Here is a 56,724-nt window from a genome sequence, read left to right as displayed (position 1 = left end):
GTGCTGCAGGGCGACACCGACAAGATCGCGACCGGGCTGGGCACCGGCGGCTCGGCATCGATCCCGTCGGGCGGCGTCAGCGTGCAGCGGGCGACGCACGACCTCGGCAACAAGCTGAAGGAGCTCGCGGCGCAGGCGCTGGAAGCCGGCACCGGCGACCTCGAGATTGCCGATGGCCGCATCCGCATCGCCGGCACCGACCGCTCGGTCAGCTTTGCCGATCTCGCCAAACGTCCCGGCGGCGATACCTCGAAGATGAACGCCAGCGCGACGTTTGCCAGCGCCGACGGCACCTATCCGAACGGCACGCATCTCGCCGAGGTCGAGATCGATCCGGCCACCGGCATCATCAAGATCGTCAGCTACGTCATCGTCGACGATTTCGGCGTCACGCTCAATCCGCTGATGCTTGCGGGCCAGGTTCATGGCGGCGCGATGCAGGGCATCGGGCAGGCGCTGATGGAGCAGGCGGTCTACAGCCCGGCCGACGGTCAGCTCGTTACCGGCACGTTCATGGATTATGCGCTGCCGCGCGCCTCCGACGGTCCGTCCTTCGTGTTCGAGACCCATAACGTGCCCTGCACGACCAACCCGCTCGGCGTGAAGGGCGCAGGCGAGGCCGGTGCGATCGGCTCGTGCCCGGCGGTCGTCAACGCGATCGTCGAGGGCCTGCATCGCGAATACGGAATCGACCACATCGACATGCCGGCCACGCCGGAGCGGGTCTGGGTCGCGATCCGCGAGGCGCAGCGCCGGCATAATCTCTGATGAATTGTCGCAGGCGGAATGAGGATTCCGCCTGCGGTGTTTGCAAACCAGGCCGGCCGCACACCGCGGACCGGGACAGAGCAGGATTGAGGGGTTTTGCCGATGAAGCGGATTGTTATCGTTGCCGCGATGCTTGCGTTGAGTGCGGGTGCGGTCGTTGCGCAACAGGACCAGGTCAAGAAGACCCAAGGGATGATGAAGGATAACGGCAAGAATGCGGGCGCGCTGGCGGCGATACTCAAGGGCGAGAAGCCCTACGACCAGGCGACCGTCAATGCCGCGCTGGCCCAGTTCGAGGACACCGCCAAGCAGCTTCCGACGCTGTTCCCCGAGAGCATGAAAGGCGTCAAGCTGGATGGGGATTACACCCCTTCGCCGAAAATCTGGGAAGACAAGGCCGGTTTTGCGCAGCAGGCTGCGAGCTTTGCCAAGGCGGTCGCCGATGCCAAGGGCAAGATCAAGGATGTTGATACCCTGAAGGCCGAACTGGGCCTGATCGGCAAGCAATGTGGCGGCTGTCACGAGACATACCGCATCAAAAAGGGCTGAGCGCCTTTTGGTCAATGAAAAAGGGCGGACGCCGCTAAGCGTCCGCCCTTCTTTGTGTCGGCCGTTTCTTGTTGGATCTACTTCGTGACCTGGCCGCGGATCTCGCCACCCGGGTTGGCCGCGGTGTGGACGTTGACATAGTACTTGCCGGCGAGGAGATCGGCGGCCTGCGCGTCGGTCAGCGTTGCGCTGCCTTCGACCGGGCTCGACGTCGCGTTCGGGATCGCGACCGCGACGCCGGCATTCTTGCCGGCCTCGGCGGGGCCGTGGAAGTGCGCGGCAGTGGCGGGGCCCGAGAGACCGGAATAGGTCAGCTTCCAGCTGAGCTTCTTGCTCGCGGCGTCGTAGTCGATATCGGCGGTGCCGGTGCCGGCAGTGGTGGTTGCCGGCACTTCCGCCTTGCCGTCCAGCTTCGCTGTCAGCTTTTCGGCAAAGGCCGGGCCGGTGAGGGCGATGGCGGCGCCGAGCGTCAGCGCGGCAAGCAAGGTCTTGTTGGACATGGGTTCTCTCCCCTTTGACGTCACACGATGGTTGCAGTCTTCAAACAGCGGCTTTTCGGATTTATTCCCAAATTGATCGTGCCTGCGGCAAATTTGATGCGAGCTTGTGCGACGGGTTGCCATCATACTGGTTGAGACGATGAAGCGACCAATGACGGATCGGTGAATGCTGCGACGAATTCTTCTCCTGGCCATCCTGGCCGGCTTAATCGGCTTCGGTGTGTTCTGGTGGCTGACGATCCCCGCGACCGTTGCCGCAAGCGCGCTGCCCGCCTACCAGCCCAACCTCGCCAACGGCCTCACAACGTTCAATGCGGGGGGATGTTCCTCCTGCCACGCCGTGCCGAAGCAGGACGACCGCACCAGGCTCGGTGGCGGCCTTGCGATACCGTCGCCGTTCGGCACCTTCTATGCGCCGAACATCTCGCCCGATCCGAACGACGGCATCGGCCGCTGGAGCGAGGCGGATTTCGTCACCGCGGTCATGAAGGGCACCTCGCCGTCGGGGACGCACTATTTCCCGGCGTTTCCCTACACGTCCTATCAGCACGCCAAGCTCAATGACGTGCGTGACCTGTTTGCCTATCTGAAGACCCTGCCGCCGGTCGTCGGCAAGGTGCGCGATCACGACTTGCCGTTTCCTTTCAACATCAGGCGCAATGTCGGCGTCTGGAAATTCCTGTTCATGAACGGCCAGCCGTTCATCGCGGACCCCAGCCGCTCGGCGCAGTGGTATCGCGGCGCCTATCTCGTCAACAGCTTTGGCCATTGCGCCGAGTGCCACAGCCCGCGGAATTTCCTCGGCGGCATCATCAGCGCGCAGCGCTTCGCCGGCGGCCCGAACCCGGAGGGCGAGGGCTGGGTCCCCAACATCACGCCGAGGGGGCTGTCGGACTGGAGCGCGAAGGATGTCGCCTATTTCCTCGAGAGCGGGCAGACGCCGGACGGCGATAGCGCCGGCGGATCGATGGTGCGCGTGATCCGCAACACCTCGCAGCTCTCGCCGAACGATCGCGACGCGATCGCCGAATACATCAAGTCGCTGCCGCCGGTCGAGGGACCGCCGAAGCCGGTGAAGAAGCCCGCGAAGGATTCCTGAGAGGTTCGCTCAGAGCGTGATCCATGTCGTCAGGCGCCTTCACCTGGCTTGGTCATGCCCGGGACACCTGGTGCGAGGACCCGCTTCGCGCTTCTGACCGGCCATGACGAAAGCGGATTCGGAGTCTACTTCGCGCCGAACGCCTTGAAGGTGATGATGGTGAGGGTGTCCTGGATGCCCGGGATCACCTGAACCTTCTCGTTGATGAAATGGCCGATGTCGGTGTCGTGGTCGACGTAGAACTTGACCAGCAGATCGTAATTGCCCGCGGTGGAGTAGATCTCGGACGCAATCTCGGCCTCCGCCAGCGCGTTGGCGACGGTGTAGGACTGGCCGAGCTTGCATTTGATCTGGACGAAGAAAGGAACCATCAAAGTCGTCTCCGGGGATTTCCGCGACTATAGGCCAAAAACGGGCCGCCAAGGCAAGAGGTCAAGGCAAGGACAACTCAAGGCCAACTCGCGGTAAAGTCAGGCGAACTTGCTGCCGATGGGCGGCCGGGCTAGGACAGGCCATGGTCTTGATCGCAATGGTCTCATTCGTATCAATCGCCGGTGCCGCAAGATGACGCCGGTCGCGCTCACGATTGCCGGCTCGGATTCCTCGGGCGGGGCGGGCATCCAGGCCGACCTCAAGAGCTTTGCCGCGCTCGGGGTGTTCGGGGCCTCGGCGATCACGGCGCTGACCGCGCAGAACACGAGGGGTGTCAGCGGCATCCATCCGGTGCCCGCGGCGTTCGTCACGGCCCAGATCGATGCGGTGTTCTCCGACCTCGACGTCGGCGCGGTCAAGATCGGCATGGTGGCGCAGGCCGAGACGATCGCTGCGATCGCCGACGGGCTGAAGCGCTGGGCGCCGCGCCACATCGTGCTCGATCCGGTGATGGTTGCGACCTCGGGCGATCGGCTGCTCGCGGCCGAGGCCGCCGACGCGCTGAAGGCCATGCTGTTTCCGCTGGCATCGCTGGTCACGCCGAACCTGCCGGAAGCGGCGGCGTTGCTGAACCAGCCGGTCGCTTCCAGCGAGGCCGACGTCGCACGGCAGGGCAGGCAATTGCTGGCGATGGGATGCCGCGCGGTGCTGGTCAAGGGTGGTCACGGGCACGGTGCCGAGAGCATCGACTATCTGATCGATGGCAAGCGCAGCATCGCGCTGGCAGCGCCGCGTATCGCCACATCAAACACGCATGGCACCGGCTGCTCGCTGTCGTCGGCGATCGCAGCGGGGCTCGCGAAGGGCGAGGCGATGGAGGCCGCGGTGCGCAACGCCAAGGCCTGGATCACTGACGCGATTGCCGCTGCCGATCGCTTCGCCGTCGGCCACGGCCACGGGCCGGTGCATCACTTCCACAAATATTACTGAGCCGGCGTAGCGCGGATCAATCTTGTAGCCCGGATTGCGCTTCGCTCCATCCGGGTTACGCAGTCCTCTGCGCGCCTTGTTCCGCCGCGATATGCGCGCAACACACCGCCTGTTCTGCACAGCCGCGATCGTCCATGTCGCCAGATTGTCGCACGCCCCTGTTATCCGCAGGGAAGGGGCGTGCTGCTGATTCTCGTTAACTGTTAGTGAGGCCTTGGGTCACGGGGGTCGTCATCGCCTTGTCACAGGAATCTGTTAGGTGCACAGGCATGGGAAGTGACTCCTTAAGTGAAGAAAGTCCCGAGCGGCACTTTCGCACTTTGTTTATCTCCGATGTTCATCTCGGAGCCCGCGGTTCGCAAGCCGACCGCCTGCTGGACTTCCTCCGCTCCCACGATGCCGACACGATCTACCTCGTTGGTGATATCGTCGACGGCTGGGCGCTGAAGTCGAACTGGCACTGGCCGCAGACCCACAACGATTTCGTGCAGAAGATGCTGCGCAAGGCGCGCAAGGGCGCCAAGGTGATCTACGTCCCGGGCAACCACGACGAGTTCCTGCGCAAATATTACGGCACGCATTTCGGCGGCATCGATGTGGTGGAGAACACCGTTCACACCGGCGCCGACGGCAAGCGCTACCTCGTGATCCACGGCGACATCTTCGATCTCGTGGTGCAGAACGCGCGCTGGCTCGCCCATCTCGGCGACAAGGCCTACGACTTCGCGATCCAGATGAATCGCTTCGTCAACTTCTTCCGCAAGATGTTCGGCGTGCCGTATTGGTCGCTGTCGCAATGGGCCAAGCTGAAGGTCAAGAAGGCGGTGAACTATATCGGCGCGTTCGAGGCGACGCTTGCGGGCGAGGCGCGGCGCCATGGCTGCGACGGCGTGATCTGCGGCCATATCCACTACGCGACGATTCATGACGAGCAGGGCATCCGCTACATGAATTGCGGCGACTGGGTGGAGAGCTGCACCGCGCTCGCCGAGCATGAGGACGGCAGCTTCGAGATCATCACCTGGACCGATCCGGTGCGCCGGATTGCGCCGGTTCCGCGAGTGACGGCACGCGCTGCATGACGCATATCCTGGTCGCGACCGATGCGTGGCATCCCCAGGTCAACGGGGTTGTCCGCACGCTGACCATGATGGCGCAGGCGGCGAAATCGCTCGGCGTCGAGGTAAGCTTCCTGACGCCGGACGAGTTCCGCACCTTCGCGATGCCGAGCTATCGCGATCTGAGGTTGGCGCTGCCGTACCAGGCCAAGGTCGCCAGCCTGATCGAGGCGGCAAGGCCCGACAGCATCCACATCGCGACCGAAGGCCCTATCGGGTGTGCGGTTCGCCGCTATTGCCGCAAGCGCGGCCTGCCGTTCACGACCAGCTTCCACACCCGCTTCCCGGAATACGTCTCGGCACGGACGCCTGTCCCCGAAGCCTGGGTGTGGCGTGCGCTGCGCTGGTTCCACAGGCCGAGCCGGGCGGTGATGGCGGCGACGCCGGCACTGGCGGCCGAGCTGCGCCAGCGCGGCTTCCGCAACGTGGTGCTGTGGTCGCGCGGCGTCGATACCGCGCTGTTCCATCCGCGCGACGTCGATCTCTGCCTGCCGCAGCCGGTTTACCTCAGCGTCGGGCGGGTGGCGGTGGAGAAGAACCTCGAGGCGTTCCTCGATCTCGATCTGCCCGGTACCAAGATCGTGGTTGGCGACGGCCCCGCGCGGGCGACGCTGGAGCGAAAATATCCGGACGCCGTCTTCCTCGGCGCCCGCCATGGCGAGGAACTGGCGGAGATTTACGCCGCCGCCGATGTGTTCGTGTTCCCGAGCCGGACCGACACGTTCGGCCTGGTGCTGCTTGAGGCGCTGGCGAGCGGCCTGCCGGTTGCCGCTTTTCCGGTCACCGGTCCCCGCGACGTGATCGGCGCGGCGCCGGTTGGCGTGCTCGACGACGATCTGCACCACGCCTGCCTGGAGGCGCTCGGCATCTCGCGCCAGGCTTGCGTCGATTTTGCCGCGCTCCATACCTGGCAGGCGTCGGCCCGGGTGTTCATCGACCGCTGCATGAACGTCCGCCCCGCGGCACCCGACGGCGAGGGGGAAGCGCTCGAATTCGGCGCCGAAGAGCACCATTTCGCGGCCCTGCCGGCCCCCCATCCCACCTCAAGCTAGCCAACTCACGCGTCTTTTTTTGACGCGCTTTCTTCACGCGAACCGGTACCCACTTCGCTCGAAAACGCTATAAAGCGTCTTGCCCGCCAGCCTGCCGCCGCGATACAAATCGTGGATGACGGACACCACTCTCAATCCACCCGTCGCTGCCGCGGACATCGATGCCGCCGCCAGGGTGGTCGCGCCGTTCGCGGTGCGCACGCCGCTCCTGACCTTCCCCGTTCTCAACGAACGCGTCGGCAGCCAGGTCTTCCTCAAGCCCGAAATGCTGCAGCGGACCGGATCGTTCAAGTTCCGCGGCGCCTTCAACAAGCTCGCCTCGATTCCGCAGGACAGGCGCAGCGGCGGCGTCGTCGCCTTCTCCTCGGGCAACCATGCCCAGGGTGTCGCCGCGGCGGCCAAGATCCTCAACATGCAGGCGACCATCGTGATGCCTGCGGACTCGCCGCTCACCAAGCGCGAGCGGACCAAGTCCTATGGCGCCGAGGTCGTGCTCTACGACCGCGATCGCGACGACCGCGAAGCGATCGCCAACGGCATCGCCAGCAAGCGCGGCGCGACCCTGGTGCGCCCCTATGACGATCCCTTCGTGATCGCGGGCCAGGGCACCGCCGGCCGCGAGATCGCCGAGGACATGGCCGCGCGCGGGCTCGTGCCGGACATCGTGGTCGCGCCGGCCTCGGGCGGCGGCTTGATTGCCGGCGTTGCCACCGCGGTGAAGGCGAAATTCCCGCAGTCCCAGGTGATCGTCGCCGAACCCGCCGGTTACGATGACCACGCGCTGTCGCTCAAGGTCGGCCATCGCGAGGCGCATCCGGTTGCGGCGCGCACCATCTGCGATGCGCTGATGGCGATGATGCCGGGCGAGCTGACCTTCGCCATCAACAGCAAGCTGCTCGCAAATGGCGTCAGCGTCTCCGACGACGAGGTCGGCGCCGCCGTCGCCTTTGCCTATCGCGAGCTGAAGCTCGTGGTTGAGCCCGGCGGCGCGGTCGGACTTGCTGCGCTGCTGGCCGGGCGGATCGACGTCAAAGACAAGAACGTCGTCATCGTGCTCTCGGGCGGCAATGTCGACGCCGACCTGTTCGCGAAGCTGGTCGCTTGACGCCGACATTTTGAGAAGCAGCGGGGCAGGGCGGTGATCGCTCTGCCCCCGTTTCGTTATGCGGGGCGTCAGATCAGTGCCGGAAGCCGGGATAATGGCCGCCGCCCATTCCGCCGAAATGCGAGTCGACGGATTTGAGTGGAAGGCTGTGTGTCCGCCAAACCCTTGTCGGTTCACCCGCGTGCTTTGCCGCTCGGAGCGGAAGTGGTCGTGCCGTCGTCTGCGCTGCATTGCCGACGGTGATGGTGCTGGTCTCGGCAAATGCCGCGCCGGGCGCACCGAGGCTCAACAGGCCAAGCAATGCGGCCGATATCAACATGGATTTCAGGCGGACCATGGCGCGCTCCCGAGCTGATCCCGGTGCGAGACCGGTCGCAGGGAGGCTAGACTAGGCGCAGATGCGGCCGCGGTACGTGAGTTGAGTCATGCGGCGCGAGTGGTCAATGGGAGACGAACCGCCTCAAGGGAAGCTGCTGATGACTTCGATCGGCCCGACGATTGCAGCATTAAACTCCGACAGGTCCTCCGCCGGGATCCAGTATTCGAGATGCGCGCGGCCGCCGGCCTCCTGCACATCATAGCGATCGATGAAGCTGCGCTTGACCCGAAACCGTGTGACGAATCCAGCGCCGCTTGCAGACACGTTCCAGTCGCGCGCGATCCTTGCGGCATATTCTTCCGTCAGGACCGGATAGAAGATCGGTTGATCGGGAAGCCGCGGCGGAAAGGTACGCATGCCGCTCTGTTCGATCAGCGCGAGCTCCTGGGGCCCCACGGGGCGCCAAAGAGTGATCGTGTCGGTTTCGTCGGGCATCGGGTCGCGCCTACGAAAAGAACGCGATCCTCTCGGCCTGGCTCATGCGGCGGATTGGCGCGAGCGGATCGTTGGCCGCGACGCTCGGCCTTTTCAGGAGGCCGCTGGCGATGATGGTCGAGCCAAGCGATATCTCTCTTGCAGGTTCGGCGGCGGCCTCGACGGCTGGCGGCAGAGGCGGCGGCACGATCGGGGCTTCGGCGATCGGCGCTGCAGCCACCGGTGGCGGCGCGACCCTGACCTCGACCTTCGGCTCGGGCGCCGGCGCCGCCGCGAGCTCGGCAGGAGCCAATGGTGCAGCCATTTCGGGTTCAGCCATTTCGGGCTCGGCAGCCATCGCCTCGGCGACGCGCATCTCCTCGGCGGCGCGCATTTCCTCGGCGATCGCCTCTTCGTCGATCGGATCTGGCGCGCCCATTTCCATCGCGATGAGATCAAGCATCGCTTCGTCCTGGGCGTCGGCCGCCTCGTTGGCGACGCGGGCGAGCTCTGCGGCTTCGGCTTCGGCCAGCGCGGTCTCGGCCTTGATCCATGCTTGGCTCGGCTGCGGCGTCACGGCCATCGCAGCCTCTGCGGGCGGCGTTGCAGCGACCTCCTGAGGCGGCGCCGGCGGCGTGGTCGCCACCGCATCGGCGGCAGCGCTCTCGGCCACCGGTGGCGGTGAGGGCGCGGTTGCGGGTGGTTCCGCAATCGGCGCCTCGGCCACGTCAGGTTCGGCCGCAGGGGGCGCCGCCTTGTCCGGATCGAACTCGCTGAGCCGGCGGGCCAGCGCCGCGAAGGCGGCATCCAGCACGGTCTTGGCGTCGTCCATCGAGACCTCAGCGGCGCCGGCCTCGATCGCGCTGGCCTGCGAATCGATAATGTCGCAGATCCGGCCGTCATTGCCGATCTCGCGCAGCCGCCAGGAGATTTCCCTGATCACCCGCACGCCCTTGCGCACCGGCGCGAGGTTTTGCTCGAAGCTGACGCCGTCGAGCGCTGCGATGGCGGAGGCCTGCGCGGCCTCGATCGCGCCGCGCAGGGCGGCCAGCGCCTGCGCCAGCTGCTCGTCCCGGATGGCGTCCGCGGCCGCCTGCCGCTGCGCGCTGAGGCTTTCCTCGATCCGCGCCACGGCATCGAGCACCATGCTTGTGTCGGCGTTGCGGTTGCGCTTGGCATATTCGCCGAGGAACCAGCGGCCCCGCGAGGTCTCCATGAAGGCCGCGCTGATCGCGGCATAGTCCTCCTCGCTCGGCAGGGCCGCGCGGGCGGAAATCGGCGACAGGGCGAATGCTTCTTCGGCCATCACAATCTCTTCGCGCAAATCACTGCGCGTTACGCTAACGATCATCACGATATCGCGCGAATCGCAATTGAATTGATGTCTTCCGAATCACAAATCCCCATTGCAGCAAAGCTTGCATCGCGGCGATTCGCTGTCAGCCTTGCGGCATTCTATGCCACGCTGTTCGGCATGACCGGGGTCCATCTGCCGTTTTTCACGGTGTGGCTGAAGGTGATCGGCATCGATGCCACCTGGATCGGCATCATCACGGCGGTGCCGCCGGTGACGCGCTTCACCGTGCTGCCGCTGGTCACAGCAGTGGCGGAACGGCGCCAGATGCTGCGCGGCGCGATCATCGCCACCGGTTTCGCCACGGCGTTCGGCTTTGCCGTGATAGGCACCCAGCATCAGCCGTTCGTGCTGCTCGCGGTCTATGCGCTGACCTGCTGCGTCTGGACGCCGATGGTGCCGCTGACCGACGCCTATGCGCTGCGCGGCGTCAGGCAATTCGGTCTCAGCTACGGGCCGCTGCGGCTCTGGGGCTCGGCGGCGTTCGCGGTCTGCGCGCTCGTCAGCGGGTTCTTGCTCCGCTACTTCGCCGAGGTCGATCTGATCTGGATCATCACAGCGGTGACCGTGCTCGGCGCGCTGGTCGGGCTGACCTTGCGGCCGCTCGGCCGTCCCGCGGCCACTGCTGCGCCCGCGGCCGGCGCGCCAAAACTGCTGCGCAATCCGACCTTCCTCGCCATCATCGTGTCCTCGGCGCTGATCCAGGGCAGCCACGGCGCCTATTACATCTTCGCATCGATCGCCTGGCAGCAGGCCGGTTTCAGCGGCCTGACCATCGCTTGTCTCTGGGTGCTCGGCGTCATCGCCGAGATCGTGCTGTTCGCGCTGTCGCCGCGCTTCACGCTGCCGTCGGCTGTGCTGGTGATGATCGCGGCCGCCAGCGCCGCGGCGCGCTGGGCAATCACCGCGCAGGACCCGCCGCTTGCGGTGCTGGCGGTGGTCCAGCTCGGACACGGACTGAGCTTCGGACTGACCCAGGTCGGCATCATGGGCCTGATGGTGCATCACGTGCCGGTTCACGTGATGGCGCGCGCGCAGGGGTATCTCACCGCCTGCGCCGGCATTGTCGCGAGCACCACGGCGATCGTCAGCGGGTTGGTCTATGCGCGCATCGGGCTCGGTGTCTACGACATGATGGCTGCGATGGCGGCGATGGGCGGGCTGGTGATGTGGCTGTCGCGTAAGCGACTAATCCATTAGCCCCAAAGTGCGGCGTCCGGCGGGTAGACCAGGCTGCCCTCGTAGCGCAGGCCGTTGTCGCGGTCGCGCGCGAGCAGCAGCGGGCCATCGAGATCGACGAAGCGCGCGCCTTGCGCGATCAGCATCGCCGGCGCCATCGCAAGCGAGGTCGCCACCATGCAGCCGATCATGATCTCGAAGCCGAGCGCGCTTGCGGCATCCGCCATCGCCAGCGCTTCGGTCAGCCCGCCGGTCTTGTCGAGCTTGATGTTGACGGCGTCATAGCGGTCGCGCAGGCCCGCAAGCGAGGCGCGGTCATGCACGCTCTCGTCGGCGCAGACCGCAACCGGGCGCTTGATCCGCGCCAGCGCCTCATCCTTGCCCGCCGGCAACGGCTGCTCGATCAGCGTGACGCCGGCGTCGGCGCAGGCCGCGAGATTGGCGGCAAGGTTGTGCTCGGTCCAGGCTTCATTGGCGTCGACGATCAGTTCGGATGCCGGCGCCGCCTTGCGCACGGCGGCGATCCGTGCGCCGTCGCCATCGCCGCCGAGCTTGATCTTGAGCAGCGCGCGGTGTGCGGCCTTCGCGGTGGCCTCGGCCATCGCCTCCGCCGTTCCGAGCGAGATCGTGTAGGCGGTGGTGCGGGGCTCCGGTGCCGGCCGTCCCAGCAGGTTCCAGATCCGCGTACCGGCGCGTTTGGCCCCGAGGTCCGCCAGTGCGCAATCCAGCGCATTGCGGGCGGCGCCGGCGGGCATCCGGGCCTGCAGGGCAATCCGGTCCATGCCGCCGGCGAGCGGTTCCTGCATCGCCTGGATCGCTTGCAGCGTCGCCTCAGGCGTTTCGCCATAGCGCGGGTAGGGCACGCATTCGCCGCGGCCAATGAGACCGCCCTGGCTCACCTCGGCCACCACGACAACGGCCTCGGTCTTGGCGCCGCGGCTGATCGTAAAGGTCCCTGCGATCGGCCAGCGCTCGATCCCCACGTTAAGGGAAATAGCTCGGGATGGGGTGGAAGTCATTTTAAAGTCTACTATTTCCTGAACCGTAGCTTGCGACGCGCAACCAACTATGGCTGGTTAGTGGCAGATTCGACAAGCCGATCCGGCAGTGCCGGATATCTGCGTTGTAACGGCCAGCCGGCTTCGAGGGGTAGGCAAAAGGTGAGCGGCGACCCGACACTGGAGCGGATAGCCCAAGGCGAAGGACTGGCGTTGTGCGCGGCGGGCAACTGGACCGCCCGCTTTGCCCCTGCGCTCGAGCGGATCGTCTCCGACGCCGAGAAGCTGCGCGGCAGCCGCCCGCACATCTTCATCGACGTGTCGCAGGTCGCGAGCCTCGATACGTTCGGCGCATGGCTGATCGAGCGGCTGCGCCGCAGCCTCAGCAACGCTTCTGCGGAGGCGGAGATCGCGGGCCTCTCCGCCAACTATTCCAGCCTGGTCGACGAGGTCCGTCGCGTCGGCGCAGCGCCCAGCATCGCAAGCGATCCGCTGTCGATCTCAGGCATGCTGGAGCAGATCGGCCGCACCGTGGCCGGTGTCGGGGGCACGATCGTCGGCCTGGTCGACATGCTCGGTGCCGTGATAGCGGCCGCCGGCAAAGTATTGATCCATCCGCGCAGCTTCCGTTTGACCTCGACCGTGCATCACCTCGAGCAGGTGTGCTGGCGCGCGGTGCCGATCGTGGTGCTGATCACCTTCCTGATCGGCTGCATCATCTCGCAGCAGGGCATCTTCCATTTCCGCAGGTTCGGCGCCGACATCTTCGTCGTCGACATGCTGGGCGTGCTGGTGCTGCGCGAGATCGGCGTGCTGCTGGTCGCGATCATGGTCGCGGGCCGCTCCGGCTCGGCCTATACCGCCGAGCTCGGCTCGATGAAGATGCGCGAGGAGATCGACGCGCTGCGCACCATGGGCTTCGATCCGATCGAGGTCTTGATCCTGCCGCGCATGCTGGCGCTGGTGCTGGCGCTGCCGATCCTGGCCTTCCTCGGCGCGATGGCTGCGCTCTATGGCGGCGGGCTTGTGGCCTGGCTCTATGGCGGCGTCGATCCGGAAGCCTTCCTGCTCCGCCTTCGTGATGCCATATCGATCGACCATTTCGTCGTCGGCATGGTCAAGGCACCGGTGATGGCGGCGGTGATCGGCATCGTCGCCTGCGTCGAGGGGCTGGCGGTGCAGGGCTCGGCGGAGTCGCTCGGTCAGCACACCACCGCCTCGGTGGTGAAAGGGATCTTCTTCGTGATCGTGATGGACGGCGTGTTCGCGATCTTCTTCGCTGCGATCGGGATGTGACCATGGCCGAGCAAGGCGACGACGCCATCATCCGGGTCCGCGACATTACCGTTCAATTCGGCAAGACGCGGGTGCTCGACGGCCTCGACCTCGACGTCAAGCGCGGCGAGATCCTCGGCTTCGTCGGTCCGTCGGGAGCCGGCAAGTCGGTGCTGACGCGCACCATCATCGGCCTGGTGCCGAAGGTCTCCGGCCGCATCGAAGTGTTCGGCGTCGATCTCGATGCTGCGAGCTCGGCGCAGCGCCGAGCGGTCGAGCGGCGCTGGGGCATCCTGTTCCAGCAGGGCGCGCTGTTCTCTTCGCTTACGGTGCGCCAGAACATCCAGTTTCCGGCGCGCGAGTATCTGCGCGTCTCGCAGCGGCTGCTCGACGAGATCATGGTGGCGAAACTGGTGATGGTCGGGCTGAAGCCCGAGGTCGCCGATCGCTACCCGTCGGAATTGTCCGGCGGCATGATCAAGCGCGTCGCGCTGGCGCGCGCACTCGCGCTCGATCCTGAACTGGTGTTTCTCGACGAGCCGACATCAGGCCTCGATCCGATCGGCGCCGGCGATTTCGACGAGCTGGTGCGCACCCTGCAGCGCACTTTGGGGCTGACCGTTTTCATGGTAACCCACGATCTCGACAGTCTTTACACCGCGTGCGACCGTATCGCCGTTTTAGGGAACGGTAAGATCATTGCTGCAGGATCGATTGCCGACATGAAGGCATCGCAGCATCCATGGCTGCAGCAATATTTCAACGGCAAGCGCGCCCGTGCCGTTGTGGCCTAGCCCATGATCCCGAAGCGAGGAGACCGGTTTTCGGACGAGATCATGCGCCAACAGGGAATTCGACGGGCTCGAACGCAGGCTGACTGCGCGAGAGCTCAGGAGTGATTGATGGAAACGCGGGCGAACTACGTCTTGATCGGGGCTTTCACGCTGGCGGTGATCGCCGCCGCGTTCGGCTTCGTGCTGTGGTTCCAGAGCCTGCACACCACCAAGCAGCGCAGCCCCCTGCGGGTAATCTTCGAGGGACCGGCATCGGGCCTCCGCAATGGCGGCAATGTCAATTTTAACGGTATCCGGATAGGGGAAGTGGTCTCGGTGAAGCTCGACAACCCGCGGCGCGTGGTCGCGCTGGCGATGATCGAGAACAACGCGCCGCTCCGCAAGGACACCCTGGTCGGTCTCGAATTCCAGGGCCTCACCGGCGTTGCCGCGATCTCGCTGAAGGGCGGCGAGGAGGCCGCTCCGCCGGTGCCGCTCGACGAGGACGGCATCCCGGTTCTGACCGCCGACCCCAATGCGCTGCAGGACGTCACCGAGGCGATCCGCGCCACGCTGCAAAACGTCAACCGCATCGTCGCCGACAATCAGCAGTCGGTGAAGAATTCGCTGAAGAACCTCGAGGTCTTCACCCAGGCGCTGGCGCGCAATTCCGAGAAGATCGACAACGTCATGCTCAAGGTCGACGGCGTGATGGGCAAGGCCGACAGTCTGATGCTGGGCCTCAATGCGATCGCCGGCGGCAACAGCGGCAGCGAGCTGAACCTGATGGTGAAGTCGATCCGCGAGCTCGCCGAGGATCTCGACAAGCGCTCCACCGCCCTGATCACCGACGGCCGCCGCACGCTCTCCGACATCAGCCGCGCCGTGAACAATTTCGACCGCAACCCGAGCCGGGTGATCTTCGGCGGCAGCAACAACGCCGCACCCGAACCCGCGCCGGCTCCGGCCGCAGCACCCGGACCGCGGCGGCGGCAGTGACGTGATCGGCGAATGGCGAGTAGCGAGTAGCGCTCCAGTCTGACACACCAGTCATTGCGAGCGAAGCGAAGCAATCCATCTCTCGACTCGCTGTTGCGTGGATTGCTTCGTGCTTGCGCTCCTCGCAATGACGCCGGCTAACACCGGAGCGCCTTTCCACGGCGAGACTCAGCGGCCGCCGCCCCAAGCAAAAACGGAGACCTTTCGGTCTCCGTTTTTCATTCGCTACTCGCTATTCGCCACTCAGCTTACCCCAGCCGTCCCGCGGCATGTGCGAGCAGGGTGTAGACCAGCCCGGTCTCCGAGGTCAGGTGGCCAGCCAGCTCCTGCTGGCCGCGGCCTTCGCGGGCGACTTCGTCGAGCAGCCGCTCGAACTCCGCGATGTAGCGGTCGACCGTCTGCTTGAAGCCGCGGTCGGCGCGGTACTTGCGGGCCACCTCATCAAAGGCCTTCTGGCCGGCCGGGGTGTAGAGGCGCTTGCTGAACGCCTTGTTCTCGCCGCGCTGGTAGCGATCCCACATCTCGGCGGCAAGCGTCCGGTCCATCAGCCGGCCGATGTCGAGCGACAGCGACTCCAGCGGATTGGCGGCAGGCTGCTGCTGCGGACGCGGGCGCTGGGCCTCGCGGCTCGGCTGCGCCGGCGGCGGCGCGTCGCTGCGGTTAAGCAGGTCGGACAGCCAGCCGTCGCCGTTGTTGTTGTTGGGGCTTGCCGGGCTGACCGACGGGGCCTCGGTGCGGCGCGAACTCGCCATGCCGAGATCGGGCGGCGGCAGCGTCGCGGCGCTGTTGCCATTGTCCCGCATCCGGACGTCGCCGCGGCCGCCGGCGGCAGCCATCACCGGCTCCTCGTGGCGGACGCTGGCGCGGTTGGTGCTGACGACGTCGAGCCCGCGGCCGTGATGGGCGACGATGCGGTTCAGTTCGGCCAGCGCCTCGATCTGGTCGACGATCACCTTGCGCATCTGCGCGGTGTTCTCGGCGGCCTCCTGCGGCATTTCGAGCACGCCGCGGCGCAGCTCGTTGCGGGTGGCCTCGAGCTCGTTGTGCATCTCGCTCGCCATCTGCTTCATCGCCGTGACCATCGCGGAGAACTTCTCCGTCGAGTCCTTGAACATCGCATCGGTCTCGGCGTTGCTCTGCTGGTAGAGGTCGTTCATGGCGTCGACGGTCTGCTGACGCTCGTTCTCGGCCGCCATGCGCACCGCCTCGAACTGCTTGCTGATCGCCGCCGAACCGGCGCCTGCGGTCTCCGCCACCACGCGTGCGATGTCGCGGGCGCGCTCCTCGGCCGCGGCCAGCGATTCATCGAGCAGCCCGGTGAAGCGCGACAGCCGCTGGTCGAGATCGGTGGTGCGCAGGTCGATGGTGGTGACCAGCGATTCCAGCGCCGACTTGCGCTCGCTGACGGAGGCCGTCGTCGAGCGGTTGGCCTGCTCGACCACGGCAGCCGCGTCGATCAGCGCCTTGCCATGGGTCTCGAACTCGCTCGACAACGCGCCGAGATCTTCCAGCGCCTTGCCGGTCTTGCTGTTGAACACCGTGAGCTGGTCTTCCAGCGTCTGGGTCGCCACGCCGTTGCGCGAGGTGACGTCGTTCATGGCGGACACGAAGTCGGCCACGCGGGTCACCAGCGCGCGCTCCAGCGAGTTGAGGTTGTCGTGGGCGCCGGTCAACACTTCCTGCAGCAGGATGTTGCCCTCGCGCAGCCGCTCGAACAGCGCGACCGTATCGGTGCGCAGGATCTTGCTGGTCTCCTGCATCTCGGTGACGGCCGAGATCGAGACCTGGCGCGACTGATCGATCGCCGCGCGAGAGGCCTGCTCGAGCTCCTTGAGCGACTTCGCCACCGCGCCGGTCGCCTGGTCGCCGGCCGAGGTGATGTTGCGCGCGACGTCGCCGCCGTGCGCCGACATCGACTGCGAGAAGGCGAGGCCGCGGGTTTCGATCGCCTTCAGCGCATCCGCAGTGGCGCGATCCATGTCGGTCGCAAGCTGCGTGGTCTTGGCGGTCAGCGCCTCGACCAGCGAGCCGCGGCGGCCGTCGACGATCTGCGACAGGCGCTCGGTCTGCTGCTGCACATAGGTGACGATCTCGTCGGTCTTGCCGGTCATCGCCGAGCCGAACGCGCTGGAGGCCGACAGCACCGAGCGCTCGATGTCGGCGGAGGTCGTCTTGACCTTGGTCGAGACCTCGTTGGACATGTTGATCAGCGCGGCCTGCGCGTTCTGCGCCGACGTCTGGATGTTGTCGGTGGTCTTGGCCGTGACCGCACCCAGCGCGCGCTCGATATCGGTCGAGAGCGTGCGGATTTGGGCGGCGGCATCGGCCGAGGTTGACGCAAACGAGCTCTGGGCCTCGCGGGCGCTGCCCAGCACGGTCTGCGCGGTCTCCGCGCCGGCCGTGGTCAGCGAGCGCTCGATCTCGGCGGAGATCGCGCGGATCTGGCTTGCGGTCTCGCTGGACGTTGCCACGAACGAGTTCTGGGCGTCGCGGGCGCTGCCCAGGATCGACTGGGCGGTGTTGGTGCCGACCGCCGTCAGGGTGCGCTCGACATCGACGGCCAGCGACTTGACGTGGTTGACGGCGTCCGTCGCCGCGCTGACCAGTGTGTTCTGCGCCTCGCGGGCACCTGCGGTCAGCGCCTCGGCGGTGCCGCTGCCGGCCATCGACAGCACGCGCTGGATGTCGGCGGCAAGCGCCGTCACCTGTGTCGCAGACTCGGCGGATGCGCTGACCAGCATGCTCTGGGCTTCACGCGCACCTGACGTGATCGATTCCGCGGTGGCCGAGCCGGCCATCGACAGCGAGCGTTCCATATCGGCCGCGAGCGTGCGGACCAGATTGGTGGCCTCGGTGGACGCACCGGCAAGCGTGCTCTGGGCCTCGCGGGCGGAAGTGACGACGGCTTCCGCAGTGGCGGTGCCGGCCATCGAAAGCGAGCGCTCGATATCGGCCGACAGGGTGCGGACCAGATTGGTGGCCTCGGTGGACGCACCGGCAAGCGTGCTCTGGGCCTCGCGGGCGGAGGCGACGACGGCTTCCGCGGTGGCGGTGCCGGCCATCGACAGCGAGCGCTCGATGTCGGCCGACAGGGTGCGGACCAGATTGGTGGCGTCGGTGGAAGCGCCGGCGAGCGTGCTCTGGGCCTCGCGGGCGGAGGCGACGACGGCTTCCGCGGTCGCGGTGCCGGCGGTCGAGAGCGAGTGCTCGACGTCGGCCGCGAGCGTGCGCACTAGATTGGCGGCTTCGGTGGAGGCGCCGGCGAGCGTGCTCTGGGCCTCGCGGGCGGAGGCGACGACGGCTTCCGCGGTCGCGCTGCCGGCCATCGAGAGCGAGCGCTCGACGTCGCTGGCGAGCGACTTCACCTGGCCGGTGACGTCGGTCGATGTCGCGATCAACGTGGTCTGGGCCTCGCGCGCGCCGGTCATGATCGCTTCGGCGGCGGCAGAGCCGGACATCGACAGCGACTGCTCGACATCGGCGGCGAGCGACTTGACCTGGCTGGCGGCCTCGGCCGACGCCGAGACCAGCGTGGTCTGCGCGTCGCGGGCGCCCGACAGCACCGAGGCTGCGGTGGCGCTGCCGGCGGCCTGCAGCGTGCGCTCGACATCCTCCGACAGCGCCTTGATCTGGGAGGCGACGTCGCCGGAGGCGGAGACCAGCGAGACCTGCGCGTCGCGGGCACTGGTGAGGATCGAATTGGCGGCGCTGGTGCCGACGGCAGTCAGCACGCTCTCGACCTCGGCCGAGCTCTGCTTGAGCTGGTTGCCGACGTCCGAAGACACTGAGAGCAGCGCCTGCTGAGCGGTGCGCGCGCCGGTCTGGATCGTCTCGCTGGTGTTGACCACGAGGTTGGTCAGCGAGCGCTCGGCGTCCTCGACATGGGATTTGATGCTCGACGACAACAGCTCGGCGCGGGACATCAGGTCCTCGCTCGCCTGGCGGCCGCTGCTCTCGATGCGGCCGGCGACGGCCTCGACGCGCGAGCCCAGCAGGTCCTCGAACTGCGCGACGCGGGTGTCGATGTCGCCGGCGATGACGCCGACGCGGCTCTCGATGCCCTGCCGGATATCGGTGAAGCGCGCGGTGATGGTGTCGGTCAGGTTCGAGCTATGACCACTGATGGTCTCGACGAGGCGAGTGCTGTGACCGTCGATGGTTTCGGCGAGGCGGGTGCTGTGGCCGTTGATGGTGTCGGCAAGCCGGATGCTGTGGCCGTCGATCGTCTCGGTGACGCCGTTGATACGGTGGTCGACCGCGGCGATCGCCTGCACCGTGCCCTCGGTCAGGGTCGTGGTGAGCAGGCCGAGCCGCGAGTCGATCGACTGGATCGCCTGGGTGGCGCCTTCGGTGAGTTGCGTCGCGAGCGTGCCGAGATGGCCGTCGATGGTGTCGGTGACCGACTTGGCGCGGCTCTCGAAGGTGACTTCGAGCGTCCTCATGCGGCCGTCGATAGTGTCATCCAGCGATTGCAGACGGCCGTCGAACGAGCCGATCTTGCTGGCGAGCGAGGAGTCGAACGACGACAGCTTGTCGTTCAGCGAGGCGTCGAGATTGGTGACGCGGCTGCCGAGCGTGGTCTCGAACTGCAGCAGGCGCTGGTCGAGCGAGGCGGTGATGTCGCCGCTGTTGGTGGTGACGCGATGGTCGAACGTGTCGACATAGATCTTCAGGCTGTCGGCGATGTCCTGGGTGCGCTGGCCCATGCGCTCGACGATATCGCCGCCGAAGGTCTTCACGGTGCGGTCGAATTCCGAGATGTGGCGGGTAATCAGTGCGCCGAGCGTGCCGGAGTCGCGGGCGAATTTCTCGGCGAGCTCGCTGCCGTGGTTCTTCACCAGGTCGTCGAACGCGCTCATCTGCAGCGACAGCGAATCGTGTGCGGTCTCGGTCTGGCCCACCACCTTGGCGACCAGCGAATTGACGGTGACGTCGAGCGCCTCGCTCGCCTTGTCGCCGGAGGTCATGATCTGGCCGGCGAGGCGGTTTCCGGCGTCGTCGATCTTGCTGACGAGGTCGTTGCTGCGCAGCTCGAGCTCCAGCAGCAGCGAGTCCGCGGAGTTCTTCAGGGAGTCGTGGACCTCTTCGGTGCGGTCGGAGATGCCGTCGACGATCGCAGACGAACGCTGCTCGAACTCGCCGGTGATGCGGTCGACACGCTCGTTCAGCATCTCGTGGACGCGATCGGCCAGATCGACGAACTCGTCATGGACGTGGCCGGTCTTGAAGTTGAGGCTGGTGGTGAGCCGCTCGGAGGCGTCCATCACCGCGCGGGTGGTCTCGGCGCTGGCTTCCTCGAGGCGGTCGAGCAGGTCGCCGCCGCGCTCGCCGAGCGCGAGGATCATGTTGTCGCCGGCATGGCTCAGCGCCGTCGTGATGTGCTGGCCGCGCTCTTCCAGCGCGCCGGTGATGCTCTTGGCGACCTCGTCGACGCGCGAGGCGATCGCGTCCGAGATCAGCGCAATGTCGTGGCGCAGGTCGATCTGCACGCCGGAGATCGCGCTGCGCACCTGCTCGGCCTGGCCGACCAGATTGTCGCGCTGGTGGGCGATGTCCTGCAGCAGCGCGCGGATGCGCACTTCGTTGTCGGAATAGGCGCGTTCCAGCGCCGCCACTTCGTTGGCAACCAGCGTCTCGAGTTCGCCGGCGCGCGCGATCGCGCGCTCGACGCCGTCGCCCATCGCCGCGACCTCGCGGCGGATCGCCTGACCGACCGTCACCATGGAATCGGCGGCGGCGTTTTCCGGCTCGGAGAATCGCATTGCGACCTGCGCCATCGATTGCGCGATCATCTGCATGCGCTGACCGTGCGCGGCGAGGCTGGCGAGATAGTAGAACAGGAGGATCGGCACGGCGAACAGCGCGGCGAGGCCGGCGAGCACCAGCACGCCGGTGCCCTGGGCCATCGAAGCCTGCAGCGCGGGCCAGAAGGCGATGGTGAGGATCGCGCCGCCGAGCAGCCAGGCGCCGGAGCAGACGAAGAACAGCGTGAAGGCGTTGCGTGCGGAACGGCCGCCCTGCAACGTCTGCAGCATCTGGCCGATGGTCTCGCGATCATCGTTGGCGGCGCGGCGCGGCGCGCGCGACTCCTCGATCGGCTCGAACGCCGGGCGATCGACATTCGGACGCTGATCCAACGATGCAGCTGAAAAATCGGGCGCAGGCGGCGGCAGATTTGGCGGCGCGGCGCCTTCGTTGAGGGAGCTGCGGTTCTCCGCACTCTGTTCGCTGATGTTGAGGGCTTCCTGGATGGCAGAAAGCGCGACTTCGGTGGGATCTTTGACCTTCTTGGGAGTGTTCGCCATGTTCAGTCCAAGCCCTCTCACTATTTTACGCGTCGGCGAGCCTGCGATCGTCCCCACGCAAGCTCGAAGCCGGTGCCCACAAGCGGAGGCAAGCGCCCCCCTCGGCGGCTTGTCCGCTACATCCGCAAACATCCTATTGGCTGAGCGATGCGAATGAAATGCTTGCGATTAATACTTTCTTAATCATCGTTAACAGCTTTGCGCCATAAGGCCTTATGGGTACTCGAAATTCCTGCGTTAGCGCGTCGATTGTGTCCAGAAATTGTCCAGAATGGGGCGGTTTTGCCGATCATCCCGACAACAATCCGTTAACCAGTTTCGTGATTGGCTTGGCCAACGCGCCGCCGGCGAGACCCGGCGGAGACGACAGGGACAGGCCATGCCGCTTCATCTCGAACGGGTTGAATGGACGCAATCGCCACCGCTCGCGCCCGGCGACGGGCCGATCGACCTCGATCACCTGCAGCGCATGACGCTGGGCGACCGGGGGCTGGAGCGGGAAGTCCTGGCCATGTTCTCGACCCAGTCCGCCCGGATCCTCGGTGAGCTGGCTGTCTTGCCGCCCGAGGCGGCGACCCATGCCCACACCCTGAAAGGATCGGCGCGGGCGATCGGCGCATTCGGCGTTGCCGAGGCTGCCGCCCAGCTCGAAACCGCGCTGATCGGCGGTTCCGATCCGGCCCAGCCGCTGGCTGCGCTCGGGGCTGCGATCGCCGAGGCGCGCACGGCGATTGAGCTGATTCTGCGCCGTTCCTAGCCCTACAGCGCTTCTACGGCCCGCCGCCGCGGCCTGAGCGCCCGTCCGGGCCGGCCGGCAGGTTTTCGGTCTCCGCGCTAGCGCAGTGCGGATCGACCCGTTATACGACTGCCGGGACCTTTCCAACCATCGTCCGGCGCATTCCGGCAGCACGAGCAATCATGGCCAAAATCCACTTTATCGACCATTCCGGAGAGAAACGCTCCATTGATATCGAGAACGGCGCGACGGTGATGGAAGGCGCGATCCGTAACGCGATTCCCGGCATTGAAGCCGAATGCGGCGGCGCCTGTGCCTGTGCAACCTGCCATGTCTATGTCGACGAAGCCTGGCGCGAGAAGGTCGGCGCGCCGTCGCCGATGGAAGAGGACATGCTGGATTTCGGCTTCGACGTGCGTCCGAACTCGCGGCTGTCCTGCCAGATCAAGGTAACCGACGACCTCGACGGATTGGTCGTGTCGACGCCGGAGCGGCAAGCTTAAGGTCCCTTATTCGCCGTCCGGGTTCACACCGCGACGGACCCAGCGGCGGAAGTTGTCCTTGACCTCCGCCGGCAGCGGTGTCGGCCTGCGCGTGGCCTCATCGATCATCACCGTGACCGCCTTCGCCGACGCCACGCGTCTGCCTTCCGAAAACACCACCTGATCGAAGGTGGTCGACGTCCGACCGAACTTGACGAGACCGAGCCCGAGCTCGATCTGACCCGGCCAGTGCAACTCGGCGCGGAAATGGATGTCGAGGCGCACCATGATCCAGCCGAGCCCCGCCGGCATCAGCCCCATGCTGCGGTCCTTCACCAGCGTGACGCGGCCGGTTTCAAAATAGCTTGCATAGACCGCGTTGTTGACGTGCCCGTTCGGGTCGAGATCGGCAAAGCGCACATTGTCGGACAGGCGGTAGGGAAAGTCTTCCAGGCGCAGCGCATCGTCGGCGCGGACAGGGGCGTTCACGAGGGGGATCTCCGTCGGTTTCCCGCCCATACAGCCGAGTTGCGCAGGCTCGGCAAGGGGTTGCCGCGCCAGCCGCTGTCCCTATTATGCATGTCGCCATACTTGGTTGGGCAGGCGAAAGCCGTCCAGCCGATTTCAACTGAAAAGAAGCGGATATGAGCGAAGTGATCAAAACCGATGTGCTGATTATTGGCGCGGGTCCCTGCGGACTGTTCGCCGTGTTCGAACTGGGCCTGCTCGACATGAAGGTGCATCTGGTCGACATCCTCGACAAGATCGGCGGGCAGTGCGCCGAGCTTTATCCGGAGAAGCCGATCTATGACATTCCCGGCATCCCCTTCGTCACCGGCCAGGGCCTGACCGAGCAGTTGCTGGAGCAGATCAAGCCGTTCAACCCGACCTTCCATCTCAACGAGATGGTGGAGTCGATCGAGAAGATCGGCGATCCCCTGTTCCGCGTGAAGACCGACGCCGGCAAGGAATTCGAGTGCAAGGTCGTGGTGATCTCGGCCGGCGGCGGTTCGTTCCAGCCGAAGCGGCCGCCGGTGCCCGGCATCGAGGCCTATGAAGGCACGTCGGTGTTCTATGCCGTGCGCAAGATGGAGCAGTTCCGCGACAAGGACATCCTGATCGTCGGCGGCGGCGATTCCGCGCTCGACTGGACGCTCAATCTGCATCCGATCGCCAAGCGCATCACGCTGCTGCACCGGCGCGACGATTTCCGCGCAGCGCCGCACAGCGTCGAGCAGATGCGCGCGCTGGTCGCCGGCGGCAAGATGGATTTGAAGATCGGTCAGGTCACGGGGCTCGAGGGCGCCAATGGCCAGCTCACCGGCGCGGCGCTGAAGGGCAACGACAACGCGCTTTCGACCATTACCTGCGATACGATGCTGCCGTTCTTCGGTCTCACCATGAAGCTCGGCCCGGTCGCGAACTGGGGCGTGGCGCTGGAGAACAATCTGGTACCGGTCGACACCGCGGCGTTCGAGACCAACGTTTCCGGTATCTTCGCGATCGGTGACATCAATACCTATCCGGGCAAGCTGAAGTTGATTCTCTCCGGCTTCCACGAGGGCGCGCTGATGGCGCAGAAGGCCCACCGCTACGTGTATCCGGACAAGCGGCTGGTGTTCCAGTACACAACCTCGTCATCGAGTTTGCAGAAAAAGCTTGGAGTGAACTGATTCCACTCCAATAGCGACCTATGCCGGAGGCATCGGCCATGACCTGCGCGGTGCGGGTACTGGAACCCTCCGTGAAATGGCCGTAGTCTGCTTCTATTCGAGTAGTCGATCGATCAGGTGATGATGATGCGGAACACGCTGACCAGACTTCGGCTGATCCTTGCGATCGCGGCAGCCTTCGTTCTAGCTGCTCCGCTTTCAGCCAGGGCGGCCGACCCATCATCCGCGGCCGGCCTCTGGCAGAAGCTAGTGGACGGCAAGCCCGACGGCTGGTTCCTGGTGATCGACCACAACGGCATCTTCGAGGGCGTGATCGCCAAGATTTTCTCCGATCCGGATGATCCGCCGAATCCGATCTGCTCGAAATGCACTGACGACCGCAAGAACGCGCCGTGGCTTGGTCTGTCCTTTATCCGCGACATGAAGCGCGATGGTCTGAAGTACGAGAACGGCAACGTGCTCGATCCTCGTGACGGCAAGATCTACAAGGCCAAGATGTCGCTGAGCGCCGATGGACAGACGCTAACCATGCGCGGCTATCTCGGCATCTCGCTGTTCGGCAAGGACGAGGTCTGGACCCGGCTGCCGGATACCGCGATCGCCCAGCTCGATCCCGCGATCGTCGCCAAATATCTGCCGGCACAAGCCGCAGCGGTGAAGCCGCCTCCGCCGCCACCGCCGCAGCCGCTGAAGAAGCGGTAAGGCCCTCTCTCAGCCTGGTTTGAGTTGTGCTCCCGTGCGCGCCAAGGATTTCCTTGGAGCGAGAGCGCTGAGTTCTGAATTAGATCCAAAGAACTTCAGATATCTCGATTGAAGGCTGGGGCCGGGTCGGCGAAAGCCCGACCGGCAATCTCTTCAGTTCGCCAGCACCGGACCGCGTGTCCATCGGGGCGCGTTTCCAGCGATGGCCCAGGCTCGCGGCAGCAGATCGCTTCGGCATAGTGACAGCGCGGATTGAACGCACATCCGTCCGGCGGATTCAGCGGACTGGGAGGCTCGCCCCTTGTCGTCGCAAGCGGCGCGCGGCGTAGCGGATCGGGAATCGCCGCGATGAGTGTTTGCGTATATGGGTGCGCCGGACGTTCGAAGATTTCGCGCCAGCCGCCGGTCTCCACGATGCGGCCGAGATACATGACGGCGACCCGGTCGCTCATGTGCTCGACGACGCCGAGGTCATGGCTGATCATGATGTAGGAGAGACCGAGCGTTTCCTTCAGCTCCAGCAGCAGATTGATGATCTGGGCGCGGATGGAGACATCCAGTGCCGACACAGGCTCGTCACAGATGACGATCCTGGGATTGAGGATCAGCGCGCGAGCGATGCCGATGCGCTGACGCTGGCCGCCCGAGAACTCATGCGGGTAGCGGCCGGCCTGCTCGGGCCGCAGGCCTACATGTTTGAGCATCGCCTCGACGCGTCCGTCGATCTCGCTCTTCGCCGTCACGCCATGCAGCCGCAGCGGGGCCTCGAGCGTGCGACGAACGGTCTGGCGGGGATTGAGCGAAGCGTAGGGATCCTGAAACACGATTTGGACGATGCGGGCCAACGCCTTTCGATCGACCGATTGCCGTCCGGTCACGACCTGACCGTCCAGCACGATGCGGCCGCGCGTCGGCAGCAGCAGGCCAAGTATCGAAAGCGCGACGGTCGACTTGCCGCAGCCGGATTCGCCGACGAGACCAAGGCATTCACCGCGCTTCAGTTCGAGATCGATGCCGTCGACCGCACGCAGCAGCCTCCGGCCGCCGCCCTGGAAACCGCCACCAATCGGAAAATGGACCGCGAGATCCTGCACGCTGAGGATGACATCGTCGCCGGACCCGTGCGCAGGTTCATGCATGGTGATGGCACCTGACAAATCCGTCTTGCCCGAGCAGTGTCATCTCCGGCGCGGTGGTCCGACAAATGTCGGTCGCTCGCGCGCAACGTGGATTGAACCGGCATCCCGCCGGGAAATCCGCAATCGCCGGGACGACACCCGCGATCTCCCTGAGCCTGCTCCGGCCGAGTGCCGCACGCGTGCCGAGCCGCGGCAACGCGTCGACCAGGCCTTGGGTGTAGGGATGCGCGCATGCACGGAAGACATCGTCCGAGCCGCGCTCCTCGACAATGCGGCCGGCATACATGACGGCGACACGGCGGCAGAGGTTGGCGACCAGGCCGAGATCGTGACTGATCATCAGGATCGCCGTGCCTCGCTCGGCGCATAGATTCCGCATCAGCTCGATGATCTCCGCCTGCACGGTCACATCAAGCGCGGTGGTCGGCTCGTCGGCGATCAGGAGGTCCGGCCCGCATGCGAGTGCGGCGATCATCACGCGCTGACGCATGCCGCCCGAAAGCTGGTGCGGGTAATCCTTCACCCGTCGCTCGGGCGCGGGGACGCGGACGCTCGCCAGTGCCTCGACGGCCAGCTGGTTGGCTTCGCGCCAGCTCTTGCCCTGGTGCAGCACGAACATCTCCGCGATCTGCCGGCCAACGGGCGAGACCGGGTTGAGCGCCGTCATTGGCTCCTGGAAGATCATGGCGATGCGATTGCCGCGCAGCGCGCGTTGTTCGGCCGCTGGAAGTCCCTGGATCTCGCGGCCCTCAAATCGGATGGCGCCGGCGCCGATCGAAAGCGGCCGGCGCAACAGACCGATCAAGGCGAGCGCCGAGATGCTCTTGCCGCAGCCGGATTCGCCGACCAGGCCGAATGTCTCGCCGCGATCGATGCGGAATGAAACGCCCTCGACCGCCGCAACCCGGCTGGACCCGTTGTCGAGGTCGATACGCAGGTTCTCGACTTCGATCAGAGGGGGCGTCATGTGCGCCGGCTCCGCGACTGTGGATCGAGAATGTCACGCAAGCCGTCGCCGAGCAGGTTCAGGCCGAGCACCGTCAGGAAAATCGCGAGGCCAGGGAAAACCGAGAGCCACGGTGCCGTGGTGATCTGGTCGCGGGCCTCCGAGAGCATGCTGCCCCAGCTTGGAAAGGGTGGGCGGATTCCGAGGCCGAGGAACGAAAGCGAGGCTTCGGCCAGGATCGCGCCGCCCATGCCCAGCGTAGAGATGACGATGATGGGTCCGAGCATGTTTGGCAGCAGCTGCGTGATCATGATGCGCAGATCGCCGTAGCCCAGCACCTTTGCCGCCTGCACATAACCCTGGCTCTTGAGCGACAGCGCCGACGCCCGTGCGATCCGGCAGGAGAACGACCAGTTGGTCAGCCCGAGCGCGATCAGGAGGCTGGTCAGGCCGGGTCCAAGCACCGCCATGATGGCGAGCGCGAAGATCAGCGAGGGAATTGCGAGCATGAGATTGGTCAGCCCGTTGACGAAGTCGTCCCACCAGCCGCCCCAATAGCCGGCGGTGAGACCCAGCGTCACGCCGATCACGCTGTTGACGAGCTGCGAGACGATGCCGACCGTCAGCGAGATGCGCGCGCCGTACACGACGCGGGAGTAGATGTCGCGACCCTGCGCGTCGGTGCCGAACCACCAGATCCAGCTCGGCGGCTCCTCCGCATTCAAGAGGTTGGCATCCATGACGGGATCGGTATGCGCCAGCCAGGGCGCGAACAGACCGACGAAGACCGCAAGCGCGAACAGCGCGCCGCCGATGATGAGACTGGTTCCGAGCTTCATCGCGGCCGCTCCGCCACGACAGGCGGTGCGGTCGATCGCGCGCAGCTGTGGGAGAGCCGACCGGCGCTCATGCGTATCTGATCCTCGGATCGATCACGGCATAGGCCACGTCGATCAACGTATTGACCGCGAGGAAGAACAGCACCACCACGAGAATCGAGCCCTGGACGGTGGGAATATCGCGCTGCAGGACACTGTCGACGAGCAGTGAGCCGATGCCGGGCCAGGAGAACAATTTCTCGACCACGACCGCCTGTCCCATCAACGCGCCGAATTGCAGGCCAATGGTCGTGAGAATGATCACGAGCGCATTGCGCAACACATGCCATTTCACGACCCGGGTCTCGCTCATGCCCTTCGAGCGCGCGGTCCGCACGAAATCCGCGGTCATGATCTCGAGGACCGCGGCGCGCGTCGTCCGTGCCAGCAACGCCATCGGCGAGACGCCGAGTGTCACGGCAGGCAGGATCAGATATTTGAGCCCGCCATCGCCATAGCCGAAACTCGGCAGCCAGCCGAGCTTCAACGCAAACAGGTACATCAGCAGCAGCCCGAGCCAGAATTTCGCCATCGAGAGGCCGGACACCGCCACCACCATCGAGACCGTGTCGACGAAGCCGCCTGGCCGCAGTGCCGCGATGAAACCGAGCGGTACCCCGATCGCAATCGCAAACGTCATGGCTGCGAATATCAGTTGCAGCGTCGGCCACATCCGTTTGGCGATCATGGTGGTGACGGGCTCGCGGGTCCGGAACGACGTCCCGAAATCACCTGTCGCAAGCCTCGAGATATAGGAGCCGAAGCGGATGTAGACGGGATCGTCGAGGCCGAGCTGCTTTTTCATGCGCTCCACGACCTGCGGGTCCGTCGGCCCTCTGCCGTCATCGCCCATGCTCGATACGATGCTGCCCGGAACGACGCTGAACAGCACAAAGATCACCAGCACGACGGCCAGCACGGTCGGAATGGTTTGCAGGATTCGACGGATCAGGAAGGCGAGCATTGGACGTTTTCCTCCCTCCCTCCATCAGTCCCTGCGATGGAGGGAGGGCGAGAGCACATGTCACTTCGCGGGCGAGGTCTCGTCGACCCAGAGGTCTTCGACGTTCTGGTGGGTCAATTCGGTTGCGTTCAACTGGATTCCCTTGAGCCACGGCTGCACCGCCATGACCGCCTTGTTGTAGTTGAAGAACCAGACCGGCGCTTCGTCATAGAGCAGCGCATTGGCCTTCTGCAGCAGCTGGCCGCGCTTGGCGGCGTCATCGGTCTGCCCGGCCTCGTCGATCAGCTTGTCGAAGTCGGCGTTCTTGAAACTCATGTAGTTGCAGGCTGATTGCGGCGTCGCCGAGTGGAAGCATTTGAGGGCCGCCTGGGGATCCGGGCCGGTCGACTGCGAATAGACATAGGCCTGGAAGTCGCCCTTGCGAATGACTTCCGACAACACCGCGGTTTCGACCTGCTTGACCTTCACCTTGATGCCGACTTTGTCCAGCATCGGTATAATGGCTTCGACGATCGGCAGGCCCCAGCTTTCATTCTGGCTGGTCGTCCATTCGAATTCGAAGCCGGAAGGATAACCTGCGTCCGCGAGCAGCTGCTTCGCCTTCGCGGGATCGAAGGCGTAGGGCTTCATGGTCTTGTCGTAGAACGGCGAGGTCAGGGGCAGCCAGCTCGTGGCGCGATAGGCCTTGCCCTTGACCAGTTTCTTGATGATCAGATCGGTATCGATCGCATGGTTGATCGCCTGCCGGACCCGCTTGTCGGAGAACGGTTTGAATGCGGGATTCATCCCCATGTAACGCGTGAAGACTTCGGCGACTTCGACGATGGTGCCCTTGAGATCGGGGTCGGCCTGATAGGCGACATACTGCGCGGGCCCGAGCACCGAGGTGTCGATTTCCTTGTTGCGGAAGGCGACATCGCGCGCCGCGGCTTCACCCATCAACGACACGATGAGCTTGTCGGCGTACGGCTTGCCGGGCTTGTAGAATTTGTCCCACCGCTCAAGCACGACGCGCGATCCCGGCACGTGCTCGACGAATTTGAATGGGCCAAGACCGATCGGCTTCTGCAGGAAGCCCTCCTTCGCGGCCTCGTCGGCGGGATAGATCGAGGTCAGCGCGGTGAAGAAATAGAAGCCCGGATCGACTTTCTCGGTCAGCTTCATTTCGAGCGTGAAGTCGTCGATCTTTTTCAGGCCGGAGATTTCCTTGGCTGTTCCATTCTCGACCGCGGCGGCGCCCTCGATCACGCGGACAAAACGCGCGCCGGGATAGGCCTTGCTGCCGTCCATGATGCGATTGTAGCTCCAGATGATGTCATCGGCCGTCATCTTGCGACCATGATGGAAGTAAGCGTCGTCGCGCAGCTTGAAGGTATGGACAAGACCTCCACCGGAGACGATGTCCTCCTTGGCAAGCTCCAGCACCGGCTTGCCTTCGACGGAATTCCAGATGTAGAGCGACCGATGCAGCGCTTTGGCGTAGATCTCGTCCTGGGCGCGCTGTGTCGTATGGATGTCCATGCTGGTGAAACTTGAGCCATAGGGCGCGGTCATACGAATGGTACCGCCCTTGCGCGGTGTCTGGGCCTCCGCCGCGGCGGATAGTGCCAGTGCCAAACCTGCCACTATCGCAATCTGCTTGAACATCATGCTTCTCCAAACGGGAGTATTGATCAGCGAGTTGACCACTCGCAGCACGTCAAGCGCAAGCACACGTTGACAGCGATCGGGTCCAATACGTGTGCAGCCTCAAAAGCGAGGGGGCGGACAACCATCGGGGGCGGCACGTGGTGCGCGATCCGGTTCGAAATGTCGCTGGTGAGGTGACCAGGGCGCGTGTCGAATGAATAGGGGCAGGGCGCGGAAGTCGGTATCCAGGGTTGCATCGGCAGGATGCTCGCTGGAATTGATTCAATCGCACTCAGTACTTGTCCGCAGTTTGCGCGGAGCCCGTAAGTAATTGCGATTGAATAAATTTCTGGTTCCGCGCCGAATTTCTGAAGGTCGCCCGCTTCAGGAACGGGCCACGGCTTCAGCGTTGCTCCGGCGCGATCTGCAGCGGTGCGACCGGCTCGGACGTCACCTCGGGCACGACGGTGTTCAATCGCAGCACGGTGGCGGCCGCGGGGACCGCGGCATCGGCCATCGCCGCATGGCCTTCTGCGCTCGGGTGCACCGCGCCGCCATACACCGCCGACAAGATGCCCCATGTCGCGTCATGGATGTCGGTTGGCTGCATCGAGGACGGCAGGCCTTGCGGATAGGTCATCGCCGCGAAATAGCTGTCATTGGCATCGCGGATCCAGCGCGCGCGCGGCAGATAGGCGCGATATTCGCCGGCGCTGCGGCCGCATTTGAGCGGCTGGTTGGCCGCGGCGACGATGTCGGACACAAAGCTGTCGCCATTGGCGGCGAAGCAGTCGCGGTCGAATTCCGGATCGGTCGACGCGCGTGCGCAGAAGCCATGGCTCGCAAACGCATCCTGATGCGCGTCGACGAAGGTCATGCGGTCGGCCTGCGGATTGCGGCAGATGATGCCGGACTGGCGCTGCGCGATCGCCTTGAGCTGCGGCAGGAACTCGTTCTGTACAAAGCCCGTGACCGACGCGAGCCGCTTGGGATCGGCGTTGAACGAGGGATGGATCTCGAAGCCGGCGCGGCCGCCCGGACAGGGCGCGCCGCCATTGGCCAGCGCCGGATTGGCATAGGCCGTGTAGACGACGTGCGAGAGGTCGCCGCCGACCAGAGGCTTCAGCGCATCGCGCAGCTTGGCAAAATCGGCCGGCAGGTCGCGCGCCAGTGCCGAACGGGCATCGTCGACGCTGGCCATCGAGCCGCCCTGGCTGAACAGCGCGCGTTCGGTGGGCGTGTCGACGATCACGTTGGCGACGAGGCCCGAGAAATAGATGTCGTTGGCGCCGACCGAGAGCAAGATGAGGTCGAGCGTGCGGTCCGGCTGCCGGCGCTTGGCGGCCGCCAGCGCCGTGCGCAGCTCCGCAATCTGGCCGTTGACGGTGCCCGAGCAGGTGTTGGCGGTCTTGGTCGGCAGGCATTCCCGCGCCTGCTGCGAGCCGAGCAGGCCGTCGGCGATGGTGGCGCCGGTGCAGGCCAGCGGCAGATAGGTCACCGCGATGTGCGGATATTGCACGGCAAGCGCCAGCGCAGTGCGGGTCTGGTAGCTGTACAGCGAACGGTGACAGGCCGAGTTGAGCCAAAGCGCGCTCTGGCGCTGCCAGTTGGTCAGGGTGTCCGGCGCCTCGCAGGCGCGGCCGCCCTTGTAGCCGGCGCGGCTTGGCCGGTAATACTGCGCGCCGCCGAGATAGGAGCGGAAGCAGAAGCCCTCGTCGGAGAGCGCAATCGCGCGGTCGGGATTGCCTTCGCCGGATGCGATACTGTCGCCGAGGCCCGCAATCAGCAGATCGCGCACCGCGATCTGCGTCGTCAGGCGCTGGTTGGCGTCCGCGCCGCTTGCGACATCGACGGTCGCGACCGTGGTGCGGCCGTAACGGACGCGCAGATTGACCGGCTCGGCGCAATCGAAGGTCGAGGATTGCGGCCCGTCGCCGTCGTCGAACGACCAGGCGCAGGTCGCACCGACCGGAACCGGGCCGGTGAGGCGAACCACGATCGGGTGATCGATCGGCGTCAGGTAGCTTTCCTTGACGTTGTCGCGGGTGCAGGGCTCGCTGACGCGGCCCTGCAGGTCGATGCAGAGTCGGTTGACCATGTTGCGCGCCCAGCCGCGGCCATCGCTTTGCAGTTCCAGCGCCTGTTCCGTGGCCAGCACGCTGCGGCCAAGCCCGCTTTCGACATGGAGGCGGAAGTCGCGCTCCTCGCGGAACAGACGGAAGCGATTGCGGACCTCCCAGGAGATCTGAAGCTGACTGTCCTGCGCGTCCGCGGCTGATGCGAATACCGCCAGCAGCGCGCTGCCGAGCAGCGCGCTGCAGACCGTCACACGAAACGAAAATCGAACCAAAGAGCCAATCATGGCGCGGTTTGACGTGAGCGGTACGGCGAAAATAAGAGAATCGGGTGCGGGGATCGAAAAACCGGCATCGAAGAGCTGGGACCGAGAGCCGGGATTTGGGGCCGATAACGTCGCTGTTACCGCCTCAGCCGCCTGATCTGCTGCTGCCGGCTTTCGATCGGTTGCCGCACGGTCGCCGAAGCCGTGCAGGCTTGGCTTAGTCGCTTTCGTTCTTGCCAGGGCTTCACCACGTTGAGCCAGAGCTCGCGCATGCCCATGATCGAGATCGAAATCCCGAACGGGATCAGGAAATAGAGGATGCGGAACACCACCAGCGTCGCCAGCAATTGTTCCTTGCTGAACTCCGGCAGCGCCACCAGCATTGCGGCATCGAACACGCCGATCGAGCCGGGGGCATGGCTGGCGAAGCCGAGCAGGGTCGCCAGGATGAACACGACGGCGAGCGAGACGAAGTCGATATGCGGCTCGGTCGGCATCAACAGGTACATCGCAAGCGCACAGAAGCCGAGATCGACCACGCCGATGATGATCTGCAATAGCGTCAGCCTGGCGGAGGGCAGCACCACCTTCCAGCCGTTCTGGCCGAGCTCGCGGCGCTTCTCGCCGGTCAGGAGCCAGACGAAATAGGCGCCGATGCCGGCGAGGCAGCCGAGTGCGATCAGGCGGTTCATTGCCGGCGGCAGCAGGTCCATTGCCGATGCCGCCGCGGGGTGCCAGGCCATGCCGAAGCCGAGCACGAACAGATTGCCGAGCCAGAACGTCAGGCCCGACAGAAAGCAGATCTTGGCGACGTCGATCGCGGACAGGCCGTAATCGGAATAGATCCGGAAGCGGATCGCGCCGCCGGTAAAGACGGTGGCGCCGATGTTGTGGCCGATCGTGTAGCTCGTGAAGCTCGACAGCGCTGCGATGCGGTAGGGGACGTGGGTCTTGCCGATCGTGCGCAGCGCGAAGAAGTCATAGAAGGTCAGGGTACAGAACGCCCCGACCACACAGAGCGCCGCCAGCGCGATCCGGTGCGGTGCGATGTCGGTCAGCGCAGTGAGGATGATACCGGTATCGACGCCCTTCAGGGTGTGGACCAGCGTCGTGATTGCGAACGCGATGATGAGCACGCTCGCAGCGATCCCGAGCCGTTTCCAGCCGATCTTTTCCTTGAAGCCACGCCCAAGCGTGGTCAGCAGCCGAAGCATTCATCCTCCCGGCAGGGACAATTTCAGTGGGACCCGGTCACGGATAGCGACGGGTAACGGGCAAACGCACCGTACGCGATGACCCATAAGGCAAAACCGATGCGTTGTGCAGCCCTTGACAAGCCAACCTTCGGCTCACGTTCAGCGTCATTGTCATATTGGCTACATATGGTCTCGCTCTGCGGAATGTGAGTCGCCTGTATCCGTCCGCTGCGGCGAGGATGCGGCATGTTCCGCCGTTCTGCGGCCGTTCCCGGCGATTTCATCCGCATTTTTGCCGATTTTGCCGCCGTCTCGGCACCGGCGCGGGGCAGCGAATAGACGATATGCATCAGCACGGGGACGCCGGAGCGCGGCCGCGGCGTTTACCAAAGCGTGAAGTCGCCGTGCACATGTGCGTGGTCCGGCTGCAGACCGCCGCTCGGGCCCGGATGAGTCGCGCAAGACCCGGTCCGTAGGTCTATTGAGGCAAAACGCCGCGCAAGATGGCAGCAGCCGCTGCATGGGCCGGCCGGCACGACGACAGCACACTTCGATCGGTGGCGAAGTATTGCGTCGAAACGAAGGCCTATCTCTCGCATTGGTTGGCCAGAGCGAGGACAAGACCATGCGGCAGACATCCCTGAACGCTCGGCGTATGCCGGACGGGAGCGCAGCCTGCCATCAGGCGCCGACCGGCCTTGCGGCAACGTTGACGCTGGCCGCGATGAGTCTCGGTTACGGCGTCGTGCAGCTCGACGTCACCATCGTCAACACGGCGCTCAATGCCATCGGCGGCTCGCTCGGCGGCGGCGTTGCCGAGCTGCAATGGGTGGTCAGCGCCTACACCATCGCCTTTGCCGCCTTCATCCTGACCGCCGGCGCGCTTGGCGACCGGATCGGCGCCAAACGCGTCTTCATGGCAGGCTTTGCGATCTTCACCGCGGCGTCGCTCGCCTGCGCAATCGCGCCCGACGCCGTGACGCTGATCGCCGCGCGCTGCGTGCAGGGACTGGCTGCGGCGATCCTGGTGCCGAACTCGCTCGCGCTGCTCCGCCACGCCTATGCGGACGAGAAGGCGCGGGGACGCGCGGTCGGCGTCTGGGCCGCAGGCGCGAGCCTGGCGCTGACCGCCGGTCCGTTCGTCGGCGGCGGACTGATCACCTTGGTCGGCTGGCGCGCGATCTTCCTGGTCAATTTGCCGATCGGCCTGGCCGGGTTGTGGCTCGCCTGGCGCTTTGCCGGCGAAACCACGCGCCATCAGCAGCACCAGCTGGATCTGCCGGGCCAGCTTGCGGCGATCGCCGCGCTCGGCACGCTGGCCGGCGCGCTCATCGAGGGCGGCGCGCTTGGCTGGGGCAGCCCGTTCGTGGTTGCAGGCATTATTCTCGCCGCCGTCTTCTCCGTGCTGTTCGTGTGGCGTGAGGCTAGCGCGGCGCAGCCGATGCTGCCGCTCTCGCTGTTCCGCCGGAGGATGTTTGCCCTGACCTCGCTGGTCGGCCTCCTGGTCAACGTCGCGTTCTACGGGCTGATCTTCGTGCTCAGCCTCTACTTCCAGCAGGTCAACGGCCTGTCGGCGTTCGCAACCGGTCTGGCGTTCGTGCCGATGCTCGGCGCCGTGCTGCCCGCCAATTTGATCGCGCCGCATGTTGCGGAGCGGATCGGCGCGCCGGGGACCATCGCGCTCGGCGCCGCGACCTCGGCCGCCGGATGTGTGGGACTGCTGTTGATCGGCCCCGGCACCAGCTACCCCGCGATCTGTCTGCAACTGCTCGCCATGAGCGCCGGCCTCGGCCTGCTGGTGCCGCCATTGACATCCACGCTGCTCGGCAGCGCCGAGCCGCAGCATGCCGGCATCGCGGCCGGGGTGCTGAATGCGACCCGGCAGACCGGCAGCGTGCTCGGTGTCGCGCTGTTCGGCTCGATGGTCGGCCGGTCCGCGGCCTTCATTGCCGGCCTGCATGCAGCGCTCGTGATCTCCGCCGCATTGTTGCTTGCGGCCGCCGCGCTGATCTGGATCGGTGCATCATCACAAGCGCGGCAATGATTGAACCGGCGATTGCGTGATCGCAAGGCTGCAACTAACTTTGCCCCGTCGGCAGGCGTCGCCGACGGGAGGCCGATCAGATGCCCATGAAGATGCCCACGACAATCGACCGTCGCCTCTTGCTGCAGCGCGCCGTCATGCTTGGCGCGGCGCTGCCATTCGCTGGTCTGATCGGTTCGGCCCGCGGTGAGGCGCCCGACCTGGTCGCGCGCAGGGTGTTCTTCGACAATCCCGACTACCTCAATGTCCGTCTCAGCCCGGACGGGACGCAGCTGTCCTATGTCGCGCCGCTCGACGGTGTGAACAATCTCTGGGTCGCCCCTCTTTCCGATCTCAAGGCGGCACGGCCGGTCACGCGCGTTACCGATCGCAATATCTCGGCCGGCTATCGCTGGGCACATACCAACCGCCATGTGGTGTTCTTCCGCGAGCGTGACGGCGACGAGAACTGGCGTGCCGCCAGCGTCGACATCACCGACGGGAAGGTTGTGCCGTTGACGCCGGAGACCGGCGTCAAAGCCTTCGTCCAGGAGTCCGACCGCAAATTCCCCGACGAGATGCTGCTGCGGCACAACCAGCGCGACAAGCGCTACTTCGACCTGTACCGCGTCAACGTCGTGACCGGCACCAGCGAGCTCGTCTACGAGAACCACGACTATGTCGGCCTGATCACCGACAGCGCGTTCCAGCTGCGCCTGGCATATCGCCTGATTGCCGACGGCTCGGCCGAGGTGTTCGAGCGCCGTCCGGACGGTAGTTGGGCGCCCTTCATGACGGTGCCGATCGCCGACACCGATACGACCCAGATGCTGGATTTCAGCGCCGACGGCAAGACGCTATACCTGATCGATTCACGCGGCCGCGACAAGGCAGCGTTGTTCGCCCTCGACATGGCCACGCGTCAGACCACACTGCTTGCCGCCGATGATGACGCCGATATCGTGCGGGCGATCTTCGACGAGAATCGCCGGCCATTGGCGGCGCTGGCGATCACGGACCGGATGCACTGGCATGCCGTCGATCAAAGCGTCGCTAGCGACCTCGCCGATCTGGGCCGCTATGGCGCCGGCGACATCAGTTTTGTCAGCAACAGCGATGATCTCCAACTGGGCACGGTCCATTTCGAGCGCGACACCGAGAGCGGAGAATACGCGCTGCTCGACCGCCGCACGCGCGAGGTGCGCAAGCTGTTCACGCAGCGCCACACGCTTGACGGCGTTGCGCTGCGCAAGCTCGAGCCGGTCGTGATCCCCTCGCGCGACGGCCTGCGCCTCAACTGCTATCTGACCCGGCCGGTCGAGGCCGAGGCCGGCCGGGTGCCGCTGGTGCTCGTGATCCATGGCGGACCGTATTATCGTGACAGCTGGGGATTCAGCCCGGTCCATCAGTGGCTCGCCAGCCGGGGCTATGCGGTGCTCGCCGTCAACTACCGCGGCTCGACCGGCTTCGGCAAAGCCTTCGTCACCGCCGCCGACCACGAATGGGGCGGCAAGATGCACGACGACCTGATCGATGCGGTCGATTGGGCGATCGCGCAAGGTATCGCCGATCCGAAGCGCGTCGGCTTCTTCGGCGGCAGCTATGGCGGCTATTCGGCATTGATGGCGGCGACCAAGACGCCCGATGTGTTCGCTTGCATCGTCGATCTGTTCGGCATTTCCAACCTCGTCACCTTCATGGCGACGATCCCGCCCTACTGGGGCCCGTGGATCAGTGTCTGGAAAAACCGGCTTGGCGATCCCGACACCGAGGCCGGCCGCGCATTCCTGGTCGAACGTTCGCCGCTGACCCACATCGACCGTGCCATCAAGCCGATCCTGATCGCGCAGGGCCTGCGCGATGTCAGGGTTGTGGCTGCCGAGTCCGAGCAGATGGTCAATGCGCTCAAGCAGCGCGGAATACCCGTGACTTACGTCACATTCGCTGACGAGGGGCACGGTTTTGTGCGGCCGGAAAATCGGCTTGCCTTCTACGGCATCACCGAAGCGTTCCTTGCCAAACATCTCGGCGGCCGTTGCCAGCCCATCGGAAACGATTTCGCCGGCTCGTCACTCAAGGTCGAGACCGGAGCTGAACTGGTGCCCGGGCTGCGCGGCTGAGCCGAACTGCAGCTGGCGCTTTCCCTGCCTGAAATGCTCTGCGTTCAAGGCTTTTTCACCATGCGCGAAGCCGTGTTGCAGTGCGGTTACCGTTCGTACACGAATGCGCTGGTTTTTATAGGTCCATAAATGGGGCCTATAATGTATCGCGTTTTGACCTGTCTCACTTTGGAACACGACTGGCGGCTGGTCGTCCTTGGTGGGGTAATCTGCCTGCTCGCCAGCGCCGTCACGATCAGCCTGTTTCACCGTGCCCGCGCCGCAGAGGGCCGCGCCCGCGAGATCTGGCTCGGTCTTGATGCGGCGGTCGGCGGTTGCGGGATCTGGGCCACCCATTTCGTCGCCATGCTGGCGTATGATCCCGGCATCGAGGCTGGATACAACATTCCCATCACGCTGCTGTCGCTGGTGCTCGCGGTTGCGATCCTGGCCGTCGGATTGGCCGTCGCCACGCTCGACGAGCGCTGGTGGACGGTGGCGGCTGGTGGCGCGATCGTCGGCGCAGGTGTCGCGGCGATGCACTACACCCCGGCATGCTGGGCCTGCAACTGCCGGCGCGCATCGTCTGGTCGCCCGGCATCGTGGCCGCATCGATCGCATTCGGAAGCCTGTTTGGCGCGCTGGCGCTTGTCGTTGCCACGCGTGGCGAACGCCTGGGCACCACCGCGGCTGCGACCGGCCTTCTGACCGTTGCGATCGTCTCGCACCATTTCACCGCGATGGGTGCGGTCACCCTGGTCCCGGATCCGACGATCGTTCCCGACGGGCTTTCGGTCTCGCCGCGCGTGCTCTCGTTCATGACTGCGGTTGCAGCCTTCGCGATCCTCGGCCTGTCGCTGATCGCTTCCATCCTCGATCGCCGCGCCAAGACCGAGCTTCACAAGCAGAAAGTGGTGCTGGATACCGCGCTGGAGAACATGTCGCAGGGGCTGTGCATGTTCGACGCCGATGGCCGCATCATGCTGTTCAACGAGCGTTACAGCGACATCATGGGGCGCAACCGCGTGCCGCTCAAGGGACGCCTGCTGATCGACGTCTTGCAGGACCTGCATTCCATCGGCGAGTGGGACGGCGATCCCGAGGAGTTCTGCGATGCTCTCGTTGCCGAGGCAAAGGCCGGCCAAAGCGCGACGCGGATCGTCAGCCGCAATGACCGCGCGATCCGCGTGGTCGACCAGCCGATGAAGGGCGGCGGCTGGGTCGCAACCTTCGAAGACATCACTGAATGGCAGCAGGCCCAGGAACAGATCTCGCACATGGCGCGGCATGACGCGCTGACCAACCTGCCGAACCGGACGCTGTTCCGCGAGCAGCTCGAGAAGGCCTCGAGATTGGCCAAGCGCTCCGACCAGCTCGCGGTGCTCTGCCTCGACCTCGATCATTTCAAGGAGATCAACGACACGCTTGGGCATCCGATCGGCGACGCGCTGCTGCGCGAGGTCGCGCGGCGGCTCGGCGAATGCGTGACCGAGCATGACACCGTGGCTCGGCTCGGTGGCGACGAATTCGCCATCGTGCAGTTCTGCAGCAACTGCGAACCATCAGTGGTGTCGCAGCTCGCAAGTCTCGTGGTCGAGCGGATCGCCGCGCCCTACGAGATCGGCGGCCATCAGCTCGTGATCGGCGTCAGCATCGGCATCTCGCTCGCACCCGAAGACGGCAAGGGTCCCGACGAACTGCTGCAAAAGGCCGATCTGGCGCTGTACCGCGCCAAGGCCGACGGCCGCGGCACCTACCGGTTCTTCGAGACCGGGATGGATGCGCGCGCGCAGGCGCGCCGCCTGCTGGAGCGCGACCTGCGGCTCGCGCTCGAGCGCGACGAGTTCGAGGTCTATTACCAGCCGATCCGCGATGTCGTGGGCGATCAGGTGGTCGCCTTCGAGGCGCTGGCGCGCTGGAACCATTCGCTGCGCGGCCTGATCGCGCCCAACAATTTCATTCCGGTCGCCGAGGAAACCGGGTTGATCGTTCCGCTTGGCGACATCGTGCTGCGCAAGGCCTGCGCCGATGCCGCAGGCTGGCCCAAGGACATCGCGGTCGCCGTCAACCTGTCTCCGGTGCAGTTCAAGAATCCGAACCTGGTGTCGTCGGTGAAGGCGGCGCTGGAAGCATCCTGCCTGTCGGCGGATCGGCTTGAGCTCGAGATCACCGAATCGGTGCTGCTGCAGAACAGCGAGGCGACGCTTGCGGTGCTGCACGAGCTGCGTGGTTTCGGTGTCCGCATCTCGCTCGACGATTTCGGCACCGGCTACTCCTCGCTGAGCTATCTGCGCAGCTTCCCGTTCGACAAGATCAAGATCGACCGTTCCTTCGTGACGGACCTTGCGACGCGCGAGGACTCGATGGCGATCGTGCGCGCGGTCACCGGCCTCGGCAAGAGTCTCGGCATCGTCACCACGGCCGAGGGTGTCGAAACCGACACCCAGTTCGACCTGCTGCGGCAGGAGGGCTGCACGCAGGCGCAGGGCTATCTGTTCAGCCCGCCGCGGCCGGCGGCTGATGTCGCCAAGATGCTGCTGCGCAGGCTGCCGGAACGATCGGTGGCTTGATCAACGACGGCGAGGACGCTGGCTTCTTGTTTGGACGCGTTTTCTTTACGCGAACCGGCATCCACTTCGCTCGAAAACGCTCTAGCTCTTGCGCAGTGCAAAATAGGCGCCGCAAAACGCCATGACGGCGCCGAGGCACAGCGCGGCGAGGCCGGCCAGCACGGCGGAGATGGTCGAGACCGTGCTCGGCGCCGCCGCGGCCTGGCCGGCGCCCGCCAGCATCAGCACGCCGACGACGATCAGGAATTGCCGCATCCGCTGCGGAATCTGGCCGGCCACCGCGCTGTGCATCAGATTGGCGGTGAAGTAGCCCCCCGAAAACCCGACGCTCGCGATCAGCCACCACGCAATCGCAGCACCTGCCGGCATGAACTCGTGGGTATCGGAGCGCCACAGGCCGCCGAGATCGAGCCCGTAACGCGCGCCGAGCATATGCACGGCAAGCGCCAGCAGCACGCCTGATATCATCGCGCCGCCGAGGATGAGGTAACGCGGAAAATAGGTCGTCTCGGGCATGGCTCGCTTGTAGGATAGGCATGACGCTTCGCGCAAGCTAGAGCATGATCCGGAAAAGTGGAAACCGGTTTTCCGAAAAGATCATGCTCAAGCAAAGAATCTAGCGCGTGCATGAACGGGTGGAACGGCGGATTGCCAACAACGTTGCAGGATCGGTCGGAGGCAGGCGAGGGCTCAGCCGTGCGCTATGCCTATAAGGCCTCATTGGTCGGCTCGGCGCACCAGTTCGAGCTGACCGAGGACGGGCTGGCGTGGCGGATCGCCGGCAGGTCTGGCGTGTGGGACTACGCCGACATTTCCGCCGTGAAACTGTCCTATCGCCCGGTCTCGATGCAGCAGCAGCGATTTCGCGCCGACATCGACAATGCCAAAGGAGGACGGATTGCGGTCCTCTCGACCACCTGGCAGACCGCGACGCTGGTCGCGCCGCAGGGAGATCTGTATCGCGTCTTCATCGTCGATCTGCATCGCCGGATGCAGGCCGCGGGCAGCACGGCCAGGCTGGTCGGAGGTCTCGGGCCGAAGACCTACACCGCCGCGCTGGCGTTGCTGGCGTGCCTTGCGGTGGCAATGATCGGATTGTTGCTGATGGCGCTGCTGACATCGAACTGGATGGGCGCGCTGTTCCTGGTCGGCTTTGCCGCGCTGTTCGCCTGGCAGGTCGGCGGCTTCGTCACCCGCAACCGGCCGCGGCGCTACAGCTTCGATCGATTGCCCGATGCTCTGCTGCCGAAGCGACCCCGCAATCAAGCGTGATGAACCGCGACATCGTCGCGTTTACTCCGTCGAATCAAAATCCTCTTCGGTCGCGCCGAGCATTCCTGCCAGTGTCCGCAGGCCGAGCTCGAGCTGCTCCAGCGGCGGCGCGGCCAGCGCGAGCCGTACCGCATTGGGCGCGTGTCCCGGCGTGGCGGCGAAGGTCGTTGACGGCGTCAGCGCGATGTCGCGGCGCGCCGCGGCGGCGACCAGGGTCTGCGAGCGCCAATGCGGCGGCAGGGTCAGCCAGAGGTGATAGGATTTTGGGTTGGTCTGGATCTCGAAGTCGGCCAGATATTTCGCCGCCAGCTGCTGGCGGCGGCCGGCGTCGATCCGCTTCAGCCGTGACAATTCGGCGGCGGTGCCGTCGGCCATCAGCCGCTGCCCGGCGGCGAAGGCGTAACCCGACGCCGTCCAGCCGCCGGAGCGCACCGCGGCCATGATGCTCTCGCGCAGCCGCGGCGGCGAGACGATGAAGCCGAGCGCGAGGCCCGGCGCCACCTTCTTCGAGAGGCTGTCGAGCAGGATGCAGCTGTCGGGCGCGAGCGCGGCCAGCGGCACCTGGTCGTCGAGGAAACCGTAGACGCCGTCCTCGATGACGACGAGGCCGAGCTTCTCGGTCACGCGCAGCAGCTCGGCGCGCCGTTCGGCCGGCATCGTGATGCTGAGCGGGTTCTGGATCGTGGGCTGGATGTAGAGCGCGGACAGATGCGCCTCGCGGTGCGCCTTCTGCACGCCGTCCGGGCGCACGCCATGCTCGTCCATCGCGAGCGGCACCAGTGCGATGCCGAGCCGTGCGGCAATGCCCTTCACGAACGGATAGGTCAGCGCCTCGACGCCGCAGCGTCCGCCGGGCGGCACGACGGCGGCGAGCGCGGCGGCGATGCATTGCCGACCGTTGGCGGTGAACACGATCTGGTCGGGATTCGGCGCCCAGCTCTTGCGCGCGAGGAATTCCGCGGAAATGGTCCGCGCCGCCCGTGTGCCGAAGCTGGTGGCCGGCCGCAGCGCGCCTTCGAGCACCTCGGGCCGTTCGAGCCCTTCGAGGCTCTTGGCGATCATCGTCGCCTGATGCGGCAGCAGCGGATAGTTGAATTCGAGGTCGATGCGGGCGCCGCGCGGCTCGGTCGGGGCCGCGCTGCCGCGCCGCGCCTCGCCGGACACGAAGGTGCCGCGGCCGACTTCGCCGACCACCAATCCGCGCCGCAACAGCTCGGTATAGACCCGGCTCGCGGTCGAGACGGCGATGTTGCGGTCATAGGCGAAATGGCGTTGCGGCGGCAGGCGGTCGCCCGCCTTGAGCGCGCCGCTGGCGATCTCGGCGGCCACCGTATCCGCCAGTTTCAGGTACTCGAATCGCGACATTATTGCACCGAGAGCAATGTTTTACTTGCTCCGAGCAATGTACCGGATCATTGAAGAGGGAACAAGCCCCTGATTGTACCGAGGAGCGCGCAAGCAATCCGAGGTGACGACGGCGCAGGCGCCAAAACGGCATCTGCGTCAACGGCATAGCCTTGCTGTAGGAGCATCGAAGGAGATGACAATGACGACGATATCCTCAGCCGCGTCACCGCCCGCGCGGTCCAGCATGCTGGGCGGATTGCTCCGATTGCTCCGAACGTGGGGCGATGCACTCGCGACCCACTGGGTGCGCCGCGAGGCGATCAAGACGCTGCGCCAGCTCGATGACCGGACGCTGCGCGATATCGGAATTTCGCGCTGCCAGATCGAGCCCGCCGTCGCCGGCGATCTCGACCTTGAGCTGGTGCGGGTCCGGTGAGCCGCCGCGTGGTGCGGCGCTGAGACTATAGTGGCCCCAATCCCTACTGTGCATGGGGTTGTTTTCGAGTTTTTGTCTAGCCTAGTGCCGCACCACCAGCACCGAGCATTTGGCGTAGCGCACGACGTGTCCGGCATTTGAGCCGAGGAAGTAGGTGCGCATCGCCGGGCGGTGCGAGGTCATCACGATCAGGTCGGCCTTCATGATCGCGGCCTCCTCGAGGATCTCGTGATAGATGCCGCCCTGGCGGACCACGCCCGAGATGCGCTCGGGTGCGATGCCGGATTCGCGCGCCACGATCGCGAGCGCCTCTTCCGACGTTTCGCGCTGCTGGCTGTCGAAATCCGCCGGCACATATTCGGCGAGCATCACCGGCGTCATCGGCAGCACGTTGAGCAGGCGCACCGAGCCGTTCCATGTCTGCGACAGCGTCGCAGCGGTTGCGATCGCTGGCTTCGCCAGATCGGTATCGGAGAGGTCGATCGGAACGAGAATGGACCTATACATCTGCGCCTCCTGTCCGCGATTGGTCTGGAGCCGTTTGGTCCCCGTGCCGGGACGCGCGCCTTCTTTTTCTTGAAGCAACTTGTCGTGTCGCCGCGAACCGGTCCCCCTGTCGCGCCGACAGCAATATAGCATGGCAGAGCGGCGCTGTCCGCACGCGTCAGCCGCGCGAGGCCTGCTTCAACAGTTTAGGGCTGACGAACAGGACGAGCTTGCCGCGCCGGAACGAGACGTCGTTCCAGTCGTCGGTTGCGAAGTCGAAGACGGCGAGCCCCGAGGTCGGCAGATTGTCGCTGAGCGCGCGCTTCGCGGCCTCGTCACCGCTGCCGGTCAGCGTCAGCGCGAGCTCGTGCATGCCGGGGTTATGGCCGATCAGCATCAGCCGCTTCGGATCGGTGACCGAGGCCATCCGGATCGCGGTCAGCAGTTGTGCCGGATCGGCGCCGTAGAGGTCCGGCACGAATTCGACCTTCGGCGCAGCTCCAGCACCCTTCAGCGCCTCGCGCACGATCTCCCAGGTCTGCGTGGTGCGGACTGCCGGCGACACCAGCGCCAGGTTGGGCAGGGGCGGGTGTCGGGCGATCCAGCCGCCGATCTCCGCCGCATCGCGGTGGCCGCGCTCGTCGAGACGGCGGTCCTGGTCCTGCCCCGAAGGCGCGTCGGTTTGGGTTTTGGCGTGACGCAGCAGCAGCAAACGGCGCATGGACTTCCATTCTCGATTCGGTCTGGTCGCATTAATTCTACAGGCTCATGCCCCGGACAAGGTGACAAGCGCCGCAGCGGTTCGTAAGAAACGCCATGAGCGAGACTTCCACAAGTGCGGCGGACGGCCCTGACGAGGCGGCATCGCCGTTCCGCGACCGTCTGGCATTCGACCTCGACGTCGACATCTGCGTGGTCGGAGCGGGGCTGGCCGGCCTGACCGTGGCGCGCGAGGCGGCGCGGCTCGGCGCGAGCGTTGCCGTGCTCGAGGGCCGCCAGGTCGGCTGGAACGCCTCCGGCCACCATCTCGGCACCGTGATGCCGGGCTTCGGCCTGCCGATGTCAGATGTGATCGAGCGTGTCGGCCTCGACGACGCCCGTGAATTGTGGGCGCTGTCGAAGGAGGGCGCCGACTATGTCCGCGCCACCGCAACCGAGGATCTGATCCCGGGCATCAGCCCGAGCGATGGCGCGCTCGAAGTATCCAATGTCGATGTAGGCGAGGCGCTGATCAGCCGGCTGCAGACGCTGGGTGTGGATTTTGCGACCGAGGTCGAAGGCTGGCAGGTCGATCGTGTGCGCAGCGTGCTGAAGACCGGCCGCTATTTCCACGGCATCTATTATCCGAAGGCGTTCCAGATCGATGGCCGGAAATATGTGCACGGCCTCGCCGCGCTGGCGACCCGGGCGGGCGTGCGGATCTTCGAGGAGACGCCGGTCGTCAGCATCGATTTTTCCGGCATCCGCAAACGCATCGTGACGCCGACGGCGCGGCTGCGCGCCAACCATATTGTCCTCGCCGGCAATATCCATCTCGGTGCGCCGCTGAAGCGCTTGTCCGACACGCTGCTACCGGTGTGGCGCTATGCGGCGCTGACCGAGCCGCTCGGGGAACGGCTTTCGGAGACCATCGCGTTTTCCGGCTCGGTCGCCGACAGCGACGGCATCGACCATTTCCGCATCGTCGATGCCGATCGTCTGTTGTGGGCCAGTCCGGAAACCACCTGGAACGCGCGGCCGCAGCGCCTTGGCGCGGCGGTGCAGCGCCGCATCGCCACGGTGTTTCCGCAGCTCGGCAAGGTTCCGATCGCGGAGATGTTCGGCGGCGCGGTCGGCGTCACCGTGCACGGCATGCCGCAGATCGGGCAGTTGCGCAGAGGGCTGTGGGTGGCGAGCGGCTTTGGCCGGCAGGGGCTCAATACCTCGGCGCTCGCCGGACAGTTGATCGCGCGCAGCATCCTGTGGGGCGACGACCGCTGGCGGCTGTTTTCGCCATTCGAGCTGGTCTGGGCCGGCGGTACCACCGGCCGGGTTGCCGGTCATTTCATCGGCTTGTGGGCGAGGGGAGCCTCGTCCGCCGCGGGCGTCCTGGCGCGCTACCGCGAGGGTGCACGTGCGAAGGAACGCCTCCGCGAGGCGCGGCTGGCCGAGGCCAATTTCAAGGCGGGAACCAGGGGGCCGGCGCCGCGCCGTCCGCCGGTGCCCGTGGCGCGGCCAATGCCGCCACCCGCAACCCTGCCGGCCGAGGAGCCGCATCCTCCCGCCTCGCAAGAAAGTGAGCAGATATCCGACGGGCGGATGTAACGTCGGAGGGCGGTGTTCGTACCTGGTAACGAACCGTGGGCACGTACCTTGGGCCCTCCGCAAACGGAGATGATTGATGTTCGATCGCCGTATCCTGCTTGCTTCCGTCGCCGGCCTGTTCGGCCTTGCCGCCTTCCGCTGGCTGCGCGCCTCGCCGGCGCAGGCCGCCGAGAAATTCGAGATCGAGAAGACCGATGCCGAATGGCGCGCGCAGCTGACGCCGCAGCAATATGAGATCCTGCGCAAGGAAGGCACCGAGCGGCCGGGATCGAGCCCGCTGCTCAAGGAGCACCGCAAGGGCACCTTCGCCTGCGCCGGCTGCGACCTGCCGCTGTTCTCGTCCGAGACCAAATATGAGAGCGGCACCGGCTGGCCGAGCTTCTGGAAGCCGCTGGAGAATGCGGTCGGCACCACGACCGACCGCACCTTCGGGATGGCGCGCACCGAGGTGCATTGCCGCCGATGCGGGGGCCATCTCGGCCACGTCTTCGACGACGGCCCGAAGCCGACCGGGCTGCGCTACTGCATGGATGGCTTTGCGCTGGTATTTCACCCGGCGGCGCCGTCGGCGACCTGACGGGCCATAGCGTTTTCAAGCGAAGTGGCTGCCGGTTCGCGTCGAGAAAACGCGTCAAACTATAACGAAAGAGCGCGGTCGGAACGGCGCTCCGTCCCGGCAATTGTTGCCTGCCCGGCAATTGTGCCCCGGTTAAACGGCCGGGGCTTTTTTTTCAAGCGCATGATTTTGTTACGATTCGTTTCCTGGCACGACCCTTGCGACATGCTCCGCCGATGCGGCCACTCTTGTGATTGCCAGCCGCCGGGAATCGAATTGGAGAACATGTCATGGGTATCTTCGGCGCTCTTACGACGGCGGTCGGTGGCTTGCGCGCAGGGTCGTACGCGCTCGAAAACATCTCCGGCAACATCGCCAACTCGCAGACCACCGCCTTCAAGCGCATCGATACCTCGTTCCTCGACCTCGTCCCGCAGACCGCGCTGACGGCGCAGCTCGCCGGCGGTGTCACCGCGCAGTCGCGCTCGACCAACTCGGTGCAGGGCGACGTGCAGTCGGCATCGGTCGCGACCTTCATGGCGATCAACGGCAACGGCTTCTTCGCGGTGCAAAAGCCCGGCAGCTTCACCGACGGTGCGCCGGTGTTCGACGGCGTCGACCGCTACACCCGCCGCGGCGATTTCCAGCTCAACAAGGACGGCTATCTGGTCAACGGCGCCGGCTATTACCTCGAGGGCGTGCCGATCGATCCGACTACCGGCAACCCCGCCGGCTCTTCGCCGCAGGTGCTGCAATTCAAGAACGATTTCCTGCCGGCGCAGCAGACCACCAAGATCGACTATCGCGCCAACCTCGCTTCCTACCCCCTGACCACCGCGCACGACACCTCGGTTCCCGGCTCCGAGTTGCTGCGGCCGGGCGCGTTCAGTGCCGGTCACAACCCGCTGGTGATCGGTACGCCGGCCGCGCCCCCGACCGACTCCTCCGTCACTGGCACCGCACAAAACAACAAGGCGACGCCGTCGGTGGCCAATACCCTCGCCACCGCGCTGAACGGTACCGCGCCCAGCAACTCGATCGCCTCCAATTTCGTGGCGGGCGACACCATCACGGTCAACGGCACCGTCCTGACCTTTGTCGCCTCGGGCGCCACCGGCAACCAGCTCAATATCACCGACACGATCGGGACGCTGCTCAACAAGATCGACACGATCACTGCCTCCGGGATCTCGTCGACGATTGCCAGCAACGGTTCGATCACGATGCACTCCGGCACCGCGGCCGATCTCAACGTAACGAGCTCGAACACCGCAGCCTTCGCGGCGCTCGGCTTCACCGGCTCGGCCGTTGCGAACCGCGGCGGCGGCGGAACGGTCGGCACCGGCCAGGTCGTCGGCAACGACAACTCGACCTTCCTGAACGAATCCGTCTCGGGCGGCGCGGTCACGGCCTACGACGTGTCGGGTGCGCCGGTGAACCTGCAATTCCGCTGGGCCAAGACCGACAGCTCCTCGCTGGGCTCCGGGCATACCGATACCTGGAACCTGTTCTATCAGGTCAATCCCAATGCGACCGGCACGCAGGTCTCCTGGCAGAACGCCAACATCAACTTCACCTTCGCCTCGAACGGCCAGATGTCGCCGGCGATCTCCTCGGTGGCGCTCAACAATGCGGTCGTCAACGGCGTGTCGCTCGGCAACCCCGTGATCAATTTCGGCTCCGGCGGCGTGACCCAGTTCGCGGACGCCAACGGCAACGTCCAGGTCAACCAGATCCAGCAGGACGGCTTTCCCGCCGGCCAGCTGCAGTCGGTCAGCGTTTCGACCAACGGCCGCATCGTCGGCAACTACACCAACGGCCGCAACATCGACCTCGCCGAGATCTCGGTGGCGACCTTCAACGGCACCAACTTCCTCAAGCGCATCGACGGCGGTGCGTTCGAGGCGACCGACGAGTCCGGTGGCGCGCTGTTCGGCAAGGGCGGCAGCACCATCGTCGGTTCGTCGCTCGAGAGCTCGAACACCGATATCGCCGACGAGTTCACCAAGCTGATCGTGACCCAGCAGGCCTATTCGGCGAACACCAAGGTCATCACCACAACCAATTCAATGGTGCAGGATCTCCTGAACGTCGTGCGCTGATCGCATCGACGATGCACGTGCGAAGCAGTAAAGGCGAGTACAGATCATGGGTTTGGGCCAAGCCCTTTCCACCGCGATGTCGGGCCTGCGCGCCACGCAGGCCTCGCTCTCGCTCGTGTCGTCGAACGTCGCCAACGCGGAGACGCCCGGCTACGTCAGGAAGACGCTCAACCAGGTCACCGGCACCACCGGCCAGTACGGATCGAGCGTCCTCATCACCGGCGTCAACCGCCAGCTCGACGAATTCCTGCAGACCCAGCTGCGCACCGAGACCTCGGGAGCGGCCTACGCCGACGTCCGCTCGGATTTCCTTTCCAATCTGCAGGGTGTGTACGGCAATCCGGACTCCACCGGCACGATCGAGGACGCCTACAACAAATTCCTGACCGCGGTCCAGGGCTTGTCGACCAGCCCGGAATCGCAATCGGCCCGCATCGGCGTCGTCAATGCCGCGCAATCGATGGCGCAGCAGCTCAACGCGACCTCGCAGGGCATCCAGACGCTGCGCGCCAACGCCGAGGCCGGCATCAGCGACTCCATCAACACCGCCAACAACGCGCTGCAGCAGATCGCACGTCTCAATGTCCAGCTGCAGGCCAATGGCTGCACGGCCGACGCGTCGACCGCGGCCTTGCTCGATCAGCGCGATCGCTATGTCACGCAGCTTTCGCAGCTGATGGACATCCGCACCGTCACCAACAGCCAGAACCAGGTGACCGTGTTCACCAATTCCGGCGTGCAGCTGGTCGGCACCGAGGCGGCGGCGCTCAGCTTCAACGCCCAGGGCACGATGACGCCCAACACGCTGTACAATACCGATCCGACCAAGAGCACCGTCGGCACCATCACCATCACGTTCCCGCATGGCGGCACCTACGACATGGTGTCGACCAACTCGATCCGCTCCGGCAAGATCGCAGCCTATCTCGAGCTGCGCGACAACACGCTGGCGCAGGCGCAGACGCAGATCGAGCAGTTCGCCGCCGCGATGTCGAGCGCGCTGTCGGACAAGACGACCGCCGGCACTGCCGCGACGGCGGGGGCGCAGTCCGGCTTCGACCTCGACCTCTCGGGACTGCAGAGCGGCAATACCATCCACGTCTCCTACAAGGACAACACCACAGGCCTCACGCACAATCTGTCGATCGTCCGCGTCGACGATCCGAGCGTGCTGCCACTGAGCAACACCGCGACCGTCGATCCGAACGACGAGGTCCTGGGAGTGGATTTCTCCGGCGGCATGAGCTCGGTGCTGTCGCAGCTCAACGGGGCGCTCGGCGGAACCGGCCTGCAGTTCTCCAATCCGTCCGGATCGACGCTGCGCGTGCTCGACGACGGCGCGGCCAACAAGGCCGACGTGACCGCGGCGTCGGTCACGTCAACCGTCTCGTCGCTGACATCGGGCGATCCGCAGCTTCCGCTGTTCACCGACAATGGCGGGCTCTACACCGGCGCGATCACCGCGAACGGCTCGCAGACCACCGGCCTTGCCGCGCGGATCAGCGTCAACACCGCGCTGGTCGGCGATCCCTCGCGCATGGTCATCTATTCGACCAATCCGCAGACCCCGGCCGGCGACACCACGCGCGCCAACCTGATCCTGAACCAGCTGTCGAACGCCTCGTACAGCTATTCGCCGCAGACCGGCCTTGGCACCACGGGCGCGCCGTTCACCGGCACGCTGCTGAACTTCGCCAAGCAGTTCATCAGCCAGCAGGGCGAGTCGGCGACCGCCGCCAAGCAACTGGCCGACGGCCAGGACGTCGTGCTGAACACGCTGCAGACCAAGATGGACTCGACCTCCGGCGTCAACATGGACGAGGAGATGGCGCATCTGCTTTCGCTGCAGAACGCCTATTCCGCCAATGCGCGCGTGATGTCGTCGATCAAGCAGATGTACGACGCGCTGCTGCAGCTCACGTGAGGGTAACATGTCGATCGACGGCGTAAGCGGCAGAACTTCCTATATCGGCACCACGATCCTCAACCTGCGCAATCAGCTCAACGACCTGACGACGCAGCTTGCGACCGGCAAGGTCTCGACGACCTACGCGGGGCAGGGGCTCGATCGCGGCTTTGCGCTCAGCCTGCGCGCGCAGATCAGTGGCATCAATGCGTTCTCCGACACGGCCACCAACCTCAACACGCGCCTGAGCGTCGCCAACCTCACTTTGCAGGGGCTGTCCGACGTCGGCACCCAGGTGAAGAATTCCGCGACGACGGCGACGCTGACGCTCAACGACAGCGGCCAGACTTCGGGGCAGATCACGGCGCAAGCGGCCTTCGCCAATGCGGTCGCGATGCTGAACAGCCAGTCGGGTGACCGCTACCTGTTTTCCGGCCGCGCGATGGATACCCCGGCCACGGTGTCCGCCGACACGATGCTCAAGGGCACGGCAACCCAGGCCGGCCTAACCCAGCTCATCAATGAGCGCAAGCAGGCCGATCAGGGCAGTAACGGGATGGGGCGGCTGAGCGTCTCGTCGCCGCCGGCGACCATGACGGTGACAAGCGTCGCCGAGGACGGCTCGCCGTTCGGCCTCAAGCTTCTGTCGGTCCAGTCGTCATTGACCGGCGCCACCGTGACACAGCCGACCGGCACGCCGAAGTCGACCTCGGTCGATCTCGGCGCCGTCAATCCGAAAGATGGCGACAAGATCAAGTTCAACTTCACGCTGCCCGACGGCACCACCGATGCGATCGAGTTGACGGCGACGACGACGAACCCGCCGCCCGCGGGCTCCTTCCTGATCGGCGCCGACACTGCGGCGACGACCGCCAACCTGCAGTCGACGCTGACCTCGTCGATCAAGACGTTGAGCGACACCTCGCTGGTCGCGGCCTCCGCGATCGCGGCGTCCAACAACTTCTTCAATCCGGTCGCGACCGTCTCGGGCGCCGCCGTCAACAACCACAACACGCCGCCGGCGCCGATCAGCGGTGCCACGGCGCTTTCGGGTGCAGCCGGCACCGACTCGCTGTCCACGAGCTTCGCGGCCGGTGACACCATCACGGTGAACGGCACCCCGATTACCTTCGTTGCCTCGGGCGCCACCGGCAACCAGCTCAACGTCACCGACAGCGTGCAGACGCTGATGGCGAAGATCGACCAGATCAGCGGCACCAAGAACCCGTCGACCATCAGCAATGGTGCGATCACGCTGCATGGCGCTGACGGCGAGAGCCTGTCGATCTCGAGCTCCAATGCGGCAGCGCTCGGCGCGCTTGGCATCGCCAACAATACGACCGCGACGCCGGCGCCGCTCAGAGTCGGAGGGCCGCCATTCGACACCGCGACCAACCTGGTCGCGGGCACGCCGGTCAACACCGTCTACTGGTACACAGGCGAGAACGGCCCGGGATCGGCGCGCGGCACAGCCGTCGCACAGGTCGATCAATCGATCACCGTGCAGTATGGCGCGCGCGCCAACGAGCAGGCCTTCCGCTATCTGTTGCAGAACGTCGCGGTGTATGCCGCTGTTACCACCAATGCCAGCAATCCGAATGCGAGCCAGCAGGTGACGGCGCTGGCGCAGCGCGTCAGCGCCAACCTCGCCCCGCAGAACGGTCAGCAGCAGATCCAGGACGTGCAGGCGGAATTCGCCGGCGCCCAGACGGCAACCAAGGCGGCCACCGATCGTCAGACCCAGCTCAAGGGCATGGCGGAAACGATGCTCGACTCGGTCGAGGGCGTCAATCAGGACGAGGTCGCGACCAAGATCCTGGCGCTGCAGACCAGCCTGCAGGCGTCGTACCAGACGACGTCGATGCTGTATCAGACCACGCTGCTGAAATATCTGCCGATCAGCTGATCGCGCGGCGCGGCATCCATGGACAGCAAGAAGGCCTCCTCGCGGAGGCCTTTTTGGTTTCGGTGAGGGGAGTCTAAAGCGCGATGAGATTATGAATCATCATCGCGCTTTAGCTCTTTGTTTGTGCATGATCTTTTCGAAAACCGCTTCGCACTTTTCCGGATCATGCTCTACGCGCTCTTGCGGGTGTCGTCCTGATTGGCGTTCTGCTGACTGCGCGCGCTTTCCAGCAGCTTCTCCTCATGCGCGATCAGCTTCTTGGATTCCTTCAACGCATGATAGAGATCGCCGTTGAGGATGAAATTGTTGACGCTTTCGATGAACGGCCAGGCGCTCGGCGTCGCGGTGATGATGTCGCGCACCAGGCTGAAATAGGTCGGGTGGTGCGCCATCGGATCCGGCGACAGATACATCAGCTGCACGGCCAGATAGATCAGCTTCGCCGGCGTGTCCGCGGTCTCCGGCGTCAGGATATCCTTCTCGCGCAGGATCGGAATCCGATCACCGTCGATCAAAAGGCGGGCCCGCTGATCGGTGTTGGTGATCACGCAATTGCCGACGATGATGCGCTCGTTCGGTTTGAGTTCGACCTTCAGGGCCATGACCGTTCTCCTTTGCCGGCAGTCGCGCGATGTCGTCGCTAGCGGAACGAAATTGTGTTCGGCACTGCTTAGCAGCCGCCGATGCGGCTAGGTGCCGATGCGACAGCGATCCTTTCCCATGATGGTTAATGCTTCGTAAACAGAGGGCGGGCGCGGGTGTCGCCGCTCGTCCGGAATCGGCAATTGTCTCAGTAGTTTTCGCGGCGAACTTCGCCCAATAGCGACAATTTTATTCTTCGGCATTCGTCTCAAATGCCGTGCTGGAGATTTCTTTTTCCTTGGCGGCTTGACCGCAGGATCGGCTCATCCGCCCGATCAGAAAGGATTGGCGCGGCTTTTTCCTCAGTTTCACACCAGAAAGGTATGAAAATGTCCGATATCATTCTCTCCTCCTCCGTTCGTCAGAACCTCCTCTCCCTCCAGTCCACCGCCGATCTGCTCTCCACCACGCAGAACCGTCTTGCCACCGGCAAGAAGGTCAATACGGCGCTCGACAACCCGACCAACTTCTTCACCGCACAGTCGCTCGACAACCGCGCCAGCGACATCAACAACCTGCTCGACGGCATCGGCAACGGTGTGCAGGTGCTGCAGGCTGCCAACACCGGCATCACCTCGCTGCAGAAGCTGGTCGATACCGCGAAGTCGATCGCCAACCAGGTACTGCAGAGCCCGACCGGCTACACCACGAGGTCGCAGGTCACCTCCAACGCGGCGCTCGGCGGCACCTCCGCCAACCTCGTCGACGGCACCACCATCAAGAGCGGCGACGTGCTGTCGATCGCGGCGTCGGCCGGCCAGCCCGCCTTCACCTTCACCTTCGGGGCCAGCAACTCGCTGGCGCAGCTGAACTCGTCGCTGGCGGCGAGCAACCTGACGGCGACGCTGGACAGCTCCAACAAGCTCGTCATCTCCACGACCAACGACGCGGCGTCCTCGACGATCGGTGCGGTGACCTTCACCAACACCGGCGGCGGTACCGCGACGTTCAGCGCGGCCGGCACGGCTCCGGTTGCCGACTCGGCCTCGCAGTCGGCTCGCGCCGCCCTGGTGACGCAGTACAACAACACCATCGCGCAGATCACGACCACGGCGCAGGACGCGTCGTTCAACGGCATCAACCTGTTGAACGGCGACAGCCTGAAGCTGACCTTCAACGAGACCGGCAAGTCCACGCTCAGCATCACCGGCGTCACCTTCAATGCCGCCGGCCTCGGCCTGAACTCGCTGACCGCGGGCACCGACTTCCTCGACAACAACTCGGCGAACAAGGTGCTGACGGCGCTGGGCACGGCGAGCTCCTCGTTGCGCAGCGAAGCCTCGACGCTGGGCTCGAACCTCTCGATCGTGCAGATCCGTCAGGACTTCTCGAAGAACCTGATCAACGTACTGCAGACCGGTTCGTCGAACCTGACGCTGGCCGACACCAACGAGGAAGCGGCCAACAGCCAGGCGCTGTCGACCCGCCAGTCGATCGCGGTCTCCGCGCTGGCGCTCGCCAACCAGAGCCAGCAGAGCGTGCTGCAGCTGCTCCGCTAAGCGCGACAAGCACACAGGGAACGGCGGGGGAAACCCCGCCGTTTTCTTTTGTCTCCGGGATATTACGGTATCTATCCATGCCGTCAGAACGACGCATTTCGTAACGCCTGCTAACCATATTTAAAGGCGGCCGATGCATAAATATCGGGCGCTAGAATTGCGTCCCCGCGGCTCGAGAAATCCGCATCCCATCGAGGTCATTAATGTCGAATGCAGCCCAGGCCTACGCCCGCACGTCCACCACGACGGCGTCCCCACGTGAAATCGAGGCGCAGGCGCTGTTGAAGGCTGCGCGGCAGCTGCAGGAAGTTCAGGCGAACTGGAACGGCCTCGACAAGGCGCTCGATCATGCGTTGCTGTTCAATCGCCGCCTGTGGTCGATCTTCCTCAGCGCGGCAGAGGGCGACGACAATCCGCAGCCGCTCGAGGTGCGTCAGAACATCGCCAACATCAGCGTGTTCGTGATGAAGCAGACCATCGACATCCAGATGAATCCGGACCCGGCGAAGCTGAAGTCGCTGATCGACATCAACTGCAACATCGCCGCCGGCCTCTCGGGCCGCGGCTGATCGCCCGGTTCAGGACGGAGCCCACGATATGGCCGACGTGTTGAGCATCCTGTCGGCCAACTACAAGGCCGCCGGCCTGACAGTCCCGTCAAAGACGCCCTATGTGGCTGTCGATCCGAAGCTCTATGAGGGCAGCTGGAGCGGCAAATACGCCAACAACAAATCGTTCAACATCTCGGTGTCGAACGTCGAGGGCTTCCGCGCCAAGGTCCACTATCAGAGCGATAGCACCAGCAAGTATCAGGACGTGCTGATCAAGGACGGCGCCTTCCGGATCGGCGATACCAAATTCTCGCTGGTGCAGCAGGGGACGGCGCTGATCGCCAATGTCGTCACCGATCCGGCGACCGGATCGACCTATCTCGACAAGGCCTACGCCACCCAGAAGACCTGACGGGGCGTTGGTCTGCGCTTATGCGCGGCGGTCGGTCGCGCGCGCCCGCGTCGGCGCGTCCTTGCTGAGATCGAGCGCGTGGAAATAGGCGCGGCGGCGCAATACGGCTTCTTCCGGAAACTGTCTCACCACCAGGTTGGTGCGATTGTCGACCACCTGGTAGACCACGGCGCGGGCGTCGCGGTCGATGATGACCTGGTCGGTGACCGACGGCGCCTGATTTGAAATCGATGCGTTGACGGCGTTGGGATCGATCGTGACGCGCACGCTCGGCTCCGGAGCGGTGACGCTCTGGCTCGCCGGCAGTTCGGTCTTGACCGCCTTCTGCGCCGCATCGCTCACGGGAGTGATCATCGGCGCCGCGACCGGTGCCCCCACCGGCTTGATGTTGAAATCTGTACTCATGGCAGCCTCGTAGTGCACATGCACTAGTTTGCTTGAGTCAAATCCCAACCCCTCACGATCCGCAACTCTACGGGGAACCTCTCAATACGGTGTTAGAAAACACGCTGAATGCCGCGCTGCCGCGGCCGCGTCGAATTGAGCTAAATTGCAAGCATGCGCGTCAGAGCGTGCGGCTGACCGCGATCGGCGTCATGTTGCGCGGGCCCGGCGTGGCGCGCTGTCCGCTTGCGGTGTAGGTGTTCGGGATGTTGCGGCGCTGCACCTCGGCATTGACGCCGCGCACGATCCCTTCG

At 65.2% G+C, this 56,724-nt stretch carries 51 protein-coding genes and 1 pseudogene (2 of these 52 cut by a window edge); 28 read left to right on the top strand and 24 right to left on the bottom strand.

Annotated features, from left to right (window positions below):
- Positions 1–768 carry the 3' portion of a xanthine dehydrogenase family protein molybdopterin-binding subunit gene (locus tag HAP48_RS47220; protein ID WP_166207453.1) on the top strand. Its footprint begins 1,542 nt before the window's first position, so the window shows 768 of its 2,310 coding nt (coding positions 1,543–2,310); its start codon lies beyond the left edge, outside the window; it ends in the stop codon at positions 766–768.
- Between the two features lie 102 nt (positions 769–870).
- A complete protein-coding gene (locus tag HAP48_RS47215; RefSeq protein WP_166207449.1) occupies positions 871–1,317 on the top strand; it encodes a c-type cytochrome in 447 nt (148 codons plus the stop codon).
- A gap of 77 nt (positions 1,318–1,394) precedes the next feature.
- Here HAP48_RS47215 and HAP48_RS47210 read toward each other — a convergent pair whose 3' ends face one another.
- The gene (locus HAP48_RS47210; RefSeq protein WP_166207445.1) at positions 1,395–1,817 is read right to left on the bottom strand and encodes a CHRD domain-containing protein; all 423 of its coding nucleotides are present in this window, start codon (positions 1,815–1,817) and stop codon (positions 1,395–1,397) included.
- Positions 1,818–1,983: 166 nt separating this feature from the next.
- Here HAP48_RS47210 and HAP48_RS47205 point away from each other — a divergent pair, with 166 nt between their 5' ends.
- Positions 1,984–2,916, top strand: coding sequence for a c-type cytochrome (locus tag HAP48_RS47205; protein ID WP_166207441.1), 933 nt, complete (start codon positions 1,984–1,986; stop codon positions 2,914–2,916).
- Positions 2,917–3,041: 125 nt separating this feature from the next.
- On the opposite strand, the gene HAP48_RS47200 is transcribed toward HAP48_RS47205, so the two are convergent.
- On the bottom strand, positions 3,042–3,287 hold the full coding sequence (locus HAP48_RS47200) for an Lrp/AsnC ligand binding domain-containing protein (protein WP_016845986.1): 246 nt from the start codon (positions 3,285–3,287) through the stop codon (positions 3,042–3,044).
- Between the two features lie 193 nt (positions 3,288–3,480).
- Here HAP48_RS47200 and thiD point away from each other — a divergent pair, with 193 nt between their 5' ends.
- From thiD to HAP48_RS47180, 4 genes are all read left to right on the top strand, one after another.
- Positions 3,481–4,278, top strand: a complete 798-nt coding sequence (thiD, locus tag HAP48_RS47195; RefSeq protein WP_166207438.1) for a bifunctional hydroxymethylpyrimidine kinase/phosphomethylpyrimidine kinase — start codon at positions 3,481–3,483, stop codon at positions 4,276–4,278.
- 269 nt (positions 4,279–4,547) lie between these two features.
- Positions 4,548–5,360 carry a UDP-2,3-diacylglucosamine diphosphatase gene (locus HAP48_RS47190; protein ID WP_166207435.1) on the top strand — a complete coding sequence of 271 codons (813 nt, stop codon included), beginning with the start codon at positions 4,548–4,550 and terminating at the stop codon, positions 5,358–5,360.
- Positions 5,357–6,448: a glycosyltransferase family 4 protein gene (locus tag HAP48_RS47185; protein WP_166207432.1), complete on the top strand. Its 1,092-nt coding sequence runs from the start codon at positions 5,357–5,359 to the stop codon at positions 6,446–6,448. The genes HAP48_RS47190 and HAP48_RS47185 overlap by 4 nt, the downstream gene beginning before the upstream one ends.
- A gap of 115 nt (positions 6,449–6,563) precedes the next feature.
- A complete protein-coding gene (locus HAP48_RS47180; protein ID WP_166207429.1) occupies positions 6,564–7,553 on the top strand; it encodes a threonine/serine dehydratase family protein in 990 nt (329 codons plus the stop codon).
- Positions 7,554–7,626: 73 nt separating this feature from the next.
- Here the strand turns inward: HAP48_RS47180 and HAP48_RS47175 are convergent, their stop codons facing one another.
- From HAP48_RS47175 to HAP48_RS47165, 3 genes are all read right to left on the bottom strand, one after another.
- Positions 7,627–7,890: a hypothetical protein gene (locus tag HAP48_RS47175; RefSeq protein ID WP_166207426.1), complete on the bottom strand. Its 264-nt coding sequence runs from the start codon at positions 7,888–7,890 to the stop codon at positions 7,627–7,629.
- Between the two features lie 123 nt (positions 7,891–8,013).
- Complete coding sequence (locus tag HAP48_RS47170) at positions 8,014–8,367, bottom strand: ADP-ribosylation/crystallin J1 (RefSeq protein WP_166207423.1); 354 nt, start codon at positions 8,365–8,367, stop codon at positions 8,014–8,016.
- A 10-nt stretch (positions 8,368–8,377) separates the two neighbouring features.
- On the bottom strand, positions 8,378–9,652 hold the full coding sequence (locus HAP48_RS47165; RefSeq protein ID WP_166207420.1) for a hypothetical protein: 1,275 nt from the start codon (positions 9,650–9,652) through the stop codon (positions 8,378–8,380).
- Positions 9,653–9,727: 75 nt separating this feature from the next.
- Here HAP48_RS47165 and HAP48_RS47160 point away from each other — a divergent pair, with 75 nt between their 5' ends.
- Entirely contained in the window at positions 9,728–10,900 is a 1,173-nt protein-coding gene (locus tag HAP48_RS47160) for an MFS transporter (RefSeq protein ID WP_166207417.1), read from the top strand.
- Here the strand turns inward: HAP48_RS47160 and dgcA are convergent.
- Complete coding sequence (dgcA, locus tag HAP48_RS47155; RefSeq protein WP_166207414.1) at positions 10,897–11,898, bottom strand: N-acetyl-D-Glu racemase DgcA; 1,002 nt, start codon at positions 11,896–11,898, stop codon at positions 10,897–10,899. The two genes, HAP48_RS47160 and dgcA, sit on opposite strands and share 4 nt — an antisense overlap.
- A gap of 141 nt (positions 11,899–12,039) precedes the next feature.
- Here dgcA and HAP48_RS47150 point away from each other — a divergent pair, with 141 nt between their 5' ends.
- From HAP48_RS47150 to HAP48_RS47140, 3 genes are all read left to right on the top strand, one after another.
- Positions 12,040–13,173 (top strand): MlaE family ABC transporter permease, encoded by a 1,134-nt coding sequence (locus HAP48_RS47150; RefSeq protein ID WP_166207411.1) that lies wholly within the window; start codon positions 12,040–12,042, stop codon positions 13,171–13,173.
- Between the two features lie 2 nt (positions 13,174–13,175).
- Positions 13,176–13,946, top strand: coding sequence for an ABC transporter ATP-binding protein (locus HAP48_RS47145; RefSeq protein ID WP_166207408.1), 771 nt, complete (start codon positions 13,176–13,178; stop codon positions 13,944–13,946).
- 108 nt (positions 13,947–14,054) lie between these two features.
- Entirely contained in the window at positions 14,055–14,924 is an 870-nt protein-coding gene (locus HAP48_RS47140) for an MlaD family protein (protein ID WP_029085341.1), read from the top strand.
- A 248-nt stretch (positions 14,925–15,172) separates the two neighbouring features.
- On the opposite strand, the gene HAP48_RS47135 is transcribed toward HAP48_RS47140, so the two are convergent.
- Positions 15,173–21,229, bottom strand: coding sequence for an apolipoprotein A-IV repeat region-like domain-containing protein (locus tag HAP48_RS47135; protein WP_166207405.1), 6,057 nt, complete (start codon positions 21,227–21,229; stop codon positions 15,173–15,175).
- A gap of 379 nt (positions 21,230–21,608) precedes the next feature.
- Here HAP48_RS47135 and HAP48_RS47130 point away from each other — a divergent pair, with 379 nt between their 5' ends.
- Positions 21,609–21,986 (top strand): Hpt domain-containing protein, encoded by a 378-nt coding sequence (locus tag HAP48_RS47130; RefSeq protein WP_166207402.1) that lies wholly within the window; start codon positions 21,609–21,611, stop codon positions 21,984–21,986.
- A 161-nt stretch (positions 21,987–22,147) separates the two neighbouring features.
- Positions 22,148–22,468, top strand: coding sequence for a 2Fe-2S iron-sulfur cluster-binding protein (locus HAP48_RS47125; protein ID WP_029085343.1), 321 nt, complete (start codon positions 22,148–22,150; stop codon positions 22,466–22,468).
- Between the two features lie 6 nt (positions 22,469–22,474).
- Here HAP48_RS47125 and HAP48_RS47120 read toward each other — a convergent pair whose 3' ends face one another.
- The gene (locus HAP48_RS47120; RefSeq protein WP_166207399.1) at positions 22,475–22,936 is read right to left on the bottom strand and encodes an acyl-CoA thioesterase; all 462 of its coding nucleotides are present in this window, start codon (positions 22,934–22,936) and stop codon (positions 22,475–22,477) included.
- 155 nt (positions 22,937–23,091) lie between these two features.
- Here HAP48_RS47120 and HAP48_RS47115 point away from each other — a divergent pair, with 155 nt between their 5' ends.
- Both HAP48_RS47115 and HAP48_RS47110 read left to right on the top strand, forming a co-directional pair.
- Positions 23,092–24,120, top strand: coding sequence for an NAD(P)/FAD-dependent oxidoreductase (locus HAP48_RS47115; RefSeq protein WP_166207395.1), 1,029 nt, complete (start codon positions 23,092–23,094; stop codon positions 24,118–24,120).
- Between the two features lie 126 nt (positions 24,121–24,246).
- A complete protein-coding gene (locus tag HAP48_RS47110; RefSeq protein ID WP_166207391.1) occupies positions 24,247–24,822 on the top strand; it encodes a DUF2147 domain-containing protein in 576 nt (191 codons plus the stop codon).
- 95 nt (positions 24,823–24,917) lie between these two features.
- Here the strand turns inward: HAP48_RS47110 and HAP48_RS47105 are convergent, their stop codons facing one another.
- The 8 genes from HAP48_RS47105 to HAP48_RS47070 form a co-directional block, all read right to left on the bottom strand.
- On the bottom strand, positions 24,918–25,961 hold the full coding sequence (locus HAP48_RS47105; RefSeq protein WP_166207386.1) for an ABC transporter ATP-binding protein: 1,044 nt from the start codon (positions 25,959–25,961) through the stop codon (positions 24,918–24,920).
- Positions 25,954–26,928 (bottom strand): ABC transporter ATP-binding protein, encoded by a 975-nt coding sequence (locus tag HAP48_RS47100; RefSeq protein ID WP_166207383.1) that lies wholly within the window; start codon positions 26,926–26,928, stop codon positions 25,954–25,956. Before HAP48_RS47100 ends, HAP48_RS47105 begins: the two co-directional genes overlap by 8 nt.
- Positions 26,925–27,746, bottom strand: a complete 822-nt coding sequence (locus HAP48_RS47095; protein ID WP_166207380.1) for an ABC transporter permease — start codon at positions 27,744–27,746, stop codon at positions 26,925–26,927. Before HAP48_RS47095 ends, HAP48_RS47100 begins: the two co-directional genes overlap by 4 nt.
- Before the next feature lie 67 nt (positions 27,747–27,813).
- Complete coding sequence (locus HAP48_RS47090; RefSeq protein WP_166207377.1) at positions 27,814–28,749, bottom strand: ABC transporter permease; 936 nt, start codon at positions 28,747–28,749, stop codon at positions 27,814–27,816.
- Positions 28,750–28,809: 60 nt separating this feature from the next.
- Positions 28,810–30,399 carry an ABC transporter substrate-binding protein gene (locus tag HAP48_RS47085; RefSeq protein ID WP_175612282.1) on the bottom strand — a complete coding sequence of 530 codons (1,590 nt, stop codon included), beginning with the start codon at positions 30,397–30,399 and terminating at the stop codon, positions 28,810–28,812.
- Positions 30,400–30,781: 382 nt separating this feature from the next.
- Positions 30,782–32,740, bottom strand: a complete 1,959-nt coding sequence (locus HAP48_RS47080; protein ID WP_166207371.1) for an SGNH/GDSL hydrolase family protein — start codon at positions 32,738–32,740, stop codon at positions 30,782–30,784.
- 116 nt (positions 32,741–32,856) lie between these two features.
- Positions 32,857–33,933, bottom strand: coding sequence for a lysylphosphatidylglycerol synthase transmembrane domain-containing protein (locus HAP48_RS47075; RefSeq protein ID WP_029085353.1), 1,077 nt, complete (start codon positions 33,931–33,933; stop codon positions 32,857–32,859).
- 23 nt (positions 33,934–33,956) lie between these two features.
- Complete coding sequence (locus tag HAP48_RS47070; protein ID WP_166207368.1) at positions 33,957–34,271, bottom strand: hypothetical protein; 315 nt, start codon at positions 34,269–34,271, stop codon at positions 33,957–33,959.
- Positions 34,272–34,570: 299 nt separating this feature from the next.
- On the opposite strand from HAP48_RS47070, the gene HAP48_RS47065 reads away from it, so the two are divergent.
- From HAP48_RS47065 to HAP48_RS47055, 3 genes and pseudogenes are all read left to right on the top strand, one after another.
- Complete coding sequence (locus HAP48_RS47065) at positions 34,571–35,959, top strand: MFS transporter (protein WP_224497124.1); 1,389 nt, start codon at positions 34,571–34,573, stop codon at positions 35,957–35,959.
- An 80-nt stretch (positions 35,960–36,039) separates the two neighbouring features.
- Positions 36,040–38,058: a S9 family peptidase gene (locus HAP48_RS47060; RefSeq protein WP_210292773.1), complete on the top strand. Its 2,019-nt coding sequence runs from the start codon at positions 36,040–36,042 to the stop codon at positions 38,056–38,058.
- Positions 38,059–38,199: 141 nt separating this feature from the next.
- A pseudogene (locus tag HAP48_RS47055) lies at positions 38,200–40,607 on the top strand (EAL domain-containing protein).
- Between the two features lie 81 nt (positions 40,608–40,688).
- On the opposite strand, the gene HAP48_RS47050 reads toward HAP48_RS47055, so the two are convergent.
- On the bottom strand, positions 40,689–41,123 hold the full coding sequence (locus HAP48_RS47050) for a hypothetical protein (RefSeq protein ID WP_029085357.1): 435 nt from the start codon (positions 41,121–41,123) through the stop codon (positions 40,689–40,691).
- A gap of 111 nt (positions 41,124–41,234) precedes the next feature.
- Between HAP48_RS47050 and HAP48_RS47045 the strand changes: the two genes are divergently transcribed.
- Positions 41,235–41,879: a hypothetical protein gene (locus tag HAP48_RS47045; protein WP_420869844.1), complete on the top strand. Its 645-nt coding sequence runs from the start codon at positions 41,235–41,237 to the stop codon at positions 41,877–41,879.
- Positions 41,880–41,900: 21 nt separating this feature from the next.
- On the opposite strand, the gene HAP48_RS47040 is transcribed toward HAP48_RS47045, so the two are convergent.
- Entirely contained in the window at positions 41,901–43,244 is a 1,344-nt protein-coding gene (locus HAP48_RS47040; RefSeq protein WP_166207362.1) for an aminotransferase-like domain-containing protein, read from the bottom strand.
- Between the two features lie 181 nt (positions 43,245–43,425).
- On the opposite strand from HAP48_RS47040, the gene HAP48_RS47035 reads away from it, so the two are divergent.
- Entirely contained in the window at positions 43,426–43,662 is a 237-nt protein-coding gene (locus tag HAP48_RS47035; RefSeq protein WP_166207359.1) for a DUF1127 domain-containing protein, read from the top strand.
- Between the two features lie 81 nt (positions 43,663–43,743).
- On the opposite strand, the gene HAP48_RS47030 is transcribed toward HAP48_RS47035, so the two are convergent.
- Together HAP48_RS47030 and HAP48_RS47025 are read right to left on the bottom strand one after the other, a co-directional pair.
- Positions 43,744–44,169: a universal stress protein gene (locus HAP48_RS47030; RefSeq protein WP_166207356.1), complete on the bottom strand. Its 426-nt coding sequence runs from the start codon at positions 44,167–44,169 to the stop codon at positions 43,744–43,746.
- Between the two features lie 157 nt (positions 44,170–44,326).
- Positions 44,327–44,869 (bottom strand): SixA phosphatase family protein, encoded by a 543-nt coding sequence (locus HAP48_RS47025; RefSeq protein WP_166207353.1) that lies wholly within the window; start codon positions 44,867–44,869, stop codon positions 44,327–44,329.
- 95 nt (positions 44,870–44,964) lie between these two features.
- On the opposite strand from HAP48_RS47025, the gene HAP48_RS47020 reads away from it, so the two are divergent.
- The 5 genes from HAP48_RS47020 to HAP48_RS47000 all read left to right on the top strand — a co-directional run bounded on the left by HAP48_RS47020 (position 44,965) and on the right by HAP48_RS47000 (position 52,922).
- Entirely contained in the window at positions 44,965–46,452 is a 1,488-nt protein-coding gene (locus tag HAP48_RS47020; RefSeq protein ID WP_166207350.1) for an NAD(P)/FAD-dependent oxidoreductase, read from the top strand.
- A 76-nt stretch (positions 46,453–46,528) separates the two neighbouring features.
- Positions 46,529–47,029: a peptide-methionine (R)-S-oxide reductase MsrB gene (gene msrB, locus HAP48_RS47015; RefSeq protein WP_166207347.1), complete on the top strand. Its 501-nt coding sequence runs from the start codon at positions 46,529–46,531 to the stop codon at positions 47,027–47,029.
- 269 nt (positions 47,030–47,298) lie between these two features.
- The gene (locus tag HAP48_RS47010) at positions 47,299–49,110 is read left to right on the top strand and encodes a flagellar hook-basal body complex protein (RefSeq protein WP_166207343.1); all 1,812 of its coding nucleotides are present in this window, start codon (positions 47,299–47,301) and stop codon (positions 49,108–49,110) included.
- A 46-nt stretch (positions 49,111–49,156) separates the two neighbouring features.
- Positions 49,157–51,034 carry a flagellar hook-associated protein FlgK gene (gene flgK, locus HAP48_RS47005; RefSeq protein WP_166207340.1) on the top strand — a complete coding sequence of 626 codons (1,878 nt, stop codon included), beginning with the start codon at positions 49,157–49,159 and terminating at the stop codon, positions 51,032–51,034.
- A gap of 7 nt (positions 51,035–51,041) precedes the next feature.
- Positions 51,042–52,922, top strand: coding sequence for a flagellar protein (locus tag HAP48_RS47000; protein ID WP_166207337.1), 1,881 nt, complete (start codon positions 51,042–51,044; stop codon positions 52,920–52,922).
- Positions 52,923–53,092: 170 nt separating this feature from the next.
- Here the strand turns inward: HAP48_RS47000 and flbT are convergent, their stop codons facing one another.
- Positions 53,093–53,524 (bottom strand): flagellar biosynthesis repressor FlbT, encoded by a 432-nt coding sequence (gene flbT, locus HAP48_RS46995; RefSeq protein ID WP_029085368.1) that lies wholly within the window; start codon positions 53,522–53,524, stop codon positions 53,093–53,095.
- A gap of 248 nt (positions 53,525–53,772) precedes the next feature.
- Complete coding sequence (locus tag HAP48_RS50325) at positions 53,773–53,907, bottom strand: hypothetical protein (RefSeq protein ID WP_275949196.1); 135 nt, start codon at positions 53,905–53,907, stop codon at positions 53,773–53,775.
- Between HAP48_RS50325 and HAP48_RS46990 the strand changes: the two genes are divergently transcribed.
- The 3 genes from HAP48_RS46990 to HAP48_RS46980 all read left to right on the top strand — a co-directional run bounded on the left by HAP48_RS46990 (position 53,894) and on the right by HAP48_RS46980 (position 56,026).
- Positions 53,894–55,063 carry a flagellin N-terminal helical domain-containing protein gene (locus tag HAP48_RS46990; RefSeq protein WP_166207334.1) on the top strand — a complete coding sequence of 390 codons (1,170 nt, stop codon included), beginning with the start codon at positions 53,894–53,896 and terminating at the stop codon, positions 55,061–55,063. The two genes, HAP48_RS50325 and HAP48_RS46990, sit on opposite strands and share 14 nt — an antisense overlap.
- A 203-nt stretch (positions 55,064–55,266) precedes the next feature.
- On the top strand, positions 55,267–55,632 hold the full coding sequence (gene flaF, locus HAP48_RS46985; protein ID WP_029085370.1) for a flagellar biosynthesis regulator FlaF: 366 nt from the start codon (positions 55,267–55,269) through the stop codon (positions 55,630–55,632).
- Positions 55,633–55,660: 28 nt separating this feature from the next.
- Positions 55,661–56,026 (top strand): hypothetical protein, encoded by a 366-nt coding sequence (locus HAP48_RS46980; RefSeq protein WP_166207330.1) that lies wholly within the window; start codon positions 55,661–55,663, stop codon positions 56,024–56,026.
- Positions 56,027–56,044: 18 nt separating this feature from the next.
- On the opposite strand, the gene HAP48_RS46975 is transcribed toward HAP48_RS46980, so the two are convergent.
- On the bottom strand, positions 56,045–56,431 hold the full coding sequence (locus HAP48_RS46975) for a hypothetical protein (protein ID WP_166207326.1): 387 nt from the start codon (positions 56,429–56,431) through the stop codon (positions 56,045–56,047).
- 160 nt (positions 56,432–56,591) lie between these two features.
- On the bottom strand, positions 56,592–56,724 hold the 3' end of the coding sequence (locus tag HAP48_RS46970) for a hypothetical protein (RefSeq protein WP_166207323.1). Its footprint extends 365 nt past the window's final position; the window shows 133 of its 498 coding nt (coding positions 366–498); its start codon lies beyond the right edge, outside the window; its stop codon occupies positions 56,592–56,594.

The sequence above is a fragment of the Bradyrhizobium septentrionale genome, assembly GCF_011516645.4.
Taxonomy (GTDB): domain Bacteria; phylum Pseudomonadota; class Alphaproteobacteria; order Rhizobiales; family Xanthobacteraceae; genus Bradyrhizobium; species Bradyrhizobium septentrionale.
This window is presented reverse-complemented; position numbering and strand designations above follow the sequence as displayed.

Bases quoted from the DNA above. Each gene is read 5' to 3' on its own strand.
- dgcA (WP_166207414.1), bottom strand. From the start codon at position 11,898: ATGACTTCCACCCCATCCCGAGCTATTTCCCTTAACGTGGGGATCGAG.
- HAP48_RS47180 (WP_166207429.1), top strand. From the start codon at position 6,564: ATGACGGACACCACTCTCAATCCACCCGTCGCTGCCGCGGACATCGAT.
- HAP48_RS47045 (WP_420869844.1), top strand. From the start codon at position 41,235: ATGAACGGGTGGAACGGCGGATTGCCAACAACGTTGCAGGATCGGTCG.
- HAP48_RS47050 (WP_029085357.1), bottom strand. From the start codon at position 41,123: ATGCCCGAGACGACCTATTTTCCGCGTTACCTCATCCTCGGCGGCGCG.
- HAP48_RS47025 (WP_166207353.1), bottom strand. From the start codon at position 44,869: ATGCGCCGTTTGCTGCTGCTGCGTCACGCCAAAACCCAAACCGACGCG.
- HAP48_RS47185 (WP_166207432.1), top strand. From the start codon at position 5,357: ATGACGCATATCCTGGTCGCGACCGATGCGTGGCATCCCCAGGTCAAC.
- HAP48_RS47105 (WP_166207386.1), bottom strand. From the start codon at position 25,961: ATGCATGAACCTGCGCACGGGTCCGGCGACGATGTCATCCTCAGCGTG.
- HAP48_RS47060 (WP_210292773.1), top strand. From the start codon at position 36,040: ATGCCCATGAAGATGCCCACGACAATCGACCGTCGCCTCTTGCTGCAG.
- HAP48_RS47100 (WP_166207383.1), bottom strand. From the start codon at position 26,928: ATGACGCCCCCTCTGATCGAAGTCGAGAACCTGCGTATCGACCTCGAC.
- HAP48_RS47040 (WP_166207362.1), bottom strand. From the start codon at position 43,244: ATGTCGCGATTCGAGTACCTGAAACTGGCGGATACGGTGGCCGCCGAG.
- HAP48_RS47200 (WP_016845986.1), bottom strand. From the start codon at position 3,287: ATGGTTCCTTTCTTCGTCCAGATCAAATGCAAGCTCGGCCAGTCCTAC.
- HAP48_RS47215 (WP_166207449.1), top strand. From the start codon at position 871: ATGAAGCGGATTGTTATCGTTGCCGCGATGCTTGCGTTGAGTGCGGGT.
- HAP48_RS47140 (WP_029085341.1), top strand. From the start codon at position 14,055: ATGGAAACGCGGGCGAACTACGTCTTGATCGGGGCTTTCACGCTGGCG.
- HAP48_RS47160 (WP_166207417.1), top strand. From the start codon at position 9,728: ATGTCTTCCGAATCACAAATCCCCATTGCAGCAAAGCTTGCATCGCGG.
- HAP48_RS47065 (WP_224497124.1), top strand. From the start codon at position 34,571: ATGCCGGACGGGAGCGCAGCCTGCCATCAGGCGCCGACCGGCCTTGCG.
- HAP48_RS47110 (WP_166207391.1), top strand. From the start codon at position 24,247: ATGCGGAACACGCTGACCAGACTTCGGCTGATCCTTGCGATCGCGGCA.
- HAP48_RS47085 (WP_175612282.1), bottom strand. From the start codon at position 30,399: ATGATGTTCAAGCAGATTGCGATAGTGGCAGGTTTGGCACTGGCACTA.
- HAP48_RS47135 (WP_166207405.1), bottom strand. From the start codon at position 21,229: ATGGCGAACACTCCCAAGAAGGTCAAAGATCCCACCGAAGTCGCGCTT.
- HAP48_RS47190 (WP_166207435.1), top strand. From the start codon at position 4,548: ATGGGAAGTGACTCCTTAAGTGAAGAAAGTCCCGAGCGGCACTTTCGC.
- HAP48_RS47095 (WP_166207380.1), bottom strand. From the start codon at position 27,746: ATGAAGCTCGGAACCAGTCTCATCATCGGCGGCGCGCTGTTCGCGCTT.
- flbT (WP_029085368.1), bottom strand. From the start codon at position 53,524: ATGGCCCTGAAGGTCGAACTCAAACCGAACGAGCGCATCATCGTCGGC.
- HAP48_RS47000 (WP_166207337.1), top strand. From the start codon at position 51,042: ATGTCGATCGACGGCGTAAGCGGCAGAACTTCCTATATCGGCACCACG.
- thiD (WP_166207438.1), top strand. From the start codon at position 3,481: ATGACGCCGGTCGCGCTCACGATTGCCGGCTCGGATTCCTCGGGCGGG.
- HAP48_RS50325 (WP_275949196.1), bottom strand. From the start codon at position 53,907: ATGATATCGGACATTTTCATACCTTTCTGGTGTGAAACTGAGGAAAAA.
- HAP48_RS46975 (WP_166207326.1), bottom strand. From the start codon at position 56,431: ATGAGTACAGATTTCAACATCAAGCCGGTGGGGGCACCGGTCGCGGCG.
- HAP48_RS47175 (WP_166207426.1), bottom strand. From the start codon at position 7,890: ATGGTCCGCCTGAAATCCATGTTGATATCGGCCGCATTGCTTGGCCTG.
- HAP48_RS47170 (WP_166207423.1), bottom strand. From the start codon at position 8,367: ATGCCCGACGAAACCGACACGATCACTCTTTGGCGCCCCGTGGGGCCC.
- HAP48_RS47210 (WP_166207445.1), bottom strand. From the start codon at position 1,817: ATGTCCAACAAGACCTTGCTTGCCGCGCTGACGCTCGGCGCCGCCATC.
- flgK (WP_166207340.1), top strand. From the start codon at position 49,157: ATGGGTTTGGGCCAAGCCCTTTCCACCGCGATGTCGGGCCTGCGCGCC.
- HAP48_RS47165 (WP_166207420.1), bottom strand. From the start codon at position 9,652: ATGGCCGAAGAAGCATTCGCCCTGTCGCCGATTTCCGCCCGCGCGGCC.
- msrB (WP_166207347.1), top strand. From the start codon at position 46,529: ATGTTCGATCGCCGTATCCTGCTTGCTTCCGTCGCCGGCCTGTTCGGC.
- HAP48_RS47115 (WP_166207395.1), top strand. From the start codon at position 23,092: ATGAGCGAAGTGATCAAAACCGATGTGCTGATTATTGGCGCGGGTCCC.
- HAP48_RS47020 (WP_166207350.1), top strand. From the start codon at position 44,965: ATGAGCGAGACTTCCACAAGTGCGGCGGACGGCCCTGACGAGGCGGCA.
- HAP48_RS47080 (WP_166207371.1), bottom strand. From the start codon at position 32,740: ATGATTGGCTCTTTGGTTCGATTTTCGTTTCGTGTGACGGTCTGCAGC.
- flaF (WP_029085370.1), top strand. From the start codon at position 55,267: ATGTCGAATGCAGCCCAGGCCTACGCCCGCACGTCCACCACGACGGCG.
- HAP48_RS47030 (WP_166207356.1), bottom strand. From the start codon at position 44,169: ATGTATAGGTCCATTCTCGTTCCGATCGACCTCTCCGATACCGATCTG.
- HAP48_RS47035 (WP_166207359.1), top strand. From the start codon at position 43,426: ATGACGACGATATCCTCAGCCGCGTCACCGCCCGCGCGGTCCAGCATG.
- HAP48_RS47090 (WP_166207377.1), bottom strand. From the start codon at position 28,749: ATGCTCGCCTTCCTGATCCGTCGAATCCTGCAAACCATTCCGACCGTG.
- HAP48_RS47130 (WP_166207402.1), top strand. From the start codon at position 21,609: ATGCCGCTTCATCTCGAACGGGTTGAATGGACGCAATCGCCACCGCTC.
- HAP48_RS46990 (WP_166207334.1), top strand. From the start codon at position 53,894: ATGTCCGATATCATTCTCTCCTCCTCCGTTCGTCAGAACCTCCTCTCC.
- HAP48_RS47205 (WP_166207441.1), top strand. From the start codon at position 1,984: ATGCTGCGACGAATTCTTCTCCTGGCCATCCTGGCCGGCTTAATCGGC.
- HAP48_RS47010 (WP_166207343.1), top strand. From the start codon at position 47,299: ATGGGTATCTTCGGCGCTCTTACGACGGCGGTCGGTGGCTTGCGCGCA.
- HAP48_RS46980 (WP_166207330.1), top strand. From the start codon at position 55,661: ATGGCCGACGTGTTGAGCATCCTGTCGGCCAACTACAAGGCCGCCGGC.
- HAP48_RS47145 (WP_166207408.1), top strand. From the start codon at position 13,176: ATGGCCGAGCAAGGCGACGACGCCATCATCCGGGTCCGCGACATTACC.
- HAP48_RS47075 (WP_029085353.1), bottom strand. From the start codon at position 33,933: ATGCTTCGGCTGCTGACCACGCTTGGGCGTGGCTTCAAGGAAAAGATC.
- HAP48_RS47125 (WP_029085343.1), top strand. From the start codon at position 22,148: ATGGCCAAAATCCACTTTATCGACCATTCCGGAGAGAAACGCTCCATT.